At 63.1% G+C, this 56,767-nt stretch carries 49 protein-coding genes and 1 tRNA gene; 34 read left to right on the top strand and 16 right to left on the bottom strand.

Annotated elements, in window-relative coordinates; genetic code table 11:
• Positions 1–54: 54 nt before the first annotated feature.
• The gene (locus U4Y90_RS32505; protein ID WP_321800881.1) at positions 55–1,245 is read right to left on the bottom strand and encodes a M20 aminoacylase family protein; all 1,191 of its coding nucleotides are present in this window, start codon (positions 1,243–1,245) and stop codon (positions 55–57) included.
• Positions 1,246–1,405: 160 nt separating this feature from the next.
• Between U4Y90_RS32505 and U4Y90_RS32500 the strand changes: the two genes are divergently transcribed.
• Both U4Y90_RS32500 and U4Y90_RS32495 read left to right on the top strand, forming a co-directional pair.
• Positions 1,406–3,490 (top strand): molybdopterin oxidoreductase family protein, encoded by a 2,085-nt coding sequence (locus U4Y90_RS32500; protein ID WP_321800879.1) that lies wholly within the window; start codon positions 1,406–1,408, stop codon positions 3,488–3,490.
• A 124-nt stretch (positions 3,491–3,614) separates the two neighbouring features.
• Complete coding sequence (locus U4Y90_RS32495) at positions 3,615–5,288, top strand: long-chain fatty acid--CoA ligase (protein WP_321800878.1); 1,674 nt, start codon at positions 3,615–3,617, stop codon at positions 5,286–5,288.
• Positions 5,289–5,417: 129 nt separating this feature from the next.
• Here the strand turns inward: U4Y90_RS32495 and U4Y90_RS32490 are convergent, their stop codons facing one another.
• Positions 5,418–6,593 carry a porin gene (locus U4Y90_RS32490; protein ID WP_321800876.1) on the bottom strand — a complete coding sequence of 392 codons (1,176 nt, stop codon included), beginning with the start codon at positions 6,591–6,593 and terminating at the stop codon, positions 5,418–5,420.
• A 532-nt stretch (positions 6,594–7,125) separates the two neighbouring features.
• On the opposite strand from U4Y90_RS32490, the gene coq7 reads away from it, so the two are divergent.
• The 18 genes from coq7 (at position 7,126) to lpxC (ending at position 27,581) form a co-directional block, all read left to right on the top strand.
• Positions 7,126–7,782 carry a 2-polyprenyl-3-methyl-6-methoxy-1,4-benzoquinone monooxygenase gene (gene coq7, locus U4Y90_RS32485; protein ID WP_321800874.1) on the top strand — a complete coding sequence of 219 codons (657 nt, stop codon included), beginning with the start codon at positions 7,126–7,128 and terminating at the stop codon, positions 7,780–7,782.
• 392 nt (positions 7,783–8,174) lie between these two features.
• Positions 8,175–8,603: a division/cell wall cluster transcriptional repressor MraZ gene (gene mraZ, locus U4Y90_RS32480; protein ID WP_062610501.1), complete on the top strand. Its 429-nt coding sequence runs from the start codon at positions 8,175–8,177 to the stop codon at positions 8,601–8,603.
• Between the two features lie 28 nt (positions 8,604–8,631).
• On the top strand, positions 8,632–9,573 hold the full coding sequence (rsmH, locus tag U4Y90_RS32475) for a 16S rRNA (cytosine(1402)-N(4))-methyltransferase RsmH (protein WP_321800885.1): 942 nt from the start codon (positions 8,632–8,634) through the stop codon (positions 9,571–9,573).
• Complete coding sequence (gene ftsL / locus U4Y90_RS32470) at positions 9,570–9,914, top strand: cell division protein FtsL (protein ID WP_321800871.1); 345 nt, start codon at positions 9,570–9,572, stop codon at positions 9,912–9,914. The genes rsmH and ftsL overlap by 4 nt, the downstream gene beginning before the upstream one ends.
• On the top strand, positions 9,911–11,767 hold the full coding sequence (locus U4Y90_RS32465; RefSeq protein ID WP_321800870.1) for a penicillin-binding protein 2: 1,857 nt from the start codon (positions 9,911–9,913) through the stop codon (positions 11,765–11,767). The genes ftsL and U4Y90_RS32465 overlap by 4 nt, the downstream gene beginning before the upstream one ends.
• Positions 11,764–13,308: a UDP-N-acetylmuramoyl-L-alanyl-D-glutamate--2,6-diaminopimelate ligase gene (locus U4Y90_RS32460; RefSeq protein WP_321800869.1), complete on the top strand. Its 1,545-nt coding sequence runs from the start codon at positions 11,764–11,766 to the stop codon at positions 13,306–13,308. Before U4Y90_RS32465 ends, U4Y90_RS32460 begins: the two co-directional genes overlap by 4 nt.
• On the top strand, positions 13,305–14,735 hold the full coding sequence (locus U4Y90_RS32455) for a UDP-N-acetylmuramoyl-tripeptide--D-alanyl-D-alanine ligase (protein WP_321800868.1): 1,431 nt from the start codon (positions 13,305–13,307) through the stop codon (positions 14,733–14,735). The genes U4Y90_RS32460 and U4Y90_RS32455 overlap by 4 nt, the downstream gene beginning before the upstream one ends.
• Positions 14,736–14,758: 23 nt before the next feature.
• Positions 14,759–15,928: a phospho-N-acetylmuramoyl-pentapeptide-transferase gene (gene mraY, locus U4Y90_RS32450; RefSeq protein WP_321800866.1), complete on the top strand. Its 1,170-nt coding sequence runs from the start codon at positions 14,759–14,761 to the stop codon at positions 15,926–15,928.
• A 48-nt stretch (positions 15,929–15,976) separates the two neighbouring features.
• The gene (murD, locus tag U4Y90_RS32445) at positions 15,977–17,488 is read left to right on the top strand and encodes a UDP-N-acetylmuramoyl-L-alanine--D-glutamate ligase (RefSeq protein ID WP_321800864.1); all 1,512 of its coding nucleotides are present in this window, start codon (positions 15,977–15,979) and stop codon (positions 17,486–17,488) included.
• The gene (gene ftsW / locus U4Y90_RS32440; protein ID WP_321800862.1) at positions 17,485–18,762 is read left to right on the top strand and encodes a putative lipid II flippase FtsW; all 1,278 of its coding nucleotides are present in this window, start codon (positions 17,485–17,487) and stop codon (positions 18,760–18,762) included. Before murD ends, ftsW begins: the two co-directional genes overlap by 4 nt.
• A complete protein-coding gene (murG, locus tag U4Y90_RS32435) occupies positions 18,759–19,877 on the top strand; it encodes an undecaprenyldiphospho-muramoylpentapeptide beta-N-acetylglucosaminyltransferase (RefSeq protein WP_321800860.1) in 1,119 nt (372 codons plus the stop codon). The genes ftsW and murG overlap by 4 nt, the downstream gene beginning before the upstream one ends.
• The gene (gene murC, locus U4Y90_RS32430; RefSeq protein ID WP_321800858.1) at positions 19,878–21,278 is read left to right on the top strand and encodes a UDP-N-acetylmuramate--L-alanine ligase; all 1,401 of its coding nucleotides are present in this window, start codon (positions 19,878–19,880) and stop codon (positions 21,276–21,278) included.
• Positions 21,279–21,303: 25 nt separating this feature from the next.
• Positions 21,304–22,245, top strand: coding sequence for a D-alanine--D-alanine ligase (locus U4Y90_RS32425; protein ID WP_321800857.1), 942 nt, complete (start codon positions 21,304–21,306; stop codon positions 22,243–22,245).
• Between the two features lie 34 nt (positions 22,246–22,279).
• Positions 22,280–23,032: a cell division protein FtsQ/DivIB gene (locus tag U4Y90_RS32420; RefSeq protein WP_321800856.1), complete on the top strand. Its 753-nt coding sequence runs from the start codon at positions 22,280–22,282 to the stop codon at positions 23,030–23,032.
• Between the two features lie 26 nt (positions 23,033–23,058).
• On the top strand, positions 23,059–24,291 hold the full coding sequence (gene ftsA / locus U4Y90_RS32415; RefSeq protein WP_008342980.1) for a cell division protein FtsA: 1,233 nt from the start codon (positions 23,059–23,061) through the stop codon (positions 24,289–24,291).
• 108 nt (positions 24,292–24,399) lie between these two features.
• Positions 24,400–25,608, top strand: coding sequence for a cell division protein FtsZ (ftsZ, locus tag U4Y90_RS32410; protein ID WP_321800851.1), 1,209 nt, complete (start codon positions 24,400–24,402; stop codon positions 25,606–25,608).
• Between the two features lie 289 nt (positions 25,609–25,897).
• Positions 25,898–26,401: a peroxiredoxin gene (locus tag U4Y90_RS32405; RefSeq protein WP_321800850.1), complete on the top strand. Its 504-nt coding sequence runs from the start codon at positions 25,898–25,900 to the stop codon at positions 26,399–26,401.
• 262 nt (positions 26,402–26,663) lie between these two features.
• A complete protein-coding gene (gene lpxC / locus U4Y90_RS32400; protein ID WP_321800849.1) occupies positions 26,664–27,581 on the top strand; it encodes a UDP-3-O-acyl-N-acetylglucosamine deacetylase in 918 nt (305 codons plus the stop codon).
• A 45-nt stretch (positions 27,582–27,626) separates the two neighbouring features.
• Here lpxC and U4Y90_RS32395 read toward each other — a convergent pair whose 3' ends face one another.
• Complete coding sequence (locus tag U4Y90_RS32395) at positions 27,627–28,112, bottom strand: DUF721 domain-containing protein (RefSeq protein ID WP_321800847.1); 486 nt, start codon at positions 28,110–28,112, stop codon at positions 27,627–27,629.
• Positions 28,113–28,399: 287 nt separating this feature from the next.
• On the opposite strand from U4Y90_RS32395, the gene secA reads away from it, so the two are divergent.
• From secA to U4Y90_RS32375, 4 genes are all read left to right on the top strand, one after another.
• On the top strand, positions 28,400–31,213 hold the full coding sequence (gene secA / locus U4Y90_RS32390; RefSeq protein WP_321800846.1) for a preprotein translocase subunit SecA: 2,814 nt from the start codon (positions 28,400–28,402) through the stop codon (positions 31,211–31,213).
• A 160-nt stretch (positions 31,214–31,373) separates the two neighbouring features.
• Positions 31,374–32,615 (top strand): bifunctional glutamate N-acetyltransferase/amino-acid acetyltransferase ArgJ, encoded by a 1,242-nt coding sequence (gene argJ / locus U4Y90_RS32385; protein ID WP_321800845.1) that lies wholly within the window; start codon positions 31,374–31,376, stop codon positions 32,613–32,615.
• A 23-nt stretch (positions 32,616–32,638) separates the two neighbouring features.
• On the top strand, positions 32,639–33,502 hold the full coding sequence (locus U4Y90_RS32380; RefSeq protein ID WP_321800844.1) for an ATP-binding protein: 864 nt from the start codon (positions 32,639–32,641) through the stop codon (positions 33,500–33,502).
• Positions 33,499–33,930 carry an NUDIX domain-containing protein gene (locus tag U4Y90_RS32375; RefSeq protein WP_321800843.1) on the top strand — a complete coding sequence of 144 codons (432 nt, stop codon included), beginning with the start codon at positions 33,499–33,501 and terminating at the stop codon, positions 33,928–33,930. Before U4Y90_RS32380 ends, U4Y90_RS32375 begins: the two co-directional genes overlap by 4 nt.
• Positions 33,931–33,936: 6 nt before the next feature.
• Here the strand turns inward: U4Y90_RS32375 and yacG are convergent, their stop codons facing one another.
• The 9 genes from yacG to U4Y90_RS32330 all read right to left on the bottom strand — a co-directional run bounded on the left by yacG (position 33,937) and on the right by U4Y90_RS32330 (position 41,679).
• Positions 33,937–34,128: a DNA gyrase inhibitor YacG gene (gene yacG / locus U4Y90_RS32370; protein ID WP_321800841.1), complete on the bottom strand. Its 192-nt coding sequence runs from the start codon at positions 34,126–34,128 to the stop codon at positions 33,937–33,939.
• A gap of 64 nt (positions 34,129–34,192) precedes the next feature.
• Positions 34,193–34,948, bottom strand: a complete 756-nt coding sequence (gene zapD, locus U4Y90_RS32365; RefSeq protein WP_008342965.1) for a cell division protein ZapD — start codon at positions 34,946–34,948, stop codon at positions 34,193–34,195.
• A 160-nt stretch (positions 34,949–35,108) separates the two neighbouring features.
• Positions 35,109–35,723 (bottom strand): dephospho-CoA kinase, encoded by a 615-nt coding sequence (gene coaE / locus U4Y90_RS32360; protein WP_321800839.1) that lies wholly within the window; start codon positions 35,721–35,723, stop codon positions 35,109–35,111.
• Between the two features lie 16 nt (positions 35,724–35,739).
• Positions 35,740–36,663 (bottom strand): A24 family peptidase, encoded by a 924-nt coding sequence (locus U4Y90_RS32355; protein ID WP_321800838.1) that lies wholly within the window; start codon positions 36,661–36,663, stop codon positions 35,740–35,742.
• A 31-nt stretch (positions 36,664–36,694) separates the two neighbouring features.
• A complete protein-coding gene (locus U4Y90_RS32350) occupies positions 36,695–37,900 on the bottom strand; it encodes a type II secretion system F family protein (protein WP_321800836.1) in 1,206 nt (401 codons plus the stop codon).
• The gene (locus tag U4Y90_RS32345; protein ID WP_321800834.1) at positions 37,897–39,063 is read right to left on the bottom strand and encodes a GspE/PulE family protein; all 1,167 of its coding nucleotides are present in this window, start codon (positions 39,061–39,063) and stop codon (positions 37,897–37,899) included. Before U4Y90_RS32345 ends, U4Y90_RS32350 begins: the two co-directional genes overlap by 4 nt.
• Before the next feature lie 73 nt (positions 39,064–39,136).
• Positions 39,137–40,426, bottom strand: coding sequence for an HlyC/CorC family transporter (locus tag U4Y90_RS32340; protein WP_321800832.1), 1,290 nt, complete (start codon positions 40,424–40,426; stop codon positions 39,137–39,139).
• A 143-nt stretch (positions 40,427–40,569) separates the two neighbouring features.
• Positions 40,570–40,646, bottom strand: a tRNA-Pro gene (locus U4Y90_RS32335).
• A 40-nt stretch (positions 40,647–40,686) separates the two neighbouring features.
• Positions 40,687–41,679, bottom strand: coding sequence for a polyprenyl synthetase family protein (locus U4Y90_RS32330; RefSeq protein ID WP_321800884.1), 993 nt, complete (start codon positions 41,677–41,679; stop codon positions 40,687–40,689).
• 284 nt (positions 41,680–41,963) lie between these two features.
• Between U4Y90_RS32330 and rplU the strand changes: the two genes are divergently transcribed.
• The 4 genes from rplU (at position 41,964) to proB (ending at position 44,964) form a co-directional block, all read left to right on the top strand.
• Positions 41,964–42,275 carry a 50S ribosomal protein L21 gene (gene rplU, locus U4Y90_RS32325; RefSeq protein ID WP_016346298.1) on the top strand — a complete coding sequence of 104 codons (312 nt, stop codon included), beginning with the start codon at positions 41,964–41,966 and terminating at the stop codon, positions 42,273–42,275.
• 24 nt (positions 42,276–42,299) lie between these two features.
• A complete protein-coding gene (gene rpmA / locus U4Y90_RS32320; RefSeq protein WP_061122473.1) occupies positions 42,300–42,560 on the top strand; it encodes a 50S ribosomal protein L27 in 261 nt (86 codons plus the stop codon).
• 158 nt (positions 42,561–42,718) lie between these two features.
• Positions 42,719–43,825, top strand: a complete 1,107-nt coding sequence (gene cgtA / locus U4Y90_RS32315; RefSeq protein WP_321800828.1) for an Obg family GTPase CgtA — start codon at positions 42,719–42,721, stop codon at positions 43,823–43,825.
• A 20-nt stretch (positions 43,826–43,845) separates the two neighbouring features.
• Positions 43,846–44,964 (top strand): glutamate 5-kinase, encoded by a 1,119-nt coding sequence (proB, locus tag U4Y90_RS32310; RefSeq protein WP_321800826.1) that lies wholly within the window; start codon positions 43,846–43,848, stop codon positions 44,962–44,964.
• Positions 44,965–45,035: 71 nt separating this feature from the next.
• Here the strand turns inward: proB and U4Y90_RS32305 are convergent, their stop codons facing one another.
• Together U4Y90_RS32305 and U4Y90_RS32300 are read right to left on the bottom strand one after the other, a co-directional pair.
• Positions 45,036–45,599 (bottom strand): CNP1-like family protein, encoded by a 564-nt coding sequence (locus U4Y90_RS32305; protein WP_321800883.1) that lies wholly within the window; start codon positions 45,597–45,599, stop codon positions 45,036–45,038.
• Between the two features lie 162 nt (positions 45,600–45,761).
• Positions 45,762–46,406: an RNA pyrophosphohydrolase gene (locus U4Y90_RS32300; RefSeq protein ID WP_321800882.1), complete on the bottom strand. Its 645-nt coding sequence runs from the start codon at positions 46,404–46,406 to the stop codon at positions 45,762–45,764.
• Between the two features lie 247 nt (positions 46,407–46,653).
• Here U4Y90_RS32300 and U4Y90_RS32295 point away from each other — a divergent pair, with 247 nt between their 5' ends.
• Entirely contained in the window at positions 46,654–48,390 is a 1,737-nt protein-coding gene (locus U4Y90_RS32295; RefSeq protein ID WP_321800825.1) for a proline--tRNA ligase, read from the top strand.
• Positions 48,390–48,989 (top strand): MarC family protein, encoded by a 600-nt coding sequence (locus U4Y90_RS32290; protein WP_321800824.1) that lies wholly within the window; start codon positions 48,390–48,392, stop codon positions 48,987–48,989. Before U4Y90_RS32295 ends, U4Y90_RS32290 begins: the two co-directional genes overlap by 1 nt.
• A gap of 45 nt (positions 48,990–49,034) precedes the next feature.
• Here the strand turns inward: U4Y90_RS32290 and U4Y90_RS32285 are convergent, their stop codons facing one another.
• Positions 49,035–49,586 carry a hypoxanthine-guanine phosphoribosyltransferase gene (locus tag U4Y90_RS32285; RefSeq protein ID WP_062610472.1) on the bottom strand — a complete coding sequence of 184 codons (552 nt, stop codon included), beginning with the start codon at positions 49,584–49,586 and terminating at the stop codon, positions 49,035–49,037.
• Between the two features lie 122 nt (positions 49,587–49,708).
• Positions 49,709–51,076, bottom strand: coding sequence for a signal recognition particle protein (ffh, locus tag U4Y90_RS32280; RefSeq protein WP_321800822.1), 1,368 nt, complete (start codon positions 51,074–51,076; stop codon positions 49,709–49,711).
• A 111-nt stretch (positions 51,077–51,187) separates the two neighbouring features.
• Here ffh and U4Y90_RS32275 point away from each other — a divergent pair, with 111 nt between their 5' ends.
• The 4 genes from U4Y90_RS32275 to U4Y90_RS32260 all read left to right on the top strand — a co-directional run bounded on the left by U4Y90_RS32275 (position 51,188) and on the right by U4Y90_RS32260 (position 56,648).
• Positions 51,188–52,096, top strand: coding sequence for an inner membrane protein YpjD (locus U4Y90_RS32275; protein WP_321800821.1), 909 nt, complete (start codon positions 51,188–51,190; stop codon positions 52,094–52,096).
• A gap of 27 nt (positions 52,097–52,123) precedes the next feature.
• Positions 52,124–52,462: a PP0621 family protein gene (locus U4Y90_RS32270; protein WP_321800820.1), complete on the top strand. Its 339-nt coding sequence runs from the start codon at positions 52,124–52,126 to the stop codon at positions 52,460–52,462.
• Positions 52,459–53,061 (top strand): 1,6-anhydro-N-acetylmuramyl-L-alanine amidase AmpD, encoded by a 603-nt coding sequence (ampD, locus tag U4Y90_RS32265; RefSeq protein WP_321800819.1) that lies wholly within the window; start codon positions 52,459–52,461, stop codon positions 53,059–53,061. Before U4Y90_RS32270 ends, ampD begins: the two co-directional genes overlap by 4 nt.
• Before the next feature lie 575 nt (positions 53,062–53,636).
• The gene (locus U4Y90_RS32260; RefSeq protein ID WP_321800817.1) at positions 53,637–56,648 is read left to right on the top strand and encodes a ribonucleoside-diphosphate reductase subunit alpha; all 3,012 of its coding nucleotides are present in this window, start codon (positions 53,637–53,639) and stop codon (positions 56,646–56,648) included.
• Positions 56,649–56,767 lie beyond the last annotated feature (119 nt).

The following is a 56,767-nucleotide window of genomic DNA, read 5'->3' as shown; positions in this document are numbered from 1 at the left end:
TTTGATGCGCGATGGCATGCGCTCAAACGAACTGCGCCATCCGCGTCGCGCCCATTAACGGGCCAGAAATCTCTCTGCCAGGCGTACCCAATACGACGATCCAATCGATAACAGATCATCGTTGAAGTCATAACTGGCGTTGTGCAGCATGCATGGCCCTGCGCCATGTCCTTGCTCCCGATGTCCGCCATCGCCGTTGCCTAGGAACGCATAGCACCCGGGCTTTTCAAGCAGCATGAACGAAAAGTCCTCCGCCCCCATCGTCGGTTCGACGGCGGTATCGACTTTATCCTTTCCCACGACCTCCGCCATCACATCGGCCGCAAACCTCGTCTCTTCGGCCGAGTTGATCGTGGGCGGATAATTCCTGTGGAAGTAGATATCAACCTCACAATCGTAGGCGGCCGCAGTCGCCTCCACGATTTTGCGCATGCGCGCTTCAATCAGGTCGAGCGTCTCCATCGTGAAAGTGCGCACAGTCCCGCCGAGCCACGCTTGGTCGGGCACGACGTTCGCAGCTTCTCCGGCGTGAATCTGCGTAATGGACAGAACCGCCGTGTCGATCGGCTTTTTGTTTCGGGTAATGATGCTCTGAAGCCCATTCGCAATCTGGACTGCCGTAAAGACCGGATCGCGTCCATTGTGCGGCAAGGCTGCATGCGAACCGGTTCCGCGCACCGTGATACGAAACTCGTTGCTCGAGGCCATGATCGGCCCTTCGACGACGCCGAAATGACCAGCGGGAATTCCAGGCCAGTTATGAATGCCGAACACGGCGTCGACAGGAAACTGCGTGAAAAGACCGTCCTCGATCATGGCCTTGGCACCGGCACCGCCTTCTTCGGCCGGCTGAAAAATGAAAACGATCGTCCCGTCGAACTTGCCATGCTCGGCCAGATGTTTCGCCGCGCCAAGCAACATCGCGGTATGACCATCGTGCCCGCAGGCGTGCATCCGGCCGTCGTTCGTCGATCGATGCCCGAACGTATTCAGTTCCTGAATCGGCAGTGCGTCCATGTCTGCGCGCAGTCCGATCAAGGCTTTGGCGCTGCCGCGCTTCAGCACCCCGACCACTCCGGTTTTGCCCAATCCCCGATGCACCTCGATTCCCCAACGTTCGAGGCAGTCGGCCACCAGATTCGCGGTTCCGACCTCTTCATAGCGCAATTCGGGATGAGCATGGATCGTTCGTCGGAGCGTTTTGATTTCGTCGTGTGATGCTTCGATCTCTGGGATCAGATTCATTTGAACTACTCTCACGTTTGAATTCGGATTGCACGTATTGACCGTGCTAGTCGTTCCATTCTACGCCGCCACTATTTGCTGCATCGGACGGTCGATCGCATAGTGACCGTAATAGAATTCCGTCATCTACCGCTTTTATTTCGAGTTACCGGACTTTCCGATGAACGCTCCAGCCGAGTTTGCCCGAGCCGTATGCCCTCACGACTGCCCCGATACCTGCGCGATGCGCGTAACGGTAAAGGATGGCAAAGCGGTCAAGATCAGCGGCGATCCCGATCATCCGCCGACGCAGGGCGTGCTGTGCACGAAGGTCACCCGATATGCGGAGCGCACGCATCACAAAGAGCGTCTCGTGACGCCGTTGCGGCGAATCGGCAAAAAGGGCGAAGGTCGATTCGAGCCGGTCGGCTGGGACGAGGCGCTGCGACTCGCGGCTGAACGCCTGCGCCCGATCGCTCGACGCGCGCCCGAAGCCATCGTTCCGTACAGCTACGCAGGCACGATGGGACTGGTGCAAGGTGAAAGCGTCGCCGCGCGATTTTTCAACGTGCTCGGCGCGTCGCGACTCGAACGCACAATTTGCGCCGCTGCGGGCGCGGCCGGCCTGCGCTACACGTACGGCGCTAGCCTGGGCATGCATGCGGAGTATTACGAAGAGAGCGAGTTGATCCTTATCTGGGGCGCGAACCCAATCGCCTCGAGCCTGCACTTCTGGACGCGTGCCCAGGAAGCGAAGCGACGCGGCGCCAAGCTGATTGCGATCGATCCCTACAGATCGCTCACGGCGGAAAAGTGCCATCAACACATCGCGCTGCGTCCGGGAACCGATGCCGCGCTGGCGCTCGGCATGATCGATGTGCTGATCTGCGAGAATTTCATCGACCACGAGTATGTGAGCGCGCACACCGTGGGCTTCCACGAACTTGCGGCGCGCGCGGCGCAGTATCCACCTTCACGCGTCGCACAGATCTGCGGGATCGACGAGAGCGTGGTCATCGAACTTGCGCGCGCCTTCGGATCGACCCGGAAGGCTGCCATCCGCCTCAACTACGGCATGCAGCGCGTGCGCGGCGGCGGCAATGCGGTTCGTGCGATCGCTTGTTTGCCGTCATTGACGGGTGCGTGGCGCGACCGCGCCGGAGGTTTGCTGCTTTCCTCGTCCGGCTGGACGCCGACCGATGGCAGCGCGCTCGAGCGCCCCGATTTGCTGCCGGGATGGCCGTCGAATATTCCGCGCGCGATCAACATGAATGCGATCGGGGACGCGTTGCTGCATCCGGGCGACGAAATGTTCGGACCGAAAATCGAAGCGCTCATCGTCTACAACTCTAATCCTGTCGCGGTCGCGCCTGATTCGGCGAAAGTAGCGGCGGGCTTCGCGCGCGAGGATCTGTTCACGATCGTGCTGGAACACTTCCAGACCGACACGGCGGACTATGCAGACCTCATCTTCCCCGCGACGACGCAACTCGAGCATCTCGATGTCCACAAATCCTACGGGCACACGCATGTGATGGCGAACCTGCCGGCGATCCAGCCCGTCGGCGAAGCGCGCCCGAACACGGAAATATTCCGCGGCCTCGCTCGCGCGATGGGGCTCACCGAGCCCGCGCTTTTCGAAACCGACGAGCAGATCGCATCGAAGGCATTCCGCTGGGACGACCGCACGCTGGAAGGTCAAAGCTGGGACGCGTTGAAGGCGTCCGGCTGGCTGAAGCTCGACATCCCGCAGGCGCCGCTGGCCGAGGGCGCGTTTCGCACGCCTTCCGGAAAATGCGAGTTCTACAGCGAGCGCTTGAAACGCGAGGGTCACGATCCGTTGCCGGATTACCTGCCGCCTTACGAGTCTGCGGATGGCTCACCGGAACTGGCCGCCCGCTATCCGCTCGCGATGATTTCTCCGCCCGCGCGCAACTTTCTGAACAGCAGCTTCGTGAACATCGAAAGCTTGCGAGCGGCGGAGCGCGAACCGTATCTGGACATTCATCCCGCGGATGCCGAAGCGCGCTCCATCGCCGATGGCGCGCTGGTGCGCATCTTCAACGATCGCGGTTCGATGCAGGCGCGCGCCCGCGTGACGGAGCGTGCGCGTGAAGGCGTCGTCGTCGGTTTGTCGATCTGGTGGAAGAAGTTTTCGCCCGATGGCTGTAACGCCAATCAGGTGACGAGCCAGGCGTTGACCGATCTCGGCGGCTCCGCGACGTTTTACGATTGCCTCGTGGAAGCGGAGCCGATGGATCGATGAACGTCGCAGCGACAGATTCGAACGCGTCTGGTGTATGGCGTCTAACCCAGTTGTCGGAGACCGGCTGAAAAGCTAGGATTTCGTTTCCGCACGACCATTCTAAAATCATATAAAGGAGACGCCGGTGGAGAAACCCTGGCTGAAGTCTTACCCGGCCGGTGTGCCCGCGGACATCGATGCATCCGCGTATCGGTCCGTTTCCGAGCTGCTCGAGGACAGCTTCCGTGCGAATCGCGATCGCCGAGCCTTCGTGTGCATGGGCCAGTCGATCACGTATGCCGAGCTGGACTCGATGTCGAGAAAGCTGGCCGCGTGGTTTCAGAAGCGAGGGATGAAGCCCGGCGCGCGCGTCGCGCTGATGATGCCGAACGTCCTGCAATATCCGATCGCCATTGCGGCGGTGCTGCGTGCGGGCTACATCGTCGTCAATGTCAATCCGCTCTACACGCCGCGCGAACTCGAGCATCAGCTCAAGGACAGCGGCGCCGAAGCGATCGTCATTCTGGAGAATTTCGCCGGCACGCTTCAGGCCGTGGTCGGAAACACGTCGATCAAACATGTGGTCGTCGCGGCGATGGGCGATCTCATGGGACTAAAGGGGCTGCTGGTCAATTTGGTCGTGCGTCGCGTCAAGAAGATGGTGCCCGAGTGGAATCTGCCCGGCAGCATCCGCTTCAACGACGCGCTCAGCGAAGGCGGCCGCGTCACGCTGCAGCCTGTCGCGCAAAGCCCCGACGATGTCGCGTTCCTGCAATACACCGGGGGCACGACGGGTGTCGCCAAGGGCGCGACGCTCACGCATCGCAACTTGATCGCTAACACGCTGCAGTCGGAGGTCTGGCTCGATCCGGCCCGCAAGCGCCGCCCGGACATCGACCAGTTCGTGTGCGTGGTCGCGCTGCCGCTCTATCACATCTTCGCGCTGACGGTTTGCGGGATGCTCACGATCCGTACCGGCGGTCTCGGCGTGCTGATCCCGAATCCGCGCGATATCGCCGGGACGATCAAGGAACTGAAGGGCATTCCGGTCAACACGTTTCCGGCTGTCAACACGCTCTATAACGCGTTGCTGAATCATCCCGACTTCAGCAAGCTCGATTTCTCGAAGCTGATCGCCGCGAACGGCGGCGGAATGGCCGTTCAGGAAGCGGTCGCGAAGCGCTGGTTTGCGGCGACCGGCGTGCCGATCGTCGAAGGTTACGGCTTGTCGGAGACGTCGCCGTGCGTCACCTGCAATCCGGTGACCGCAACGGAATACACGGGCACGATCGGCTTGCCGCTTCCATCGACAGAAGTGTCCATCCGAGACGACGACAACAACGAAATGCCGCTCGGTCAGCCCGGCGAGATCTGCATTCGCGGTCCGCAGGTGATGGCAGGCTACTGGAATCGCCCCGACGAAACGGCAAAAGTGATGACCGCCGACGGCTTTTTCCGCTCGGGCGATGTCGGCGTGCTGGACGAGCGCGGCTACGTGAAGATCGTCGATCGCAAGAAGGACATGATTCTCGTGTCCGGCTTCAACGTGTATCCGAACGAAATCGAGGACGTCGTCGCGATGCTGCCGGGCGTGTTCGAAGTCGCCGCGGTCGGCGTGAAAGATCAGACTTCGGGCGAGGCCGTGAAGCTCTTCATCGTTCGCAAGGATCTGAGTCTGACGGAGGCCGACGTTATCGCCTACTGCAAGGAGCGGCTCACCGGCTACAAGCGTCCGCGCATGATCGAATTCCGCAACGAGCTGCCGAAAAGCAATGTCGGCAAGATTCTGCGGCGTGAGCTGCGCGACGGTCGCGCGTAGCGTTCGCATCGCCTGAAACGTGAAAGCCTTCGTTTCGCGAGAGACGAAGGCTTTTTTATCGGCAGCGCCCGGACGAAAAAAAGGCGCCCGAAGGCGCCTTTCAGAGCGTGCTGCTTTGTTACGACCTTATTAGAACTTGTGACGGATGCCGACGACAGCAGCAACCTGGTTCGACGTCGACGACGCCGACAGGCCGTTGATGTTCGCAACCGCTGCACGGTTCGTCGAATCCGTGCCGCTGGCGTGCTGGTAGATACCGTCGATGTACACGTCCGTGCGCTTCGACAGGAAGTAGTCCGCGCCCAGCATGCCTTGATGGTACTTGGCGTCGCTCAGGCCGTAACCCTTCGTGTAGTCATATGCGACGCCGAGCAGCAGGGCCGGGGTCAGCTGATACTTGAAGTTGATTTCGGCGTTGTGGAACTTGCCCGATCCGCCCGTGTAGCCAGCCGGGTTCAGGCCAGCGCCTGCTTCGTTGTTGACGTCCTTGAACTGCGTGTTGCTATACGTCGCGCCGATGGTCGCTGCGCCGAACGTGTAAGCACCGCCAGCCGAAATGACCTGTTGCGTCTTGGCCGATGCGAAGCCCGAGTACACGCGGCTCGACATGTTCGAAGCCGAAGGCGTCGTGGTCGCGGTGCGGCTCGTTGCGTTGTTGCCGAAGAACGAGTAGTTCGGGTCCTTGACGTTCAAGTAGCCCGCGCCCAACTGCAGGGGACCTTGCGAGTAGCCCAGGCCAACCGACCAGATCTGGTTGCGGTTGAACTGGCCAGCCTGGCCGCCGAGGCTATACAGACCGCCGAACGTGAAGCCAGCGTAGTTCGCGCTCGTGTACTTGACCGCGTTGTTCACGCGATTCGAGTTGTTCATGTTGTCCACGTCGCCCGGGTGTGCGCCGAAGTACGACGCCCACTGGCTGCCGACTTCGAATGCGCCGGTGAAGTCGACCACGGAGTCGTACTGACGACCCAGGGTGACCGTACCGAATTGAGCCGTCGACAGACCGACGTAAGCCTGACGGCCGAACATGTCGCCGCCTTGGCCCAGTTGGCCGTTGAACACGTTGAAACCGTTTTCCAACACGAAGATGGCCTTCAGACCGCCACCGAGGTCTTCCGTGCCGCGCAGGCCCCAACGGCTACCCTGCAGGTTGCCGCTGTTCAGTGCGTACAGCTTCTGGCCGCCGCTGTTGTTGTTGTAGGCGAAGCCTGCGTCGATGATGCCGTACAGCGTCACACTGCTCTGCGCATGTGCGGCGCCTGCAAAAACGCCCAATGCGGCGAGAGCGAGAAGCGACTTTTTCATTGAATAGATCTCCAAGGAGTGTTTGCGACTTTTGGCAAGGTCACTGTTCTTAGCGCCAGTGTGTTGACGGTCCCTGCCGGGCTTCTGAACGAAGGTGACACGTAATGTAACAAAGAGGCTTTGGCGAACAAAGGAAAAGGGGGTACGCCGGCCGACTCATGTGACGTTTACGCAACAGGCGCTAAAATGTTGGTTTTGCAGGATTTTTGCGACCCGTGTTTGCCCTAATTAACAAAGTGCTGCCTGCGAACAGGTGTTTTCAGCTCGATTTCGCGGGTGAAAAGTGCCGGGGCGCGACTCGCTGAGGTCACGACAGCGACGCGGCTTAAATGGTGCTCACGGGACGCTTTTCCGGAAATGACCCGCATGCTGGTGGTCTTTCGGGTGTTAGTCCCGGCAAGCCCGCGCGGCCTCGTTACCAGACGATGTGCGCTAAAATCCGCGTTTTCCGCCGCGTGCTCGTCGAGCCATTGCCCCGGCGATCGAACCGGCGCAGACACGTCGCAGGCGAACTACGAATAGAGGTGACACCATGACGCTCGATGAAGTCATCAGCGAGTTCGATCGAGGCTTGCGCTCCATGACCGGCGTGAGCCGCATGTCGCGACCGATTCCCGAATCGGCGATATCGGCTTCGGACGCACGAGGCGACGTCCACGCGGAGGAGTCGCAGCTCACGGAAAAAGAGCGCGCCCATTCGGCCGGCCTGATGCGCGTGAATCATGTCGGCGAAGTTTGTGCTCAGGCGCTTTATCAGGCGCAGAAGCTCGCCACCAACTCGCCCGAGCTCAAGGCAAGCTTCGAGCAAGCGGCTCGCGAGGAAGAAGATCATCTCGCGTGGACCTCGACGCGGCTGAAGGATCTGGAATCGCGGCCGAGCCTGTTGAATCCGTTGTGGTATGCCGGTGCGCTCGCCATCGGCTTCGTCGCGGGACGCTTCGGTGATCGCGCGAGTCTAGGCTTCATGGCGGAAACCGAGCGTCAGGTCGAGCAACATCTCGACGGCCACATGAAGACCTTGCCCGCGAACGATCACGCGTCGCGCGCGATCGTCGAGCAGATGCGCCTCGATGAAAGCGCGCATGCCGCGGCCGCGATCGGCGCAGGTGGGAGCGAAGTGCCGTTCCCGGTTCGCGCGTTGATGCGCGCAGCGTCCAAGGTCATGACGCGCACGGCGTATTACATATAGTGTGCTGAACGCCTCGACCGCCGCTTATCGAGACGAGCGAGGCACGCGCTGGCCGAAACCCTCGATCAGACCACGAAGCGGCTGCGGGAACCGTTACATTTCCCTCATTTCGCCTGCTCATTTCACGTACTACCTTCACATCCCGCACTAGCCCTCTAATTCATAACGATTTTCTCTTTTGCCGTCACTTCAAGCTCCTTCGCTAAGTCCTTGTTCTAGCAAATAAAAAGCACTCGAAAAAAAGGTACGCGTCTTGACCGAGGAAATGCGTTCCTCTAAAGTGGGAGACAGTGTGAGAAAGTGGTCTTTTGTGTGATTCAGAGGCCGTTTTCGAGCAAAACTGAAGTGGGGCGGGCGTCGTGGTGGGCGTCCGCAAACGGGGAGAAGGGCGAGTGTTCCAAGGGGCGTCGGCGCTGACGCTCGATGCGAAAGGGCGGATGTCGGTTCCGTCTCGCTATCGGGAAGCGCTGCAAGGGCAGGCTGAAGGCCGGGTGACGCTCACGAAGAGCCCGGATGGATGCCTGTTGCTGTTCCCTCGCCCGGAGTGGGAAGTCTTTCGCGCCAAGGTCGCCGCGCTTCCGATGGAAGCCATGTGGTGGCGGCGCATCTTTCTCGGTAATGCAATGGATGTCGAACTCGACGGCAACGGGCGCGTGTTGGTCTCGCCCGAGCTGCGCGCTGCTGCGTCGCTCGAAAAGGAAGTGACGCTGCTCGGCATGGGGGCGCACTTCGAGCTGTGGGATTCGCAGACTTACGCAGCGAAGGAAGCCGCGGCGATGGCGCAGGGCATGCCCGAAGCGCTGAAGAATTTCACGTTCTGACGCGGCGCTGAACAACATGGCTCCTGCGATGGGAAATGAATTGCAGCATCGCACGGTGCTGCTGAAGGAAGCGGTAGACGGACTGATCACGCGTGCGGACGGCATCTATATAGATGGCACATTCGGCCGCGGTGGTCATAGCCGGGCGATTTTGCAGCGACTGGGTGACGCGGGGCGACTGATCGCTTTCGACAAGGATCCTCTTGCAATCGCCACGGCGCAACAGATTCAGGACCCGCGCTTTTCGATCGTGCATGACAGCTTCGCGGCGTTGCGCGACGCGGCGAGCGAGCGTGGGGTAGGGCGGGTGTCGGGCGTGTTGCTGGATCTTGGCGTGTCGTCGCCGCAGGTGGACGACCCGGAGCGCGGCTTCAGCTTCCGCGCAGAAGGTCCGCTCGACATGAGGATGGATCCGACTCGCGGCGAGTCGGCGGCTGAGTGGCTCGCGCGGGCCACGGTGCAGGAAATCACGGAGGTCATCAGAGATTATGGGGAAGAACGGTTTGCTTTTCAGATTGCAAAGGCGCTTGTTGCTCGCCGGGCAGAGTCCGACCGTCTTGGGCCTCTCGACAGCACGCGCGAGCTTGCCGAAATCGTGGGTCACGTCGTCAAAACCCGTGAAAAGGGCAAGGACCCGGCAACTCGCACCTTTCAAGCTATACGGATTCACGTCAATCAAGAGCTTGCGGAGCTGCAGGTAGTACTCGAATCGGCATTGGAATTGTTGGAACAAGGGGGGCGGCTGGTCGTGATCAGCTTTCATTCACTCGAAGACCGGATCGTCAAGCGGTTCATGCAGGCGCACGCGAGCGCGCCGGCGGTGGACCGTCGTTTGCCGATCCGCGCGGTCGATCTTCCCAGCCCGCCGCTGCGCGTGGTCGGCCGCGTGTTTCCGGGTGATGCCGAAGTCGCCGACAACCCGCGCGCCCGATCCGCGGTGATGCGTATCGCTGAGCGGATCGCGCCATGAATCGTCTCAACATCTTTCTGCTCATCATCGTGCTCGGGTGCGCGCTGTCGGTCGTCAGCTCGACCAATCAGCAGCGGGAGATCTTCATCGACCTGCAGCGGGCGCAGTCGCAGGAGCGACAGCTTCAGCAGGATTACGCGCAGTTGCAGTACCAGCAGAGCGCGTTGTCCAAGACATCGCGCATCGAGCAACTGGCCACCAGCTCACTGAAAATGCAGCCCGTGACGACCGGCCGCACGCAATATCTCACCTACGACACGGCGGCCAACAAGGCCGCCGATGCACCGATGCCGCCGCCGCTGCCGGCGTCGGCGCCGCCTGCACGCGGAGTCAAGCGATGAAAAAATCCGCGAAGCAGAAAGACGTCGCTCACACGCCGAACCCGCTTCTCGCCGTGCGCCTGCCGATGTGGCGCTCGAAGTTCGTCGTGTTTCTGCTGTTCATGGCGTTCGTCGCGCTCGCTGCACGTGCGTTCTGGATTCAGGGCCCGGGCAACGCGTTCTTCAAGAAGCAGGGCGAAAGCCGCTATCAGCGCACGCTCGAAATGCCGGCGACGCGCGGCCAGATTCGCGACCGCAACGGTCTCGTGCTCGCGACGAGCCTGCCGGTGAAGGCCATCTGGGCGATTCCCGAAGCCGTGCCGAACGATCTCGGCGCGGACAAATTCGCGCAATTGTCCAAACTTCTCGAAATGCCGGAAAAGGAGCTACGCGCGAAGCTGTCGATGGACAAGACCTTTGTCTACGTGAAGCGTCAGGTTCCGCTCGAAGTCGCGCAGAAAGTCGCCGCGCTCGATATTCCCGGAATTTATTCGCGCGGCGAATACAAGCGCTTTTATCCGGAAGGCGAAATCACCGCGCACCTGATCGGCTTTACTAATATTGAAGACAAGGGGCAGGAGGGCGTCGAGCTCGGCGACCAGAATGTCCTCGCCGGCACGCCGGGCATGCGTCGCGTCATCAAGGACCGCATGGGTCACATCGTCGAGGATGTCGACGAACAGGTGGTGCCGCACAATGGTACGGACGTCGAACTCTCGATCGACAGCAAGATTCAGTACATCGCGTACACGAACCTGAAGGCCGCCGTCGAGAAATCGAAGGCGAAGGCAGGCGCGGCGATCGTGATCGACGTGAAAACGGGCGAGGTGCTCGCGCTCGTCAACTATCCCACGTACAACCCGAACGATCGCTCGCGCATGACCGGCGAGCAGTTGCGCAACCGCATCCTCACGGACACATTCGAGCCCGGCTCGATCATGAAACCGTTCACCGTTTCGCTCGCGCTCGATCTGCATCGGGTGACGCCGAACACGCTCGTGGAAACGGGCGGCGGCGTGTTCGTGCTCGACGGCGCGCGCATCACGGACGATTCCGGCTTCGGCACGCTCACCGTCGGCGGCGTGATTCAGAAGTCGAGCAATATCGGCGCAACCAAAATTGCGATGCAATTGCGTCCGGAGGAAATGTGGAATATGTACACGAGCATCGGGCTCGGTCAGGCGCCGAAGGTCGGTTTTCCGGGCGCGGTGACCGGGCGTCTGCGCCCGTGGAAAAGCTGGCGGCGCATCGAGCAGGCGACGATGTCCTACGGCTACGGTTTGTCCGCGTCGCTGTTCCAGCTCGCGCGCGCGTACACGGCGATCGCCAATGACGGGACCATTCTGCCCGTGTCGATTTTCCGCACGCCCGGCGATCAGCCGCCGCTCGGTCAGCAGGTGTTTTCGCCGACGACCGCGCGTCAGGTGCGCGCGATGCTCGAAACCGTGACGGCGAAGGGCGGTACGTCGCCGGATGCGGCGGTGCCGGGCTATCGCGTCGGCGGCAAGTCGGGCACGGCGTACAAGCACGGCGGCCACGGCTACGACCATTCGAAGTACCGCGCGTCGTTCGTCGGCATGGCGCCGATGCCTAATCCGCGCATCGTGGTGGCGGTGTCCGTCGACGAACCGACGGTCGGCAGCCACTTCGGTGGCCAGGTGTCGGGTCCGGTGTTTTCGGGCATCGTCGGCGATACGCTGCGCGCGCTCAATGTGCCGCCCGACATGCCGGTCAAGCAGATGGTCGTGACCGACGATTCGAATTCCGCCACGCAACCGGCCGCGCAACAGCCGGCGAACACGAACAACGCGAATGCCGCGAAGAAAGTCGCGGTATCGAGCAATACCAAGACGCATCCGGGAGTCGTGCGATGAGCGCGCAAGCCCGGCAGAGCAAGATGCAAAAGGACGTATCACAAGCTGTTCAATGGCTGCGCGCTCACGCGCGGCCAGAGGCGCAATTGCACGCCGACACGCGCTCGCTCAAGAGCGGCGACGTGTTTCTCGCCTATGCGGTCGACGGCGCCGACAACCGTCCGTATCTCGACGCCGCGCTCGCCGCGGGCGCGGCCGCGGCGCTTTATCAGCCGGAGAATTTCGCGGGCAAGCCGGATGCGGCGAAGACGCTCGCCGTGAAGGCGTTGAACGAGCTCGCGGGCCCGATCGCGTCCGCATGGTACGGCGAGCCGACCGCGTCGATGCTGACCGTCGGCGTGACGGGCACGAACGGCAAGACGTCGTGCAGCCAGTGGATCGCGACGGCGCTCTCCGCGCTCGGCCGTCCGTGCGCGATCGTTGGCACGCTCGGCATCGGCATGCCGGGCAAGCTCGTGCATAGCGGCTTCACCACGCCCGATGCGCCGCAACTGCAGCGCAGTCTCGCGCAACTGAAGGCGCAAGGCGCGGAAGGCGTCGCGATGGAAGTTTCGTCGCACGCGCTGCATCAGGGCCGGGTGAACGGCGTCGACTTCGACATCGCCATCTTCACGAATCTCACGCAGGATCATCTCGATTACCACGGCACGTTCGACGCCTACGAAGCAGCGAAGGCGCGCCTCTTCGTCTGGCCGTCGCTGAAGACGGCGATCGTCAATCGCGACGACGCGGCCGGTCAGCGCCTGATCGAATCGTTGCGCGGCAAGGTGCGTACGATTGCGTACGGCGTCGAAATGCCTGCCAGCGCCGCGCCGAGCGCCGACGCGTTGCTGCTCGCAAGCCAGGTCCGCGCGACGGCGACCGGCACCGCGTTTCATTTGTCGTCGGACTGGGGCGAAGCCGAAGTCGAAGTCGGTACGCTCGGCACGTTCAACGTGAGCAATCTGCTTTCCGTGCTCGGCACGCTGCTCGAAGTCGGCGTGCCGTTCGATGCGGCGATCGCGCGCATCGAAAAGCTCGAATCGGTCAACGGCCGCATGGAGCGGCTCGGCGGACGCCCCCAGAGCGATGAACCGCTCGTCGTGATCGATTACGCGCACACGCCCGATGCACTCGACAAAACGCTTACCGCGCTGCGCCCGATCGCGCAGGCGCGAGGCGGCGAGCTCGTCTGCATGTTCGGTTGCGGCGGCGACCGCGATGCAACCAAACGCCCGCTGATGGGTGAAATTGCCGAACGTCTCGCGGATCAGGTCGTCATCACGAGCGACAACCCGCGTAGCGAAGACCCGATGTCGATCATCGATCAAATCGCGGGCGGCATGAAAGACGCCGCGAAGGCGCGCCGAATCGAAGACCGTGCGAGCGCCATTCTGCAAGCGGTCCGTTCGGCGGCGCGCGAGGACGTCGTCGTGCTCGCTGGGAAGGGGCACGAAGCCACGCAGGAAATCATGGGCAAGAAACGCGCGTTCTCGGATCAGGATCACGCGCGCCTCGCGTTGGCCGCACGCGCCACGCAACAGCGCGGAGGTGGCGAATGACGATGTTCACCCTGCATGACGCTGCCGCGATGATTCCCGGCGCGACCTTCAAGGGCGATGCGGATATCGCCATCGAGCGCGTCGTCACGGACAGCCGCGGCATTCAGGCCGGTGACCTGTTCGTCGCGGTGAGGGGCGATCGCTTCGATGCGCATGATTTCCTTGATCAGGTTGCGAAGAGCGGCGCGGCCGCAGCGCTCGTGTCACGCGACCCGAGCAACGCCGATGCCTGGCCACTTCCTGTCATCAAGGTAAAGGACACGCGCGCGGCGCTCGGTGCGCTGGCGCACGGCTGGCGCAAGCGCTTCACGATGCCGCTCGTCGCGGTCACGGGCAGCAATGGCAAGACGACGGTCAAGGAGATGATCGCGTCGATCTTCGCGGCTACGGTGGGCGAAGAGGCGCGTCTCGCGACGGCCGGAAATTTCAACAACGACATCGGCTTGCCGCTCACGCTGTTCCGTTTGCGGGCGTCGCACAAGCTCGCGGTCGTCGAGCTCGGCATGAACCATCCGGGCGAAACGGAAGTGCTCGGCAAGATCGCCGCGCCGGATGTCGCTGTCGTCAACAATGCGCAGCGCGAGCATCAGGAGTTCATGGCGACGGTCGAAGCTGTCGCGCTCGAACACGCATCGGTCATTCATGCGCTGGGCGCTGCGGGCACCGCCGTGTTTCCCGCCGACGATCAATACGCCGTCTTCTGGCGCACGGCCGCAACGGACAACGCGATCATCGACTTCGCGCTGACGGACGATGCGTCGAAGGCCGCCGTCACCGGTACGCTCGAAGGCACGACGGTGCACATGCGCACGCCGCAAGGCGCGTTCGACATCGCGCTGAACGTGCTCGGCGAGCACAACGCGCGCAACGCGCTGGCCGCGACCGCCGCTGCGCTCGCCGCGGGCGTTTCGCTCGATGCGATCAAGCGCGGCCTCGAAGCATTTCAGCCTGTAAAAGGCCGCTTGCAGGTGAAGCGCGCGATTCTCGGCGCGCTGAACGGCGCGACCGTCATCGACGACACGTACAACTCGAATCCCGATTCGATGCGCGCCGCCATCGACGTGCTCGCATCGCAGGCAACGCCACGCGTGCTCGTGATGGGCGACATGGGCGAAGTCGGCGAGGAAGGCCCGGCATTTCATCGCGAAGTCGGCGCGTACGCGGCAGAGCGCGGCATCGATGCGCTGTTCGCGCTCGGCGCCGCGAGCGTCGATTCCGTGAACGCATTCAACGCGGCGGCATCGAAGCAATCCGCGAAGCATTTCGCCGACGTCAGCGAAATGCTCGCGGCACTCGAACACGCAGGCTATGGCAACAAGGCCACGTATCTCGCGAAAGGCTCGCGCTTCATGAAGATGGAGCGCGTGGTAGACGCCTTGACGAGCCCACAACAACCCGCCGCGGGCACGACGCCCGCAGCACATTGATTCACTGAAAGAGAAGGACCAGCATGTTACTCGCACTCGCGCAATGGCTTCAGAATGACGCCAGCTTCATGCGCGTGTTTACCTACATTACGTTCCGCGCCGTGGGAGCCACGGCGACGGCGCTTCTGATCGGCCTCGTTTGCGGCCCTTGGGTCATCCGCAAGCTGACCGCGCTGAAGGTCGGTCAGGCCGTGCGCAAGGACGGCCCGCAGACGCACCTCGTCAAATCCGGCACGCCGACGATGGGCGGTGTCCTGATCCTCATGGGCATCGCCGTGTCCACGTTGCTGTGGGCCGACCTCACGAACCGCTTCGTGTGGATCGTGATGCTCGTCACGTTCGGCTACGGCGTGATCGGCTGGGTGGACGACTATCGCAAGGTCGTGCACAAGGATCCGCGCGGCATGTCCTCGCGGGAGAAGTATTTCTGGCAATCGGTGATCGGCCTGTTCGCGGCGGTGTATCTCGCGTTTTCGGTTTCCGAGGCGAACAACGCGCGCGTGTTCGATCTCTTCATGGCGTGGGTGAGAAGCGGCCTCTCGATGGGACTGCCCGCGCGCGCCGACCTGATGCTGCCGTTCCTCAAGTCGATCACGTATCCGCTCGGCGTGTGGGGTTTCATCGCGATGACGTATTTCGTGATCGTCGGTTCGAGCAACGCGGTGAATCTCACCGACGGCCTCGACGGTCTCGTCATCATGCCGGTCGTGCTCGTCGGGGCGTCGCTCGGCGCGTTCGCCTATGTGATGGGCAGTTCGGTCTATTCGAAATATCTGCTGTTCCCGCACATTCCCGGCGCGGGCGAGCTTTTGATCTTTTGTTCCGCGATGGGAGGCGCCGGTCTCGCGTTTCTCTGGTACAACACGCACCCCGCGCAAGTCTTCATGGGCGATGTCGGCGCGCTCGCGCTCGGCGGCGCGCTCGGGACGATCGCGGTGATCGTCCGTCAGGAAATCGTGCTCTTCATCATGGGCGGCATCTTCGTCGCGGAGACGCTCTCCGTGATGCTGCAGGTCTTCTGGTTCAAGTTCACGAAGCGCCGCTATGGCGAGGGACGGCGTTTCTTCAAGATGGCGCCGCTGCATCATCACTACGAGCTGTCGGGCTGGACCGAGACGCAAGTGGTGGTGCGCTTCTGGATCATCACGTTGATGCTGTGTCTGTTCGGTCTATCGACGCTCAAGCTGCGTTGATCTTTTTGCGTTTTGGCGGTTTTTCAGTTTTTCGGGAAAGGTAAAGCGATGTTTGGCGAGAAGTTTGTCGGTCGGCAAAGTCCGATGGTGCTCGTGCTGGGACTGGGTGAATCCGGTCTCGCGATGGCGCGCTGGTGCGCCAGGCACGGTTGCCGCCTGCGCATCGCCGACACGCGCGAAACGCCGCCGAATCTCTCCGAGCTCGCGATCCACAAGATCGACGCGGATTTCGTCGGCGGCGCGTTCACACCGGCGCTGCTGGATGACGGCATCGAGCTCGTCGCGATCAGCCCGGGGCTTTCGCCGCTCGCGCCGGATCTCGCGCCGCTGATCGCTGCGGCGAACGAGCGCGGCATTCCCGTATGGGGCGAACTCGAACTTTTCGCGCAGGCGCTCGCCGGGCTCGGCGCGAACGGATACGCGCCGAAGGTCATCGCGATCACGGGCACGAACGGCAAGACCACGACGACCGCGCTGACCGGACTCCTGTGCCAGCGCGCGGGCAAGTCGGTTGCGGTCGCGGGCAACATCAGCCCGGCGATGCTCGACAAACTGACCGAAGCCATCGACCAGACCGCGCTGCCCGATATCTGGGTGCTCGAACTGTCGAGCTTCCAGCTGGAAACCGCGCACACGTTCGCACCCGATGCGGCCGCGGTGCTCAACATCACGCAGGACCATCTCGACTGGCACGGCGGCCTCGACGCCTACGCCGCCGCGAAGGGCCGCATCTTCGGCTTGCGCACGACGCGCGTGCTGAACCGTGACGACAGCCGCACGATGGCGCTCGCGAAGAACATCGCGCAGGATCGCGTCGTGACGTTTGGTCTGGACGAGCCGTGTCACGTCGGCGACTACGGACTCATGCGCGACAACGGCATGGCCTGGCTGGTCGAAGGCATCGATCGCGACGCCGCCGATGAACCCGCGCCGTCGCGTCGTCGCAAGCATGAGGTGAGCGAGCCGAACGTCGTTTCGAAACGACTGATGCCCGCCGATGCACTGCGTATCCGCGGTCTTCACAACGCGGCGAACGCGCTGGCGGCGCTTGCGCTCACGCGCGCGATCGATCTGCCGCTGGCCGCGCTGCTGCATGGCCTGCGCGAGTATCGTGGCGAGCCGCATCGCGTTGAAGTGATCGCGCAGATCGACGGCGTGGATTATGTCGACGACAGCAAGGGCACCAACGTCGGCGCGACCGTCGCCGCACTCGACGGCCTCGCGCAACGCATCGTGCTGATCGCCGGCGGCGACGGCAAGGGGCAGGACTTCTCGCCGCTCGAAGCGCCGGTCGCACGCTGGGCGCGCGCGGTGATGCTGATCGGCCGCGACGCGTCGCGCATTCGCGAGACGCTGGCCTCGACGGGCGTCGCGCTCGAAGACCACGCGACGCTCGAAGCCGCGACCAACGCTGCCGCGCGCATCGCGCAAGCCGGCGACGCCGTGCTGCTCTCGCCCGCGTGCGCGAGCCTCGACATGTTCAAGAACTACGCACACCGCGCCGACGTGTTTCGCAGCGCGGTCGAAGATATCGCCGCCGCGCGGGGAGTGATGCTATGAGCTGGTCGGAACGCTTCGGATCGAAACTCACCGGCCAGCGCAACGCCGTGCCGGGCGACTCGCTCGCGGGCCGTTCGAACTCAGGTACGCGCGGCGGCATTTCGAGCGCCGTCAACGGTGTGCGTCCCGCGCGCTCGCGCATGCTCGACTACGACTATTCGCTGTTGTGGGTGATGATCGCGCTCCTCGGGCTGGGCATCGTGATGGTGTACTCGGCGTCGATCGCCATGCCCGACTCGCCCAAGTACGCGAGCTACCGCGACTATCACTTCCTCGTGCGCCATCTGATTTCGATCACGACGGCGCTGGTCGGCGCGATCATCGCGTTCAAGATTCCGATCAAGACGTGGGACAAATACGCGCCGAAGCTCTTTCTCGTCGCGCTGGTCATGCTCGTCATCGTGCTCATTCCGCATGTCGGCAAGGGCGTGAACGGCGCGCGTCGCTGGATTCCGCTCGGCATCACGAACATGCAGCCGTCGGAAATCATGAAGCTCGCGGTGACGATCTACGCCGCGAACTACACGGTGCGCAAGCAGGAGTTCATGCACAGCTTCGGCAAGGGCTTCCTGCCGATGGCGGTCGCGGTCGGCGCGGTCGGCGCGCTGCTGCTGCTCGAGCCCGACATGGGCGCATTCATGGTGATCGCCGCCATCGCGATGGGCGTGCTGTTCCTCGGCGGTGTCAACGGCAAGCTCTTCGGCGGCCTCGTCGCGACGGCGGTGGGCACGTTCACGTTGCTCGTGTGGGCGTCGCCGTGGCGTCGTGAGCGGATCTTCGCTTACCTCGATCCGTGGGACGAACGTTATGCGCAAGGCAAGGCGTATCAGTTGACGCACTCTCTGATCGCGTTCGGGCGCGGCGAGTGGTTCGGCGTCGGCCTCGGCGGCAGCGTCGAGAAGCTCAACTATCTTCCGGAAGCGCATACCGACTTCATTCTCGCCGTGATCGGCGAGGAGCTCGGGTTCGTCGGCGTGATCTGCGTGATCCTGCTGTTCTACTGGATCGTGCGCCGCGCGTTCGAGATCGGCCGTCAGGCGCTCGCGCTCGATCGCACGTTCGCCGGTTTGATGGCGAAGGGCGTCGGCATCTGGTTCGGCGCGCAGACCTTCATCAACATGGGCGTGAATCTCGGTCTCCTGCCGACCAAGGGTCTCACGCTGCCGCTCGTTTCCTACGGCGGCTCGGGCATTCTGCTGAACTGCGTCGCGCTGGCCGTCCTGCTGCGTGTCGACTACGAAAATCGTGTACTGATGCGCGGAGGAAAAGTATGACCGCGCAACGCGACCGCACCTTGATGGTGATGGCGGGCGGCACCGGGGGCCACGTGTTCCCGGGGCTCGCGGTCGCGCACTGGATGCAGGCGCAGGGCTGGCGCGTGGTGTGGCTCGGCAACGCGAGCGGCATGGAAGCGACGCTCGTGCCGAAGCACGGCATTCCGATGGAATGCGTGCGTTTCGGCGGCGTGCGCGGCAAGGGCTTCAAGACGAAGCTGATGTTGCCGGTGAATCTGCTGCGCGCGTGTTCGCAGAGCTTCGCCGCATTGCGTCGCGTGAAGCCGGACGTCGTGCTCGGCATGGGCGGCTACATCACGTTTCCGGCGGGCATCATGACGAAGCTCGCGGGCTGCCCGCTCGTGCTGCACGAACAGAATTCGATCGCGGGACTCGCGAACAAGGCGCTTGCGCATCTAGCGAAGCGCGTGCTCGTCGCGTTTCCCAATGCTCTGCCGAATGCGGAATGGACCGGAAACCCGATCCGTGCGGAACTAACCAGCGCATTGCCACCCAAAGAACGCTACGCCGCGCGTTCGGGACGCCTGAACGTGCTCGTCGTCGGAGGCAGTCTCGGCGCCGCCGCGCTCAACGAAACCGTGCCCAAAGCGCTCGCGATGCTCGCATCGGACGAGCGTCCGCGCATCGTGCATCAGGCGGGCGCGAAGCATATCGAAGCACTGGAAGCGAACTACGCGGCTGCGGGTCTCACGCGCGGTGAAGACCTGCAACTCGTGCCGTTCATCGAAGACATGGCGAGCGCGTATGCATCGGCGGATCTCGTCATCTGCCGCTCGGGCGCGATGACGGTCTCGGAGATCGCGGCGGTCGGCGTGGCGGCGCTCTTCGTGCCGTTCCCGTTCGCCGTAGACGATCACCAGACGACCAACGGCGCGTTCCTTGCGAAGAACGGCGCGGCTGAATTGATACAACAACGCGATTTGTCGGCGCAGAAGCTCGCCGACTGGTTACGCGCACAGTCGCGCGCATCGCTCGCGGACATGGCCGAGCGCTCGCGCGCGCTCGCGAAACCGGATGCGACCGAAAGGGTCGCGAGCATATGCGCCGACGTGGCCGGCGCGCGTATGAACGCGCAAGCTCGGGAGGCACATTAAATGAAACATATCGTCAAGCATATTCACTTCGTCGGGATCGGCGGCGCGGGCATGAGCGGCATCGCCGAAGTGCTGCTCAACCTCGGCTATCAGGTCAGCGGCTCGGATCTTTCGAACGGCGCGGTCACGGAGCGCCTGCGTGCACTCGGCGCGCGCGTCGAGATCGGCCATCACGAGCAGAACATCGAAGGCGCGAATGCGGTCGTCGTGTCGACGGCCGTGCGTCCCGACAATCCCGAGGTGCTCGCCGCGCGCCATCGGCGCGTGCCGATCGTGCCGCGCGCCGTGATGCTCGCGGAACTGATGCGCCTGAAGCAGGGCATCGCGATCGCCGGCACACACGGCAAGACCACGACGACTTCGCTCGTCGCGAGCGTGCTCGCGGCGGGCGGGCTCGACCCGACCTTCGTGATCGGCGGGCGTCTGATCAGCGCGGGCGCGAACGCGCGCCTCGGCACGGGCGATTTCATCGTCGCGGAAGCCGACGAGTCCGATGCGTCGTTCCTCAATCTGTTCCCGGTGATCGAAGTCATCACGAACATCGACGCCGATCACATGGACACCTACGGCCACGACTTCGCGCGGCTGAAGCAGGCGTTCATCGAGTTCACGCACCGCCTGCCGTTCTACGGCATCGCGGTGCTGTGCGTGGACGATCCGAACGTGCGCGAAATCCTGCCGTTCGTGTCGAAGCCGATCATCCGTTACGGTCTCGGCGCGGAAGCGGAAGTGCGCGCGGTGAACGTCGAAGCGCGCGATGGCCGCATGCATTTCACGACATTGCGCGCGGACGCGCCGTCGCTCGACATCGTGCTGAACCTGCCGGGCACGCACAACGTGCAGAACGCGCTCGCGGCGATTGCTATCGCGACTGAACTCGAAGTCGCCGATGCCGATATCCAGCGTGCACTCGCCGAATTCAACGGCGTGGGCCGGCGTTTCCAGCGTTACGGCGAAGTGAGCGCGAGCAACGGCGAAGGTACCTACACGCTGATCGACGACTACGGTCATCACCCGGTCGAAATGGCCGCGACGATCGCGGCGGCGCGCGGCGCGTTTCCCGACCGGCGTCTCGTGCTCGCGTTCCAGCCGCATCGCTACACGCGCACGCGCGACTGCTTCGAGGATTTCGTGAAGGTGCTTTCGACGGTTGATGCGCTCGTGCTCACCGATGTTTACGCAGCCGGCGAAGCGCCCATCGTCGCCGCCGACGGTCGCGCGCTGGCGCGTGCGATTCGCGTCGCGGGCAAGGTCGAGCCGGTGTTCGTCGAAACCATCGACGAAGTGCCCGACGCGGTGACGACCATCGCGCGTAACGGCGATGTGGTGATCGCAATGGGCGCGGGTTCCATCGGCGGCGTGTGCGCCAAGCTGGTCAACGTGGCAAACGGCCAGAACTGAAATGACAGACGTAACGAGCAATCAAGTGAATCAAATCGATCCGAAGGTATTCGGCAAAGTCGCGGTGCTGCTCGGTGGGAATTCCGCCGAGCGCGAGGTCTCGCTCAATTCCGGGCGCCTCGTACTCGAAGGCCTGCGCGAGGCGGGCATCGACGCGCATCCGTTCGATCCTGCCATGCATCCGCTTTCGGATCTGAAGGCGCAGGGCTTCGTGCGCGCGTTCATCGCGCTGCATGGCGGTTATGGCGAGAACGGGCAACTGCAAGGCGCGCTGGATTTCTACGGCATTCGTTACACGGGCAGCGGCGTGCTCGGCTCGGCGCTCGGCATGGACAAACTGCGCACGAAACTCGTGTGGCAGCAGACCGGCGTGCCGACGCCGCCGTTCGAGACCGTGTTTCGCGGCGAAGACTACGCGGCTCGCGCGCAGGACATCATCGCGAAGCTGGGGCTGCCGCTTTTCGTGAAGCCGGCGAGCGAAGGATCGAGCGTCGCCGTCATCAAGGTGAAGAGTGCGGAAACGCTCGTGCCCGCGCTCGAAGAAGCGGCGCACTACGACAAGATCGTGATCGTCGAGAAGAGCATCGAAGGCGGCGGCGAATTCACGTGCTGCATCGCGGGCGATCTCGACTTGCCGGTCATCAAGATCGTGCCGGCGGGCGAGTTCTACGACTATCACGCGAAGTACGTCGCCGACGACACGCAGTACCTGATTCCGTGCGGCCTGACCGAAACCGAAGAAGCGCGCATGAAGCAACTGACCAAGCGCGCGTTCGAGATTCTCGGCTGCACTGACTGGGGCCGCGCCGACTTCATGCTCGATGCAGACGGCAACCCGTATTTCCTCGAGGTGAACACGGCGCCCGGCATGACCGATCACTCGTTGCCGCCGAAGGCCGCGCGCGCGGTCGGCATCAGCTACAAGGATCTCGTCGTGAAGGTGCTGTCGCTCACGCTGAAGAACTAGGTCGATCACACACAGGACACGAACAAGCGAAACCATGTGGAACAACGTTCGCCAACTCAACCTCGCCGCCAACGCGCTGCACGTCGTGCTCGTGCTGCTGCTTCTGGCCGCCGCGGGTTACTGGGCGATCCAGCGTCCCGAGTTTCGCCTGCGCGAGATTCAGATCGACGGGGACACGACGCATGTCAGTTCGCCGGTCGTGCGCGCGAGCGTGGTCGGCCACCTGAAGGGCAACTTCTTCACGGTCGATCTGGACGCGGCGCGCGCCGCGTTCGAGCAGGTGCCGTGGGTGCACCGCGCGAGCGTGCGGCGCGTGTGGCCGAATGCGCTCGCGGTGACGCTGGAGGAATACAAGCCGCTCGGCACGTGGGGCAACGATCAACTGGTGAGCGTCGATGGCGATCTCTTCACCGCGAACCAGGGCGAGCTCGACGACGACCTGCCCGCGTTCGACGGACCCGAGGGCACGGCGAAGGAAGTCGTCGCGCGCTTTCACGATTTCCAGAAGTGGTTCGCGCCGATCGACGCGAAGCCGGAGGAAGTGACGCTGTCGCCGCGTTTCGCGTGGACGGTCAAGCTGTCGAACGGCACGCAGATCGAACTCGGCCGCGAGCGCAACCAGGACACGCTGAACGAGCGTTGCAAGCGTTTCGTCGCGTCGTGGTCGTCCGTTACGGGACGATGGGGGAAGGACATCGAATATGCGGATTTGCGGTACCCGAACGGCTTTGCCATACGAGCCGCGAACATGCGCTTCATCAACGACACCGATAAGGCCAAGAAGTAAGCAGACATCACAGGCATGAGCACGCTATGAGCAAAGACTACAAAGACCTGCTGGTTTCCCTCGACATCGGAACGTCGAAGGTGGTCGCGATCGTCGCCGAACTGAAAGGCGAAGGCCACTACGAGGTGATCGGACTCGGTCAGAGCGACTCGAAGGGGTTGAAGAAGGGCGTCGTGGTCAATATCGAGGCCACGGTGCAATCCATCCAGCGAGCGCTCGAAGAAGCCGAACTGATGGCGGATTGCAAGATCACAAACGTATTCACCGGCATCGCGGGCAGCCACATTCGCAGCTTCAATTCGAGCGGCATGGTCGCGATCAAGGACAAGGAAGTCACGCAGGCGGACGTCGCGCGCGTGATCGAGACGGCCAAGGCGATCAACATCCCGACCGATCAGCAGGTGCTGCACATCCTGACCCAGGAATTCATCATCGACGGGCAAGAGGATGTGCGCGAGCCGATCGGCATGAGCGGCATCCGGCTCGAAGTGAAGGTGCACATCGTGACGGGCGCGGTGAGCGCGGCGCAGAACATCGTGAAGTGCGTGCGCCGCTGCGGCCTCGAAGTGAATGACCTCATTCTGCAGCCGCTCGCGTCGTCGCTCGCGGTGCTGACGGAGGACGAGAAGGAACTGGGCGTGGTGCTCGTCGATATCGGCGGCGGCACGACCGACATCGCCATCTTCAGCGAAGGCGCGATCCGTCACACGGCGGTGATTCCGATCGCGGGCGACCAGATCACGAGCGACGTCGCGATGGCGCTGCGCACGCCGACGCCCGACGCCGAAGACATCAAGGTGAGCTACGGCATCGCGAAGCAGGCGCTTGCCGATCCGGACGAAATGATCGAAGTGCCGGGTCTCGGCGAGCGCGGTCCTCGCACGCTGTCGCGTCAGGCGCTCGCGGCGGTCGTGGAGCCGCGTGTCGAAGAGCTGTTCTCGCTGGTGCAGCAGGTGGTGCGCGAGTCGGGCTACGAAGAGTTGCTGTCGAGCGGCGTCGTGCTGACCGGCGGCGCGGCGATGATGCCCGGCATGGTCGAGCTCGGTGAAGACATCTTCTTGAAGCCGGTGCGCATCGGCGTGCCGGAATACGCGGGCGGTCTTGCGGACGTGGTGCGCAATCCGCGCTACTCGACGGCAATGGGCCTGCTCGCCGAAGGGCGCTCGCAGCGCATGCGCGGCCGCAAGGTCGCCGTGCAGAACGGTTCGATGGGACAAGTGTTCTCGCGGATGAAGGACTGGTTCCTCGGGAACTTTTAAGCAAAACGCAGTGAAGAACTACGCGCTGGTGCCGGCGGCTGGCGCGCGACGAAAGGTTGCCCGATCTCTCGTCGAATAACGCCGATCTTCATTCTTGACGGAGGCAACATGGATTTCGAAATGCTGGAAACGGAAACCAACGGAACGATCATCAAGGTCGTGGGCGTTGGCGGTGCTGGCGGCAACGCGGTTCAGCACATGATCAATCGTGGCGTGCAAGGCGTCGACTTCATCGTGATGAACACCGACGCACAGGCGCTCGCCCGTTCGCGCGCGCCGGCAGTTCTGCAATTGGGCATGACCGGTCTCGGCGCGGGCGCCAAGCCGGAGAAGGGCAAGGAAGCCGCGGAAGACGCGCGCGAGCGCATCGCCGATGCGCTGCGCGGCGCGCACATGGTGTTCATCACCGCGGGCATGGGCGGCGGCACGGGCACGGGCGCGGCGCCGGTGGTCGCGCAGATCGCGAAGGAAATGGGCATTCTGACCGTCGGCGTGGTGAGCAAGCCGTTCGAGTTCGAAGGCGGCCGCCGTATGCGCGTGGCGGAAGCGGGCTCGCAGCAACTGGAGGATCACGTCGACTCGCTGATCGTCGTGCTCAACGACAAGCTGTTCGAGGTGATGGGCGATGACGCCGAGATGGACAAGTGCTTCCAGTGCGCGGACGACGTGCTGAACAACGCAGTTGCCGGTATCGCGGAAATCATCAACGTCGATGGCCTCGTGAACGTCGACTTCGAAGATGTGAAGACCGTGATGGGCGAGCAGGGCAAGGCGATGATGGGCACGGCGACGGTTGCCGGCGTCGATCGCGCGCGTCTCGCCGCTGAGCAGGCTGTCGCCAGCCCGCTGCTCGAAGGCGTGGATCTGTCGGGCGCGCGGGGCGTGCTGGTGAACATCACGTCGAGCCGGTCGCTGCGTCTGTCGGAAACGCGTGAAGTGATGAATACCATCAAGTCCTACGCGGCTGACGATGCAACGGTGATCTTCGGCGCGGTGTACGACGACGCGATGGGCGACGCACTGCGCGTGACGGTGGTGGCAACGGGCTTGGGCCGCGCGGCGAAGAAGCAGCAGCAAGCGCCGATGACCCTCCTGCGCACCGGCACCGACAATCAGCCGATCTCGCACGGCCATCAGGCTTCGCACAACACGTACGGTTCGCAGCACGGTCAGCCGACGACGGACTACGGCCAGCTCGACACGCCGGCAGTGTGGCGCTCGACGCGTGAAACGGCGGCATCGCACGTGCAGGCGCTGCAGGAAAAGGGCGTCGATACGTATGACATTCCGGCGTTCCTGCGCAAGCAGGCGGACTGAGCGAAGCGCACGTTACTTGCTGCTGAGTTGTTCATGACGATGCAGCTCACCGCGTGCACGCGCTGAACGTCTGCTGCGGATGATGCAGGCTTCGCGTGGGGCGACTGTCCAAGGCCGCGTCCTGGATGCAAAATGGACGCCGGGCCGTGGCCAGCCGACCCCCACGAATTTGCCCCTGACGTCGAGGAAGGCAGAGTGAGGCTGAAATTGCCGCAATGACGAACGGCCGGGTCGCGGGACGATGCAATCGCAAGGATGTCCGCGAGCACTGACGAGGGAAGGACCGAGCATGATCAAAGTGGGTGAAACGTTGCCCGACGTGCGTCTCTTCGAGTTTATCGAGGAGGCGACCGAGGGCTGCACCGTGGGACCGAATGCGTTCCCGGTGCGCGAGCGGTGCGCCGGCAAGCGCGTGGTGATCTTCGGATTGCCGGGCGCTTTCACGCCGACGTGTTCCGCCAGACACGTGCCCGGCTATGTCGATGCCGCGGCGGATTTGTCCGCCGCGGGGATCGAAGAAGTCTGGTGCGTCTCCGTCAACGACGCGTTCGTCATGAGCGCGTGGGGACGCGATCTCCAAACCTCGGGCAAGGTAAGGATGATCGCCGACGGCAGTGCGCGTTTCGCTCAGGCACTCGGACTCGATCAGGATTTGTCCGAGCGTGGCATGGGAATCCGTTCCCAGCGCTACGCGATGGTGGTCGACGACGGCGTGGTCAAGACGCTGAATGTCGAAGCGCCCGGCAAGTTCGAAGTCAGCGACGCTCAGAGCATCCTGGCGACGTTGCGCTGAGTGCAGCGGCGTCGCGTTGCCCGCGCGCAACGCTCAATCGCCCTCGCACTGAGCCGCAATTTGGGGCCGATGACCGGAAATGCCTCCATTCCGGGCATCGGCCCGTTCTACTTCACAATTTGGCCGCCAGGGCGTAACACAGGGAAACAGTTGATACCTCCCGGATCACGACGGCGCCTGCCGAATGGAGTATAATTCGACCTATTAGAATTTAACGCACGATTGATTTCCTTTATAGGGAACATAAATCGGAAAGAACATCATGTTGAAGCAGCGAACAATCAAGACCGTCGTCAAAACCGTGGGGATCGGGCTCCATTCCGGTCGCAAGGTCAATCTGACCCTGCGTCCCGCACCGATTGGCACGGGCATCGTGTTTTCGCGTATCGATCTCCCCGAGCCGGTCGATATCCCCGCGTCCGCGATGGCGATCGGCGACACGCGTCTCGCATCCGTGTTGCAGAAGGATGGCGCGCGCGTTTCGACCATCGAGCACTTGATGTCGGCGTGCGCGGGCCTCGGCATCGACAACCTGTATGTCGATGTGACCGCCGAGGAAATTCCGATCATGGACGGCAGCGCGGCGTCCTTCGTGTTTCTGATTCAGTCGGCGGGTATCGAAGAGCAGAACGCGGCGAAGCAGTTCATCAAGGTGACGAAGCCCGTCGAAGTGCGCGACGGCGACAAGTTCGCGCGTCTCGAGCCGTACTTTGGCTTCAAGCTGAGTTTCACCATCGATTTCCGGCATCCGGCCGTCGACAAGACCGGCCAGGCACTGGAAGTGGATTTTGCGACCACGTCTTATGTGCGTGAAATCGCCCGCGCCCGCACGTTCGGCTTCGCGCACGAAGTCGAGATGATGCGCGAGCTGGGTCTCGCGCGCGGTGGCAGCATGGACAACGCCATCGTGCTGGACGAATATCGCATTCTGAATAACGACGGCCTGCGTTACGACGACGAATTCGTGAAGCACAAGATGCTCGACGCGATCGGCGACCTTTACGTGGTCGGTCATCCGTTGCTGGCTTCGTACAAGGCGTACAAGGGCGGCCACGCGATGAACAACATGCTGCTGCGCGAATTGCTCGCGAACGAGGACGCGTATGAAATCGTCACGTTCGAAGATGTGCAGAAGGCGCCGCGCGGTTTCGGATTCGACACGCAAACGGCATTTGCCTGATTTAAAGCACTCGCAGTGAGAAATGAGCGGCAGCGCAAGCGCCGCTCATTTTTTTTGTGCGCGCGCCTGATGTCGCGCCGCCATGCGCGCGAGCGCTTCCTGAAGCGGCGACGGCTCCAGCGTCTCGGCCAGTTCCCGCAGCGCCGACGCGCCCGCCGGCGACATCCGCGCCTGTTTCGGCGGCGCGGGCTCTTTCATCGACTGGGGACGAACGCGAATTTTCAACGCGTTGACGGCCCAGCCGCGCTGCTGCAAATCGGACAGCAGACGCGGCTCCAGATGCCTCAGACGCGCGGCGAGTGCGTTATGCGCGGCAAAGAGCGCGAGCACGCCGTCCTTGATGAATCCAGGCTCCACGTTCGATGCCAGATAATCCGGCAAAAGCGAACTCAGGTCGCGCTGCAGCGCCGCCACTTGCTCGACGCCCGCACGCAGCGCGCGGAAGGCATCGGTGCGATCGAGCACGTCAGCGACGGCCTGCGGCCGGCGCGGATCGAAACCCAACCTTGAATTTGTAGAAAAGCGGCTCATTTTTGGTTAGGCCTACGCCCGACAGAACGTTTCGATTGTACGCGAGGCAAGTCATTGTCCCCGGCAGACGTGCTGCTCTGCGGCGCTTTACCGGCAAGCTTTCAACCCGATGACTGTCGCGTTCGGGGTACGCACGCGCGGGCACGCCGACGCAAGGTCTGCCAAACTCGCATGCTAAAATTCACGATTCGAATTTCACCTTATGGACTTAAGTCGCCGAGGTTCTCCGAGCCCGGACGCAGCTTTTGCATGCGCCCGTCCGAAGCCGCGACGCAGACACTGATCCGATGACGACCGGTTTCCTTCAGAAGATTTTTGGCAGCCGCAATCAGCGGCTGGTCAAGCAGTATCAAAAGACCGTTGCGGCGATCAATGCCCTCGAGCCGACCGTCGAGAAGTATTCGGACGACCAGCTGCGCGCCAAGACCGATGAGTTCCGCCAGCGTGTCGCGGGTGGTGAATCGCTCGACGTGATTCTGCCCGAGGCGTTCGCCGTCTGTCGCGAGGCGAGCAAACGCATCCTGAAGATGCGCCACTTCGACGTTCAGCTCATCGGCGGCATGGTCCTGCACTACGGCAAGATCGCCGAGATGCGCACCGGCGAGGGCAAGACGCTTGTCGCGACGCTCGCGGCGTATCTGAACGCGCTGTCGGGCCGCGGCGTGCACGTCGTGACGGTGAACGATTACCTCGCCCAGCGCGACGCCGAATGGATGGCGCGCCTCTATAACTTCCTCGGTCTGTCGTGCGGCGTGAATCTGTCGCAGATGGAGCACTCGCAGAAGCAGGAAGCGTACGCGGCGGACATCACCTACGGCACGAACAACGAGTTCGGCTTCGACTATCTGCGCGACAACATGGTCTACGAGACCAACGCGCGCGTGCAACGCCCGCTCAATTTCGCGATCGTCGACGAAGTGGACTCGATCCTGATCGACGAAGCGCGCACGCCGCTCATCATCTCCGGTCAGGCGGAAGATCACACCGATCTTTACGTGCGCATGAACGCGCTGCCGCCGCTGCTCGAGCAGCAGATCGGCGAAGAAAAGGCGGACGGCACCGGTGTCGAAAAGCCCGGCGACTACACGCTCGATGAAAAAGCCCGCCAGGTGTTCCTGACGGAGTCGGGCCATGAGAAGGCCGAGCGCCTGCTCGCCGAGTGGGGCCTGATCGGCGAAGGCGAAAGCCTGTACGCGCCGCAGAACATCACGCTGATGCACCACATCTATGCCGCGTTGCGCGCGCATACGCTCTTCTTGCGCGACCAGCATTACGTGGTGCAAAACGGCGAAGTCGTGATCGTCGACGAATTCACGGGCCGCATGATGACGGGCCGACGCTGGTCCGACGGCCTGCATCAGGCTGTCGAAGCGAAGGAACACGTCCAGATTCAGGCCGAAAACCAGACGCTTGCATCCATCACGCTGCAGAACTACTTCCGCATGTACGCGAAGCTGTCCGGCATGACCGGCACGGCCGACACGGAAGCTTACGAATTCCAGGAAATCTACGGCCTCGAAACGGTCGTGATTCCGACCAATCGTCCGCCGAAGCGCGCCGACAAGCAGGACCAGATCTACAAGACGTCGAAGGAACGTTACGACGCGGTGATTCGCGACATCCGCGATTGCGTCGAGCGCGGTCAGCCTACGCTCGTCGGCACGACGTCGATCGAAGCGTCCGAACTGCTCTCCGGCCTGCTCGCGCAATCGGGCGTGAAGCACGAAGTGCTCAACGCAAAGCAGCACGCGCGCGAAGCGGCGATCGTCGCGGAAGCGGGCCGCCCGGGCGTCGTCACGATCGCGACGAACATGGCCGGCCGCGGCACGGACATCGTGCTCGGCGGCAACGTAGAGAAGCAGGCGTCGTTCATCGACGCGGATCTGTCGATTCCCGAAGACGAGAAAGCCGCGCGCATCCAGAAACTGCACGACGAGTGGCAGGCGCTGCACGATCACGTGAAGGCGGCGGGCGGTCTGCACATCATCGGCACCGAGCGTCACGAGTCGCGCCGTATCGACAATCAGTTGCGCGGCCGCGCGGGCCGTCAGGGCGATCCGGGCTCATCGCGCTTCTATCTGTCGCTGGACGATCCGCTGTTGCGCATTTTCGCGGGCGACCGCGTGCGGTCCATCATGGATCGCCTGAAGATGCCGGAAGGCGAGCCGATCGAGGCGGGCATGGTGACGCGTTCGATCGAAGGCGCGCAACGCAAGGTGGAAGCGCGCAACTTCGATATCCGCAAGCAACTGCTCGAATACGACGACGTCTCCAACGATCAGCGCAAGGTGATCTACCAGCAGCGCAACGAGCTGCTCGAAGCGAACGACGTGCAGGAAACCATCGCCGCGATGCGCCAGAGCGTGATCGGCGACGTGGTGCGCACGTTCGTGCCGGCGGGCAGCATCGAAGAGCAATGGGAAGCGCCGGAACTGGAAGAAGTGCTGCGCAACGACTGGTCGCTCGATCTCGCCGTTCAGGAGATGATCAACGAGTCGAACTCGATCGACGCCGAAGAGATCTGCGAAGCCGTGCTCGCCGCCGCCGATGAAGCGTACGAAGCGAAGGTCGCGATGGTGGGCCGCGAATCGTTCAGCGCGTTCGAGCGCTCGATCATGCTGCAGACGCTCGACAGCCGCTGGCGCGAGCACCTCGCCGCGCTCGATCACTTGCGTCAGGGCATCCATCTGCGCGGCTATGCGCAGAAGAACCCGAAGCAGGAATACAAGCGCGAGGCGTTCGAACTCTTCGCCGCGATGCTCGATGCCGTGAAGCAGGAAGTTACGCGTGTCGTGATGAACGTGCAGATCCAGTCGCCGGAGCAACTCGAGGAAGCCGCCGAGCAGTACGAAGAGAAGGGCAGCCATCTGGAGAACGTGTCGTTCACGCATGCGGACTTCAATGCGCCGGCAGCGGAACCCACGCCCGCCGCAGCGGCGGCGAGCGCCACCGCGCAGATGGTCAGCCAGGCAATGGCCGCCGGCGACGACATCAGCGTTGCGACGCGCCCGTCGGACGACGTGCCGAAGGTCGGTCGCAACGATCCGTGTCCGTGTGGCAGCGGCAAGAAGTACAAGAATTGTCACGGCAAGCTGGCTTGATCGGCTCGTGACGTATGAACAGGCGACGCAGCGATGCGTCGTTTGTCTTTGCAGGATCCATTATTCACGGCGCCGGTTCGATTCCGCTGGCCGGCGTCAGTCTTCCATCATGTGCCGGTTCCACAAGCCGGCACTTGCCACCAACAGTTGAGACGCGAACATGGCCGTCAACTTCCCCTCGATCGATCACGCAGCGCTTCATCCCGTCGCCGGCGTCACGCTCGGTTACGCCGAGGCGAATATCCGCAAGCCCAATCGCAAGGACGTGCTCGTCATTCGCGTCGATGAGGGCGCGAGCGTCGCGGGCGTCTTCACGCAGAACCGCTTCTGCGCCGCGCCGGTTACGGTGTGCCGCGAAAACCTCGCCGCGGCGAGCAAAGGCGGCAAGGGCATTCGCGCGCTCGTCGTGAACACGGGCAATGCGAACGCGGGCACGGGCGAGCCGGGTATGGCGCACGCACGCGAAACCTGCGCGGAGCTCGCGCGCCTCGCGAACCTCGATGCACAGCAGATCCTGCCGTTCTCCACCGGCGTGATTCTGGAGCCGCTGCCGATCGATCGCCTTAAGGCGGGTCTGCCGGCCGCGCTCGCGAATCAGAAGGCCGCACACTGGTTCGACGCCGCCCAGGCCATCATGACGACGGACACGCTGCCGAAGGCCGCGTCGCGTCGGGTGACGATCGACGGTCACGTTGTCACGATGTCGGGCATCAGCAAGGGCGCGGGCATGATCAAGCCGAACATGGCGACGATGCTCGGTTTCCTCGCGTTCGATGCGAACGTCGCGCAGCCGGTGCTCGATCAGCTCGTGAAGCATGTCGCGGATCGCTCGTTCAACTGCATCACGATCGATGGCGATACGTCGACGAACGATTCGTTCATCCTGATCGCGTCGGGCAAGTCGAGCCTGCCCGCGATCACGTCGACGGATTCGCCCGCGTACGCCGCGCTGCGCGACGCGGTGACGGAAGTGGCGCAGGAACTCGCGCAGCTCATCGTGCGCGACGGCGAAGGCGCGACCAAGTTCATGACGATCACGGTGGAAGGCGGCAAGGACGCGGCGGAATGCCGTCAGATCGCCTACGCGATCGGCCACTCGCCGCTCGTGAAAACCGCGTTCTACGCGTCCGATCCCAACCTGGGCCGCATTCTCGCGGCGATCGGCTATGCGGGCGTCACGGATCTCGACGTCGGCAAGATCGATCTTTATCTCGATGACGTGCTGGTCGCGAAAGCGGGTGGACGCAATCCCGAGTACAAGGAAGAGGACGGCCAGCGCGTGATGAAGAAGAGCGAGATCGCAATTCGCGTGTTGCTCGGACGCGGCACGCAGCAAGCGACCATCTGGACCTGCGACCTCTCGCACGACTACGTGAGCATCAACGCGGACTATCGCTCGTAAAAGCGGCGCGCATCGATACGAACATGGACAAGCTCGAACAATTTCTCACGCGCGCCGAGGCAGTGCTCGCGCGCATCGAAGGCATGTTGCCGCCCGCGGCGCCCGATATCGACTGGGAATCCGCGGTGGCGTTTCGCTGGCGCAAGCGTCAGGGGCGCGGTTTTCTGCAACCCGTTTCGGCGATCTCCCAGATCTCGCTCGACGATCTGCAGAATATCGATCGTCAGAAGGGCCTGATTCAGCAGAACACGCAGCAGTTCGTGAACAAGCTGCCCGCCAACAACGTGCTGCTGACGGGCGCGCGCGGCACGGGCAAGTCGTCGCTGATCAAGGCGTGTCTCAATGCGTATTCGAAGGATGGCTTGCGGCTCATCGAAGTCGACAAGGACGACCTGCACGATCTCGGTGATATCGTCGATCTGATCTCGGCGCGGCCCGAGCGCTTCATCGTTTTCTGCGACGATCTTTCGTTCGAGGAAGGCGAGTCCGGCTACAAGGCGCTGAAGGTCGCGCTCGACGGTTCGGTCGCGGCGCAATCGGACAACGTGCTGATCTACGCGACGTCGAATCGCCGCCATCTGTTGCCCGAATACATGAGCGACAACGAGACGTACAAGCACACGTCCGATGGCGAAATTCACCCAGGCGAAGTGGTCGAGGAAAAGATTTCGCTGTCCGAGCGCTTCGGTCTGTGGGTCAGCTTCTATCCGTTCAAGCAGGACGACTATCTGTCGATCGTCGCGCACTGGTTGAAGCATTTCGGCTGCGATGATGCGGAAGTCGAAAGCGCTCGTGGCGATGCGCTCGTCTGGGCGCTCGAGCGCGGATCGCGCTCGGGCCGCGTGGCGTGGCAATTCGCGCGCGACCGCTCGGGACGCAAGCAATGACCGTTTCGAAAACCGACATCGCCCCCGACGGCCGCAAGGTGACGGAAGTAGCGGTAGGCGTGATGGTGCAGCACGACGGACGGTATCTGCTCGCGCAGCGGCCCGCGGGCAAACCGTACGAAGGTTACTGGGAATTTCCAGGTGGCAAGCTCGAGCAGGGTGAAAGCATCGAGGCGGCGCTCGGACGCGAATTGCATGAAGAGCTGGGCATCGATGTCACCGCGTGTCAGCTCTGGCGTACGCTGGAGCATGACTATCCGCATGCGTACGTGCGTCTTTTTTTCTGCAAGGTGACGGACTGGAAAGGCACGCCGCTCGGACGTGAAGGCCAGGCGATCGCCTGGCAGACGCTTCCCGTCGACGTCGCGCCGCTTCTGCCCGCGGCCATTCCGATTCTCGAATGGCTCGAAGAGGAAGAGCGCGAATAACGAAAGTCAGTTCAGGCCGCCGTGCTTGTCTTCGTCCGGCGGCGTTTCCTGCGAATTACCCGCGATCTTGTACTTTTCGGCCGCCCACGCGCCGAGATCGATTTGCTTGCAGCGCTCGGAGCAGAACGGGCGAAAGCGGTTTTCGGGAACCCAGCGGACATCCTTGGTGCAGGTCGGGCATTTGACGACAGTGGTCATGACGATTACGAATTGAGCCGGTTACGGACGATATTTGACCATATGAGGCCAAACGGCTCCCGATTCAAAGGCTGCAAAGCGTCAGATGAAAGGGCACATCGACATCGACGGCGCGCGGTTTCAGATCGCCGTCCTGCACGGTAAAGCGTACCCACAGCATGTACTTGTTCGCGCTCGCTTCCGGGATCACGCGCGTGTCCGGTGAAACGCGCACCTGCATCAACTGATACGTGCGGCCGGACAACATCTGCTGATAGCTGCCCTGCATCGCCATGACTTTCGATGCCTGACCCGATTCACGCGCGAGCCGCAATACGATGGCCGCTGCGTCGCGAAGCGCGAGCATCGGCATGACCCATTTTGCGATGTCCTGGCGCCGCTCCTCGACCGGCAACTGCTGCCAGGCGTAGTACGACGGCAGATCGAACTTGCATGTTCCGCCGGGAATGATCGTGCGGCTGCGAATGCTCGCGAGCCACTCGTTGTCGGCGAGATGCTGGCCGGTCTTGCCGTGCATCTCGGTGAGCCCGGCGAGCGTTTGCTCGATTTCACCCAGCACGGCTTCGAGCGCTTCCTGTTCGATACCCGGATTGCCGCGAAACGGCGCGAGCGTCTGACGCTGCCGCTCCAGCTCCTTCATGAGGTCGGCCTTGAGATCCGTGCGGCCGGCGACTTCGGCGATCTCGAAGAGCGTCGTGAGCGCGACGTGATGTTCGCGCGCGTCTTCCTGAGTCAGAAAGAACGTGAAGCGCTCGAACAGGTCTTCGAGGCGCAGCAGCGTCCGGATTCGCTCGTTGAAGGGATACTCGTAAAGGATCAAGCGCGCTCGCCTCGGCGTGGGTCGGTTGCTTCCATGAGCGGAAGTGAGCACATTCTAATGCCGCATCTTCACCCTAGCAAATCGGGGCATATTCGCGCGACAGACTGCTTGTTTCGGCGCAAATCAGGGAACTTTTCGACAATTTCGCTAACTCAGGCGATCAGGTCGCTTCATGCGGCGCGAGCGCCAGATAGCGTGCGTGCAGCGTGTCGACCTGCTGCGCGAGGGTGTCGAGCGTGGCGCTTTCATCGTTGAGAACGATGTCGTCGGCAGCCGCGAGCCGCGTTTCGCGGGATGCCTGCTTTGCGATGATCGCGAGCACCTGTTCGCGCGTGAAGCCGTTGCGCCGCATGACACGCTCGATCTGCGTCTCGACCGGGCAATCCACCACCAGCACGCGCGACACGCGGCTCGCCCATTCGCCGGATTCGACGAGCAGCGGCACGACGACGATGTGATACGCGCCCTGCGCCGCGTGCCGCTGACGTTCGGTCTCGGCACGAATCAGCGGATGAACGATGGCTTCGAGGCGCGCTTTCGCGGTGTCGTCGGCGAAGACGAGCGCGCGCATCTTCGCGCGGTCGAGCGAGCCGTTCGCGGCAATGAAATCGTCGCCGAACGCGCTCGCGATGAGCGGCATGGCGACGCCGCCCGGCGACGTGATCTCGTGCGCGATCAAATCCGTGTCGATCAGCGGCACGCCGCGCGCCGCGAACAGGTCGGCGACCGTGCTCTTGCCGCTGCCGATGCCGCCGGTGAGACCAATGCTGAACATCCGTTGCTCCCTTCGATCATCCCAATAATGCATAGAGCGGCGTGCCGGCGAAGAGCGTGATCGCGCCGCCCGCCGCGAGAAACGGCCCGAACGGCAACGGCTCCTCGAAACGCATGCGCTTGCGCAACGTGGCCACGATGCCGAACGCGGCGCCCGCGACGGCGGCGATGAGGACCACCTGCGCGAGCGCGGACCAGCCGAGCCATGCGCCGATCGCGGCGAGCAGCTTGAAGTCGCCGTATCCCATGCCTTCCACGCCGCGCGCGAGCTTGAAGAGCCAATACACGCACCAAAGAAAGAGATAGCCTGCGATCGCGCCGGTCACGGCGTCGTGCAGCGTCGCGAATCCGCCTTCGCCGAAATTCACGATGAGCCCGGCCCAGAGCAAAGGCAGCGTCAGTACATCGGGAAGATAGCGCGTATCGAAGTCGATCAGTCCGGCCGTCAGCAAGGTCGCGCACAGGCCGAACGCGGCGAGCGCCGGCCACGCGGGCCCGAAGGCGTAGAGCGAGAGCGCGGCGAGCGCGCCCGTCGCGAGCTCGGTCAGCGGATAGCGTGGGCTCACGCGCGCGCCGCATGCCGAACAGCGTCCGCGCAACGCCACGTAGCTGATGACGGGAATGTTTTCCCACGTGCGCAGAACGTGCTTGCAATGCGGACACGCGCTGCGCGGCACGGCGAGGTTGAAGCGTTCGGGATAGGGATCGGCAGCGCTGAGTTTGGAGAGATCGGGCGCATCGGGCATGGCCGCATCGACTTCCGCGCGCCATGTGCGTTCGAGCATGACGGGCAGTCGATGCACCACGACGGTGAGAAAGCTGCCGATCACGAGGCCGAACACGATGGCGAACCCGTACTGCACGGCGACGGGCAGCAGCGCGAACGCCGCCAGGTAGGGGCTCGCGATGTGCGCGGTGGACGGATCGAACGAAGGCTGCATGATGGACGAACGGTTGCTTTGGCCCGCGATGCTACACCACGTTGCCGAGCTGAATGATAGGAAGATACATCGCGATGACCAGTCCGCCCACGAGCGCGCCCAGCACCGCGATGACGATCGGCTCGCAAAGACTCGCGAATGCGCCGATACGCTCGTCCACCTGCCGGTCGGCGAGGGTCGCGAGATCGAGGAGCATCGCATCGAGCGAGCCGGATTCTTCGGCGACCGCGATCGGCTGCACGACGTCTTGCGGAAAGCACCCGGCGGCGCGCATCGCGGCCGCGAGGCGCTCGCCGTTGCGCAGGCGCGCCGCGATGTCCACCGTCGCCTGGTCGAAGACGCGGTTTCCGGTGGCATGCGTGAGCGAATCGAACGCATCCGACAGCGGCGTGCCCGCCGAGAGCAATGTGCCGAGCGCGCGACTCCATCGCGCGACCGCGAGAGAGCGCAGCAGCTTGCCTCCGAGCGGCAGACGCAGCGCGGCGCGATCGGCGGCTTCGCGCGCGTCGGGCGAACGACCTATCCAGTTCGACACGACGACCGCCGCGCAAATGGCCGCAACCGTGAACGGCACGCCGGCCTGCGCGACGCCGTCTGAAAGCGCAAGCACGAAACGTGTCGGCGCGGGCAGCGCGGCGCCGAAGCCGTCGAAGATCGTCTTGAAGGTCGGCACCACGCCGATCAGCAAGCCCGCCGTGATCGCGAGCGAAAGCAGCAGCACCATGACGGGATACGTGAGTGCCGCGCGAAGTCTGGCCCGTTGCGATGCGGCGCGCTCGCGATCGTCGGCGAGACGCGCGAGGACCGAAGGCAACGCACCCGCGATCTCACCCACCGAAACCAGCTGACAATACAACGCGCCGAACGCAGCCGGATGCTGCGCGAGCGCGGCTGAAAACGGCACGCCGCGCGTGATGTCGCGGGCCAGTGCGCGCACGATGCGCGGCAGTCCGCCATCGGATGTGCTACCGGCCAGCAATTCCAGTGCGCCGGCGAGCGGCAGCCCCGCGCGCAGCAGGCCGGCGAGCTGTCGCGTGAAAACCGTCACCTCGGCGGTCTTTGCTTTGGGATGCGGAGCGGCGCCGAGCGTGTCGAGCGCGGTGACGATCACGCCTTCGCGGCGCAGCGAAGCACGGGCCGTGAGCGCGTCGGCGGAGATGATCTTTCCTCGCTTCGGCCTGCCTTCGGTGTCCATGCCGCGCCAGGCGAAGCGCATTTCGAGCGCGTTTTTCATCATTCGATCTCCGTTGCTTCGGTCGCCTCGGCGACGCTCGTCACACCGTCGCGCACGCGTGAGAAAGCCGCATCACGGAGCGCGGGCACGCCTCGCGCCTGCGCCGCGCGCGCGATCGTATGCGTTGCCGCGCGCGATACGATCAGTTCGCGCATTTCGTCCGATACCGGCATCACCTGATGCACGCCGACGCGCCCCCGATAGCCGATTCCATGGCACGCCGGACAGCCGCGCGGCTCGAACGGATGGAACCCGTCCGCGAGTGGCAACGCCGACGGCGCGCGGCAAAACTCGCACAGCTTGCGCACGAGGCGTTGCGCGGTGACGAGCCTGAGCGCCGCCGCGAGGTTGTAAGGCGCCACGCCGATATCGATGAGACGCGCGATCGCGGCGGGCGCGTCGTTCGTATGCAGGGTCGAGAGCACCAGATGTCCCGTCTGCGCGGCCTTGACTGCGACGTCCGCGGTTTCCGCGTCGCGTATCTCGCCGACCATGATGATGTCCGGATCCTGACGCATGAACGCGCGCAGCGCCACGGCGAAGGTCAGCCCGGCCTTCTCGCGCACGCTCACCTGATTGATGCCCGCGAGCTGAATTTCGACGGGATCTTCGACGGAGCACACGTTGCGGGCTTCGGCGTTCAGCATCTGCAAGAAACAATAGAGCGACAAGGTCTTGCCGCTGCCGGTCGGTCCGGTGACGAGAACTAGACCATGCGGCGCGCGAATCGCCGATTCGACCGAGCGGCTCTGCTCGTCATCGAGGCCGAGCGCGGCGAGCGACAAATCGGGTGGCAGCGCGTCGAGCCGCCGCAGCACGAGCTTTTCGCCGAAGAGCGTCGGCAGCGAATTGACGCGATAGTCGCCGATCCGCGCGCCCGGCAGATTCAGACGCAGCCGGCCGTCCTGCGGCACGCGCCGCTCGGCGATGTCCATACGCGCGAGCACCTTGATGCGCGTGACGTACGCGTCGCGCAGATGGGGCGGCGGACGCTTCAGGACGTGCAACGCGCCATCGACGCGCAGACGGATGCGCCAGTCGTGTTCGGACGGCTCGACGTGAATATCCGATGCGCCGCGCTCGGCGGCTTCGCGCAGGGTTTCGGTCAGGAGCGAGACGGCGGGCGCTTCGTGATCGGAAGCGGCGTCGCGAGGAGAGGAGATCATGGCGTCGGGCCGTCGGAGTCGAGATGGTTTGATCATCCCGCCCGCGAGCGCCGGCGCCCAGTCGTCCGAACGGCTAACGCAGCGCCTGTTGCGCGAGCGCGAGCGGACGGAAGATCTTGACCGTGCGGATAGCCTGGTCGTCGCTGCGCATGACTTCGAAAGTCACGTTCGCGATCTGTACCGACACGTCGCCGTCCGGAATGTCTTCGAGCGTCTCCAGAATCAGGCCGTTGAGTGTCTTCGGGCCGTCGGTCGGCAGCGTCAGATGCAGCCAGCGGTTCAGTTCGCGCAGCGGCATGCTGCCCGCCACGATGCACTCGCCGTTCTCGTCCCAGCCGCCCCGCGAGCCGGCGCCGCGCGGAATCGTCGTCGTGAACTCGCCGATCAGTTCCTCGATGATGTCCTCGGGCGTGACGAGTCCCTGCAACTCGCCGTACTCGTCGACTACGATCGCGATGCGGTGACCGCTTTCCTGGAAATACTGCAACTGCTGGAAGACGGGCGTGCCGGCGGGCACGAAATACGGCTCGGTGAGCAGTTCGCGCAGGGTGTCGCGCTCGAGTTCCTGGTTGTGCAGCGCGGAGAGCGTCTTGCGCACGTGCAGGATGCCGAGCACGCGATCGATGTCGCCCTGAAAGACGACGAGCTTGTTGTGATAGCACGTCTCGAGCTGATGCAGGATCTGGTCGAACGGCGCGTCGAAGTCGAGCGCTTCGATGCGTCGCCGCGGAATCATCACGTCGTCGACGGTGATGTTCTCCAGATCGAACAGATTGAGCAGGATGCTGCGGTGCTTGGTCGGCATGAAGCTGCCGGTTTCCAGCACGATGGTGCGCAGTTCTTCAGGCGAAATCCGCTGATCCCGTTTGTTCTTCGTGTTGATGTGCAGCGCGGCGAGAATCGCATTGGCAAACAGATTGACGAACCAGATGAGCGGTCGCGCCAGGCGCATGAGCGGCGCGAGCACGAGGCTCGCCGGCAGCGCCACCTTCTCGGGATACGTTGCGCCGACGATCTTCGGTGCGATCTCCGCGAACACGATGATCAGAAAGGCGATGATGCCGGTCGTGATCGACAGCACAAGATTGTTATGGCCGAAGGTGCGCAGCGCGATCGATGTCGTGAGCACGGGGATGATCGTGTTGATCAGGTTGTTGCCGATCAGGATGACGGAGAGAAGCTGATCCGTTTTTGCGAGCAAGCCCTGCGTCGTGCGGGCGCGTAGCGACCCCTGGCTAGCCAGATATTTCAGGCGATGGCGATTGAGCGCCATCATCGACGTTTCGGAGATCGAGAAGAAGCCGGACAGGAACAGAAGCAGAAAAATGGCGCAAATTTGCGCCCATAAGGGGAGGTTGTCCACGCGGTGATCGAGTAGGGGCGGAGATGGGAGGCAATATAGCAGACGGGCAGGCAAGCCCGCCCTCGGCCTTTCGGCCAGCGTACGCGGTTTTTTCGCTGAAAATAAAAAACCCGCATGGCGGACCATGCGGGTTTTTTCAATTCTGGTCGGGGTGAGAGGATTCGAACCTCCGGCCTCTACGTCCCGAACGTAGCGCTCTACCAGGCTAAGCTACACCCCGAATTCGACCAACTTGGACTCTTACGCCGTTTCAGTCTTTTTCAAGACTGCCTCGACGTCGAGTAAGAACATAATTCTAGCAGGCTCTCTTTGTAGATGGAAGAGGGAAATGAAGAAATTGCATTTGCCGCAGCCTGAGCTTCCTTGCGCGCACATTCCAGCGTGTGATCGAGCGCGCCGGAACTGGTGATTGCATGGAAGATCGTGTCGAAGCGATCCGTGCCACCTTGCTCGATCGCCTCGCGCGCCAACGCCGCCTGCTCCGCCGTGCCGTGCTCCATCAGGTAGATCAGCGGCAGCGTGGGCTTGCCTTCGCGCAGATCGTCGCCGGCGTTCTTGCCCATCGATTCGGGCGTGCCTGTGTAGTCGAGCCAGTCGTCCATGATCTGGAATGCCGTGCCAATGCGCCGGCCGAACTCCGCCGCCGCCGCTTCGGTCCGCGCGTCCGCGCCAGAAAGAACCGCGCCGAGCTGCGCCGCCGCTTCGAACAGCTTTGCCGTCTTGTAGCGGATCACCTGCATGTAGCGCGCTTCGTCGACGTCCGGGTCGTGCATGTTGAGCAACTGCAGGACTTCGCCTTCGGAAATGATGTTGGTCGCGACGGACAGAATTTCCATCACGCGCATCTTGCCGACGCTCACCATCATCTCGAACGAGCGCGAATAGAGGAAGTCGCCGACCAGCACGCTGGCCGCATTGCCGAACAGCGCGTTCGCGGTCTTCCGGCCGCGACGGAGATCGGATTCGTCGACGACGTCGTCGTGCAGCAACGTAGCCGTGTGGATAAATTCCACCACGGCCGCCAGTTCGTGACGATGCCCGGTCGCGTCGCCCAGCGCGCCCGAGACGAGCAGCAGCAGCGCCGGACGCAGCCGCTTGCCGCCCGCGCCGATGATGTACTCCGAAATCTGGTTGATCAGCATCACTTCTGATGCCAGGCGCTGCCGGATGACGCGATTGACCTGCTGCATGTCCTCGGCGATCGGGGCGAGCAGTGCGGCGGCGTTGGGGGAGGAAGTGGCGGTCGACGACATGATCGGCAAAAAAGGTAATCCGGCGGATTATAAGGCGAATCCGACAGACGACGGGGGCTCCGCTGGTTCGTTTCGTGCAATGTCGGCGAAAATCGGGTGCGATTCGCTTCGCTTTAGCCGAGGTTCGGATCCGGTTGGTGCGCCTCGTCCGGCGCGCGCGAAACGTCGCTGCGCTTTGACGCCAAGCGTAACTCTATGTATAATCGCGTGTTTTCCCCGCGTGGTGCGTGGGAAATGTTGAAGTTTCCCGCGCGAGCGGGAAAGAATTCTGAGTGAGGTTCTCAATGTACGCGGTCATAAAAACCGGCGGCAAGCAGTACAAAGTTGCCGTTGGCGAAAAATTGAAAGTAGAACAGATACCGGCAGACATTGACGCTGAAATCACGCTCGACCAGGTTCTCGCAGTGGGCGAAGGCGAATCGATTAAGTTCGGTACGCCGCTGGTCAGTGGGGCTTCCGTCAAGGCTACCGTCGTGTCCCAAGGTCGTCACGCGAAAGTGACCATCTTCAAGATGCGTCGCCGGAAGCACTACCAAAAGCACGCTGGCCATCGCCAGAACTACACCGAACTGCGCATCGACGCGATCAACGCGTAAGCGCACCGGTAAGGAGCTAAGCAAATGGCACACAAAAAAGCAGGCGGGTCTTCCCGCAACGGCCGCGACTCCGAGAGCAAACGCCTCGGCGTGAAGGTGTACGGCGGCCAGGCAATCAACGCGGGCGGCATCATCGTTCGCCAGCGCGGCACGCGCATGCATCCGGGTGAGAACGTCGGCATCGGCAAGGATCACACCCTGTTCGCGCTGACCGACGGCCACGTCAAGTTCGTGACCAAGGGCGCTGCGAGGAAGCACACGGTCGTCGTCGTCCCGGCAGCGTAAATTTTACGCACGGGCTTCAGGACCGAAAGAAGGGTTTAGACCCAAGGCCCCGCGAAGTTCGCGGGGCTTTTTTATTTGGCGCGGTCAAAAACTGGTTATGAGTGACCGCATAAGTCGGTCACGGCAAAATAGAGCGAATACACGGGACGGAGCAACGCATGAAGTTCATTGACGAAGCGAGGATCGAAGTCATCGCCGGCGACGGAGGAGATGGCAGCGCGTCGATGCGCCGCGAAAAGTTCGTCCCGTTCGGTGGACCGGACGGCGGCGACGGCGGGCGCGGCGGCAGCGTCTACGCAGTCGGCGATCGCAATATCAACACGCTGATCGACTACCGGTTCTCCAAGAAGCATCAGGCGCGCAACGGCGAAAACGGCCGCGGCTCCGACTGCTATGGCAAGGGCGGCGACGACATCACGCTGCGCATGCCGGTCGGCACGATCATTTCGGATCAGGAAACGGGCGAAATCATCGCCGACTTGACCGAGCACAATCAGCAAGTGCTGATCGCGCAGGGCGGCGCGGGCGGGCTCGGCAACCTGCATTTCAAGTCGAGCACGAACCGCGCGCCGCGCCAGAAAACCGACGGCAAGCCCGGCGAGCGCCGCATGCTCAAGCTCGAGCTGAAAGTACTCGCCGATGTCGGTCTGCTCGGCATGCCGAACGCGGGAAAATCGACGTTCATCTCGTCGGTGTCGAACGCGCGGCCGAAGATCGCGGATTATCCGTTCACGACGCTCGCGCCGAATCTCGGCGTGGTGCGCGTCGGGCCGAGCAAGAGCTTCGTGATCGCGGACATTCCCGGTCTGATCGAAGGCGCAGCGGAAGGCGCGGGCCTCGGGCATCGTTTCCTGCGTCATCTGCAGCGCACGGGCGTCCTGCTGCATCTCGTCGACATGGCGCCGTTCGATGAAAACGTCGATCCGGTCGTGGAGGCGAAGGCGATCGTCAACGAATTGCGCAAGTACGACGAGGCGCTCTACGAGAAGCCGCGCTGGCTCGTGCTGAACAAGCTCGACATGGTGCCGGAAGACGAACGCGAAGCGCGCATTGCCGACTTCGTCGAGCGTTTCGAGTGGGACGGTCCGGTGTTCGAGATTTCGGCGCTGACGGGTCAGGGCTGCGAAGCGCTTACGTACGCGATCTACGACTACATCTCGCAGCATTCCGACGCGTCGCGCGCGGCGGAAGCGGAAGATCTCGCCGCCGACGTGCGTTTTCGCGAGGACGCAGCGAAACAGCAGGCCAACCAAGACGACGAATAACGACGAGGAGAAAGCGCACGATGCGTTCGGTCATCGCCGCTGCGAAGCGAATCGTAGTGAAAGTAGGGTCCAGTCTCGTCACCAACGACGGGCGCGGGCTCGATCATGCGGCAATCTCGCGCTGGGCGTCGCAGATCGCGGCGTTGCGCGAGCAGGGCAAGGAAGTCGTGCTCGTGAGTTCGGGCGCGATCGCGGAAGGCATTCACCGGCTCGGCTGGACGAAACGGCCGCGCGAAATCGACGAACTGCAGGCCGCGGCCGCGGTCGGCCAGATGGGGCTCGCGCAAGTCTACGAGAGCAGCTTCGGGGCGCACGGTATCCGTACCGCGCAGATCCTGCTCACGCATGCCGACCTCGCCGATCGCGAACGCTATCTGAATGCGCGCTCCACGCTGCTCACGCTTCTGCGTCTGGGCGCGGTGCCGATCATCAACGAGAACGACACCGTCATCACCGACGAAATCAAGTTCGGCGACAACGACACGCTCGGCGCACTCGTCGCGAACCTGATCGAAGGCGATGCGCTCGTCATCCTCACCGATCAGCGCGGCCTTTTCACCGCCGATCCGCGCAAGGATCCGAACGCGACGCTCGTCGAGCAAGCCGATGCCGGCACGCCCGAACTCGAGCAGATGGCGGGCGGCGCGGGCTCGAGTCTCGGACGCGGCGGCATGCTGACCAAGATTCTCGCGGCGAAGCGCGCGGCGCACAGCGGCGCGAACACGGTGATCGCGAGCGGCCGTGAAGCCGATGTGCTCACGCGCCTCGCATCGGGCGAAATGATCGGCACGCAACTCATCGCGCGCACTGCGCGCATGGCGGCGCGCAAGCAGTGGATGGCGGATCACTTGCAGGTGCGCGGGCACGTCGTGATCGATGACGGCGCCGTCAACAAGCTCACCGCCGACGGCAAGAGCCTTTTGCCGATCGGTGTGATCGACGTGAAAGGCGCATTCGATCGCGGCGAAGTGATCGCGTGCGTCAACGCTCGAGGGCAGGAAGTCGCACGCGGCATAACGAACTACAGCAGCTCGGAGGCGCGGCTGATTCATCGGCGGCCGAGCGGCGAGATCGAATCGGTCCTCGGCTACATGCTGGAGCCGGAACTGATCCATCGCGACAATCTGGTGCTCGTCTGATTCGGCGCGCCTGGAGCAAAAAAGCCCGCTGAGCCGCAAGGCCAGCGGGCTTTGTCATATCGGAAGCCGTATCAGCGCAGATTGATCGAACTCTGCGTGCGCTTGTATTCCATGTTGTTGACGATCTGCTTCGCCGTGCCGACAGGCAGCTTGCTCGTGCAGAAGTAATCCTGATAGAGCGCCGCCTGATACGCGTTCAACTCGCCGTTCTCGATGCGCTTGAACTCGAACGCCGAACCTTGATCCCAGCCGCTCTGGTCGTCGTTGATGCTCGCGTAGCGGCGCCATTCGTAGGTATCGCAGCGAATGCCTTCATAGTTGACGTTGCGCGCGCCCGCCGGACTCGTGACGACGACCACATAGCGCACGACGCCGTCCTTGCCGACGGTGAGCGTCGTCTTGTCGACGGAAAACGTGAGCGGCGTGTTTTGCGATACGTTGAAGGCGATCAGATTCGACGCTTGCGGCAGCGGCGGCATCGTGTCGATCTTGTCTTCGGTCCAGTTCGGCTTGCGGTCGAGCAGATAGGTGAACACGCCATCGTCCTGCGTGGACGGGGCTTTGTTGCTGGAGCAGCCGGCGAGCACGGCAAGCGCTGCCGCGGATGCCGCGATTACCGCGAGTGAGGCATTCACTTTCAATTGGATCTTCCCGGAAACATGCGCGCGGACCTGTTGAGGCCGCCCGGCGGAACAAAGCGAGATGGCACGGCGAAAAAATTCGCCGTGCCATCGATCGGAGTCGTGCTGAGTGTCAAAGTGTGCGAAGCACTGTGGCGATAGATCGCACGCCCGGTCTCACGATGAGCGCTGCACGATCACATGCACTTCTTCGCTGACCGTGCATTCTGCCTGAACCGCCGCGCCGGAGGCAGTTACGGCAGGTGCTTCGATCGTCATTGTCTGGACGACGCGTGGATAGCGCAGTCCGTGATGCGCGGCTCGCTCGCCGCGTTCACCGCGGGAGTTGGTGCGCCGCAGGAAGCGGGACAGCTCGGTGAGAGCCATTTGATAAACGTCGCGCTTGAACTCGATGACCGCATCCAGCGGTACCCAATACTCGTTCCAGCGCCAGGCATCGAACTCCGGATGGTCCGTCGCACGCAGGCAGATGTCGCAATCGCGTCCCACCATGCGCAGCAGAAACCAGATTTGTTTCTGACCGCGATAATGTCCGCGCACCTCGCGCTTGATGAACTTGTCCGGCACCTCATAACGCAGCCAGTCGCGCGTGCGACCGACAACTTTCACATGCTCCGGTAGCAGGCCGGTTTCTTCGTGTAACTCCCGATACATCGCTTGCACAGGGGTCTCGCCGTATTTGATGCCCCCTTGCGGAAACTGCCAGGAATGTTCACGCAGCCGCTTGCCCCAAAACACTTCGTTGCGCGCGTTCAAGAGGATGATGCCGACGTTCGGGCGAAAGCCTTCACGATCCAGCATACAGCCACCTTCAAATCCTTTAAAATTGCTTTGATTATAAACAGTTAACGGACCCCGCGCACCGGCACGAACCCGAATTCGGGGCCTGTTTGCCGGACCCGGGCGCAAGAGGCTTTGCCAGCGTTCCGGGAAGACGGCAAAATCTTCTCCCTTGCAAAGCCGTCGACCGTTTCCGTCGTTCACCTTCGATCCGCCTGCTCCGGCGCCACAACGGCACCGAAGCGCGCGCCGCTTTTGGAAAATTTGAATGAAAGCATCCCGTTTCTTCATCGGCACCCTGAAAGAAGCTCCCGCCGACGCCGAGATCGTCAGCCACAAGCTGATGATGCGCGCAGGCATGATCCGCCGCGTCGCGGGCGGCATCTACGATTACATGCCGATCGGCCTGCGCTCGGTGCGCAAGGTCGAAGCCATCGTGCGTGAAGAGATGAACCGCGCGGGCGCGCTCGAATTGCTGATGCCCGCCGTGCAGCCCGCCGAACTTTGGCAGGAATCGGGCCGCTGGGAGCAATACGGCCCGGAGCTGCTGCGCTTCAAGGATCGCCACGAGCGCGATTTCGTGATGGGCCCGACGCACGAGGAAGTGGTGACCGACATCGCGCGTCGCGAGATCAAGAGCTATCGCCAGTTGCCGGTGAACTTCTATCAGATTCAAACGAAGTTCCGCGACGAGATCCGCCCGCGCTTCGGCGTGATGCGCGGCCGCGAGTTCATCATGAAGGACGCCTATTCCTTCGATAAGGACTTCGACGGCCTCGCCGAGTCGTATCGCAAGATGTACGAAGCCTATGTGCGCATCTTCACGCGCATCGGGCTGGAGTTCCGCGCGGTCGCGGCGGACAACGGTTCGATCGGCGGCAGCGGCTCGCATGAATTCCACGTGATCGCCGATACCGGCGAGGACGACATCGCCTATTGCCCGGACTCGGACTTCGCGGCCAACGTCGAAGCGGCCGATGCGCTGCCGCTCATCGAGAAACGCGCTGCGCCGGCCGAAGAGCTGAAAAAGACGCCGACGCCCGGCGCCGCGAAATGCGAAGCGGTCGCGCAGCTTTTGAACATCCCGCTCGAGCGCACGATCAAGTCGATCGTTCTGGCAACGGACAACGAAGGCGCCGAGCCCACGATCTGGCTGCTGATGCTGCGCGGCGATCACTCGCTCAACGACATCAAGACCGGCAAGCTGCCCGGCCTGAAGGGTTATCGCTTTGCGACCGAAGCCGAGATCATCGAATGGTTCGGCACGCCGCCGGGCTATCTCGGCCCGATCGGCACGAAGAAGCCCGTGCGCGTGATCGCGGACCGCACGGTCGCGAACATGAGCGATTTCGTCGTCGGCACGAACGAGGTCGATTTCCACACGACCGGCGTGAACTGGGGCCGCGATCTGCCCGAGCCGGAAGTGGCGGATATCCGCAATGTCGTCGCGGGCGATCCGTCGCCGGACGGGAAGGGTACGCTCGAAATCTGCCGCGGCATCGAGGTGGGTCACGTGTTCCAGCTCGGCACGAAGTACTCCGACGCGATGGGCGCGACCTTTCTCGACGAAAACGGCAAACCCGCGCCGATGCAGATGGGCTGCTACGGCATCGGCGTCACGCGGGTGCTGGGCGCGGCGATCGAACAGAACTTCGATGACAAGGGCATCATCTGGCCGGAAGCCATCGCGCCGTTCGAAGTCGTGATCTGCCCGATGGGCTACGACCGCAGCGACGCCGTTCGCCAGCAGGCCGACAAGCTCTACGCAACGCTTCAGGCAGCGGGCGTCGACGTAATCCTCGACGATCGCGGCGAGCGTCCGGGCGTCATGTTCGCGGACTGGGAGCTGATCGGCGTGCCGCATCGCATCGTGATCGGCGATCGCGGGCTGAAGGAAGGCAAGCTGGAATATCAGGGCCGTCGCGATGCCGAAGCCACGCTGCTGCCGGTCGATGAAGCCGCGGACGTCGTCATGGCCAAGGTCCGGGCCGCGCTCGGGAAGTAATGCAGTACAACTTCCTGTCGGCGACGATCCTGCTGCTGCTGATCACCGATCCGCTCGGCAACATTCCGATCTTCATCAACGCGCTGCGCGGCGTCGCCAGAGAGCGGCGCCGCGTCGTGGTGCTTCGGGAAGTGGCGATCGCGTTTGTGATTCTGCTGGTGTTCATGCTGGCGGGCGATCGCTTCCTGCGCGCGATGAATCTCACCGACGTATCGTTGCGCATCGCGGGCGGGATCGTGCTGTTTCTGATCGCGCTGCGAATGATCTTCCCGCATCCGGACGGAGCCATGGGCGGCGATTCGCGCGGCGGTGAACCGCTGATCGTGCCGCTGGCGATTCCAGCGCTGGCGGGACCGTCGGCGCTCGCGACCGTGATGCTGCTGACGTCGCAGGCGCCCGGCAAGATGTTCGAGTGGATCGGCGCGCTTACGGTGACGATGATCGTCTGCGCGATCGTGCTGATACTCGCCGAGAAGATTCAGCAATGGCTCGGCGAGCGTGTGGTGACGGCTTTCGAGCGTTTGATGGGGCTCGTGCTGGTGGCGATTTCCGTCGAAATGATTTTGACGGGCATACGCACTTTCGTGCATCAGCTATAAAAAAAGCGGCCGCCCGGGCCGCTTTTCTTTTTGGGTGGGCGTCGATCACGCGCCTTCGGTCAACGCCCGGATCGTCGGCAGATTCCGCCAGTAGCCTTTCGCGTCCATCCCGCATCCGAACACGTAGCGATCCGGCACCTCGAATCCGCAAAAATCCGGACGCAGCGGCTTCGCCTTCGGGATGATCTTCTCGCACAGCACCGCCGAGAGGAACGTCTTCGCGCCCATCGCCATGATGCGGTCCCGGATCGCGGCCATCGTCTCGCCTTCGTCGAGGATATCGTCGAGCACGAGCACCACGCGATCCTTCACCGATTCCGCCGGCGCCACGCGCCACTGCATCTCGCTGCCGCCCTTGATGGCATTGCGATAGCGCGTCAGGTGGATGTAATCGAACTCGAGCGGGAAGTCGAGATGCGGCAGCAGCATGCCGGTGAACACGGCCGCGCCTCCCATGACCGAGAGCACGAGCGGGAAGTCGTCTTTCGTCGCCGCCTTGATGGCCGAAGCCATCTTGCCGATCGATGCGTTGACTTCGTCAGCCGTGACGATCTCTTCGGAGTGGCTGAAAATATGCAGAGCTTCTTCGCGATTCATAGGGAAAGCGGGGGAGAGGCTGACTTCTTAGTGTGGAAAAAAACGGCGGCGTGCGCCATATGATAAACCCGCGCTTTCCGCAGCGTAGGGCGAGGCAAGCGCGGGCTCGTTGAACTGCGTTTTTAGCGCATGCCGGGCAGCATGCCTTTCATGCCGCGCATCATCTTCTGCAGATTGCCGCCCTTCAGCTTCTTCATCATGCCGCGCATCTGCTCGTACTGGTTGAGCATGCGGTTCACTTCCTGCACGTGCACGCCGGCGCCCGCGGCGATGCGGCGCTTGCGCGCGGCCTTGATGAGCTCCGGCTTCGCGCGCTCCTGCAGCGTCATCGAATTGATGATGCCTTCCATGCGGCGCATCTGCTTTTCGGCGTTGTTCATGTCCGCGCCTTGCGCGGCTTGCTGGAACTGCGCGGGCAGTTTGTCCATCAGCGACGACAGGCCGCCCATTTTCTTCATCTGCGACAACTGCGCCTTGAAGTCGTTCAGGTCGAAGTCGCCGCCTTTCTTGACCTTGTCGGCGAGCTTCTGCGCGGCCTGCGTGTCGACGCCGCGCTGCGCTTCCTCGACGAGCGCGAGGATGTCGCCCATGCCGAGAATCCGGTTCGCCATGCGATCCGGATGGAAGACTTCGAGGCCGTCGAGCTTTTCCGCGACGCCGACGAACTTGATCGGCTTGCCGGTAACGTGACGCACGGAGAGCGCCGCGCCGCCGCGCGAATCGCCGTCGAGCTTCGTGAGCACGACGCCGGTCAGCGGCAGCGCGTCGTTGAACGCCTTCGCGGTGTTGACCGCGTCCTGACCGAGCATCGCATCGACGACGAAGAGCGTTTCAGCGGGCTTGAGCAGCGTGTGCAGCTCGCTGATCTCCTTCATCATCGCTTCGTCGATACCAAGACGGCCGGCCGTATCGACGATCACGACATCGTGATAGTGACGCTTCGCCCAGTCGATCGCGGCGCGCGCGATATCCGCGGGCTTCTGATTCGGCTCCGACGGGAAAAAGTCCGCGCCGACCTGCTCGGTCACCGTCTGCAACTGACGGATAGCGGCGGGGCGGTAGACGTCGACCGAAACGGTCAGGACTTTCTTCTTGCTCTTCTCGCGCAAGAGCTTGGCGAGCTTGCCCGTGGTGGTCGTTTTACCGGCGCCTTGCAGGCCGGCCATCAGGATCACGGCGGGCGGCGCGACGGCCAGATTCAGTTCCGCGGCCTTGCCTTCGTAATCGCCGCCGATCACGGCCGTCAGTTCCTTCTGGACGACGCCGACGAGCGCCTGACCCGGCGACAGGCTCGACAGCACTTCCTCGCCGAGCGACTTTTCCTTCACCTTCGCGATGAATTCGCGCACGACCGGCAGCGCCACGTCCGCTTCGAGCAGCGCGAGGCGCACTTCCCGCAACATCTCTTGCGTGTTGGCTTCGGTGAGTCGAGCCTCGCCGCGCAGCGTCTTGACGACGCGCGCCATCCGTTGAGTCAGGTTATCGAGCATGGGGAAACGGTAGTGAGTGCGGCCCTTTTTTCAGCGCAAAACGACGCATCGCCCCGCATTGCCGCAAGGGGGAAAACGTCGCGATTCAAGGGCCTAGTGTAAACTTCGAACATGGATATTGTACTGTATGCCCTCACTGCGCTTCTCTACGGCGGGCTCGCCGTGGCGGGCTGGCGCGCGCATCGCCACACGGCCGTGGAGCCGGCGCTGGCCGGCGTGCCTTCGGGCATTGCGCCGGCGGCGGCGCCCAAAAAGTCGCCGGACATGGGCGTGCCGGGGCGCGCTCTATTATTAGTAGCGCTCCTCGTACATGGGCTCCTGCTGCACACGACGATCTTCCCTCAGAACGCGATGATTTTCGGTTTCGCGTTCGCGCTCTCCGCGATGTTCTGGCTCGGCGCGGGCATCTACTGGATCGAAAGTTTCTTTTTCCCGCTCGACGGCCTGCGCCTGCTCGTGTTGCCGCTCGCGTGCATCGCGTCGCTGTTGCCGCTCGTCTTCGGCGGCGTGCGCGTGCTGTCGTACTCCGCCGCGCCGATGTTCAAGCTGCATTTCCTGATCGCGAACATCGCGTACGGGCTTTTCGCGATCGCCGCGCTGCACGCCGTGCTGATGCTGATGCTCGAGCGTCGCCTGCAGCGCATGCGCGGAATGGCGACGCGTCATACGGGCAACGGCTGGCTCGCGAGCTGGCTCGACACGCTGCCGCCGCTCCTCACGCTGGAAAAGCTGCTGTTCCGCCTGATCGCGGCCGGCTTCGTGCTGCTCACGCTCACGCTCGTGTCGGGCATCGCGTTCAACGAACAACTGGTCGATCGCGCGCTGCGCTTCGATCACAAGACCGTGTTCGCTTTCGTCTCCTGGCTGATGTTCGGCGCGTTGCTCACCGCGCGCCGCATCTCCGGATGGCGCGGACGCGCCGCGTTGCGCTGGGTGCTCGCGTCGTTCGCCGCGCTGCTGCTCGCCTATGTCGGCAGCCGCTTCGTGTTCGAAGTGCTGCTGCATCGCGCGGTCGTCTGAGCGTCTGAATTTACCGGCATTGAATCGATGCGAAATTTCTTCTTTCTGATCGTTCTCTTCTTTGTGAGCCAGTGGCTTCTGAAGAAGCTGCGCCGCGCGAACGAGCGCGCGCAACAGGGCGAGGCGCAGGCCGGCGGCGCGACCGCGGGCGGCGCAAATGGCGCGCGCCACGCGCGCAATGGCTACGGTAATGGCAACGGCGCTGCGAAGGGCGCGCCGCAGCTCGCCGATCCGCTCATCCGTTGCGCGCAATGCGGCGTGCACACGCCGCGCAGCGAATCGATCGTCGTCGCGGGCGAGCGCTTCTGCTGTGCCGATCACGCGCGCCACTACGCCAGCCGTCCGACTGGCCGCGACGCCCGATGAACATGCACGTCGTCAGGCACGGCGATCCGCACATCGACGCGCAAGGCTGGCTCACGAGCGTGACGCGCCTGCCGTCGCCGAACTTCGAGGCGCGTCCGGGCAACGCCGTGCCGACGCTTGTCGTCGTGCACAACATCAGTCTGCCGCCCGACGATTTCACGACGAACGCGATCGCGGACTTCTTCCTCAATACGCTCGATCACGATGCGCATCCGTACTTCGATCATCTCCGTGGCATGCGCGTGTCGGCGCACTTCGTGATCCGTCGCGGCGGTGCAATCGAACAGTTCGTCTCCTGCGATGAACGCGCGTGGCACGCGGGCGTCTCGTCGTTTTGCGGACGCGAGCGCTGCAACGATTTCTCGATCGGCATCGAACTCGAAGGCAGCGATCGCGTGCCGTTCGAAGACGCGCAATACGAGGCGCTCGCCGCGCTCGTGCGGATCGTCGTGAAGCGTTATCCGATCGATGCGGTAGCCGGACATTCCGATATCGCGCCAGGCCGCAAAACCGATCCGGGCCCGCATTTCGATTGGCCGCGTCTGCGTCAGGACAGCGCGCTGCCGCCTTCATTCTTCCCGTTTCAATCCAACATCTGAGCGATGCGTAAGGTCTTTCTCGTTGCGGCGCAGCAGCGTCCCGCGCGAGGCCTTGTCGTGCTTCGCGGCAGCAAAAGTCAACCCCGCAACGGCAGACTCAGGGCAAATAAAACTTTTTGAGACTGCGCGGTTGTCCACTATACTTGGTGCCGAAAGACGTACTTTGCACTAGATCTTGTGTTGTTGAGGCGGCGCCCGCTCCGATGAGCCGGCGCCGCCCGCTTTCCGGCGTAAGAGAAGTTTGGCTGGCCCGGGGCGATGCGCGAGACGGTTCTCTTTGCGAGGAGAGAGGCGTGGGGCGCATCGGGCGCCAGCGAGCAGCACCGTGAAGAAGGCAAGCAAGTGAGCGCGAATTGCGTCGACCCGACACCGCGCGCCAACGCGGGCACCGCATGAGACGCCAAGAACAATGCGGGCCGTAAAGCGCCGCGATTCGTGTTTTCAGCCTGCTGTACGCACAGCCCGGCTTGACCGCCAAAACTCCGCGCGACCTTCATGACGACCTCGTGACGCGCGCGGCATAAGTGATAAATCCGCGGACCATCCGCACCATTCGAACACCAGGAGTTTTGCACATGCAAACCACCGAAAACGCCACGCCTTCCTACGAAGGCGCATCCGTACAGCCGATGGGCGGTGCGCAGGCCGTGGGCGCAGAGGCGCTCGCGCCGAACACGACGTTTGCCGACTACAAAGTCATCCGTCGCAACGGAAGCGTGGTGTCGTTCGAGCCGACGAAAATCGCGATCGCCGTGACGAAGGCGTTCATCGCCGTGAACGGCGGGCAGGGCGCCGCATCGGCGCGCGTGCGCGAGCTCGTCGAGCAACTGACGCAAGCCGTCGTGCGCGCGCTCGTGCGCAGCCGTCCGCATGGCGGCACGTTTCACATCGAAGACATTCAGGATCAGGTCGAGCTCGCGCTGATGCGCGGCGGCGAGCATAACGTCGCGCGCGCCTACGTGCTGTATCGCGAGAAGCGCACGCAGCAGCGTTCGCAGGAGCGCGCGCAGGCGCAAACCGCGCAAGGGCACGATGGCGCGATCAACGTGACGGACAACGGCGTCACGCGTCCGCTCGATCTCGAAGCGCTGAAGGCGCTGATCGTCTCCGCATGCGCGAATCTGGGCGATGCGGTGTCCGCCGAACCGATCGTCGCGGAAACGATCAAGAATCTGTACGACGGCGTGCCGATGTCGCAGGTCTACGACTCGGCCATCCTCGCCGCGCGCACGATGATCGAAAAGGATCCGGCGTACAGCCAGGTCACCGCACGCATCCTGCTGCACACGATCCGCCGCGAAATTCTCGAAGAGGAAGTGACGCAAGCCGAAATGGGCGAGCGTTACGCCGAATACTTCCCGCTGTTCATCAAGCGCGGCGTCGAAGCAGGCCTGCTCGACGAAAAGCTCCAGCAATTCGATCTGAAGCGCCTCGGCGCCGCGCTCGACGCGAACCGCGATCTGCAATTCGGCTATCTCGGCCTGCAGACGCTGTACGACCGCTACTTCCTGCACGTCGATGGCACGCGTATCGAATTGCCGCAGGCATTCTTCATGCGTGTCGCGATGGGTCTGTCGCTGAACGAAATCGACCGCGAGGCTCGCGCGATCGAGTTCTACAACGTGCTGTCGTCGTTCGACTTCATGTCGTCGACGCCGACGCTGTTCAACTCGGGCACGCATCGCTCGCAATTGTCGTCGTGCTACCTGACGACCGTCGCTGACGATCTCGACGGCATCTACGAGGCGCTGAAGGAAAACGCGCTGCTGTCGAAGTTCGCGGGCGGCCTCGGCAACGACTGGACGCGTGTGCGCGCGCTCGGCTCGCACATCAAGGGCACGAACGGCAAGTCGCAAGGCGTCGTGCCGTTCCTTAAGGTCGTGAACGACACGGCCGTCGCGGTGAACCAGGGCGGCAAGCGCAAGGGCGCGGTGTGCGCGTACCTCGAATCGTGGCACCTCGACATCGAGGAGTTTCTCGAGCTGCGCAAGAACACGGGCGATGACCGTCGCCGCACGCACGACATGAACACGGCGAACTGGATTCCCGATCTGTTCATGAAGCGCGTCGTCGAAGGCGGCGACTGGACGCTGTTCTCGCCGTCGACGTGCCCCGACCTGCACGATCTGTTCGGCGCGGACTTCGAAAAGGCGTATGTCGCTTACGAAGAGAAAGCCGCGCGCGGCGAGATCAAGCTGTTCAAGAAGCTGCCGGCGGCGCAACTGTGGCGCAAGATGCTCGGCATGCTGTTCGAAACGGGCCATCCGTGGATCACGTTCAAGGATCCGTGCAACGTGCGCTCGCCGCAGCAGCACGTCGGCGTCGTGCACTCGTCGAACCTGTGCACGGAAATCACGCTGAACACGAGCGAGACGGAAATCGCCGTGTGCAACCTCGGCTCGGTGAACCTCGTCGCGCACATGGTCAAGCAGGCCGACGGCAGCTACGCGCTGGATCACGCGAAGCTCAAGCGCACCATCAGCGTCGCGATGCGCATGCTCGACAACGTCATCGACATCAACTATTACGCGGTGCCGAAGGCGCGCAACTCGAACCTGAAGCATCGTCCGGTCGGCATGGGCATCATGGGCTTCCAGGACTGCCTGCATCTGCTGCGCACGCCGTATGCGTCGGGCGAAGCGGTCGAGTTCGCCGATCGTTCGATGGAAGCCGTCTGCTACTACGCTTACTATGCGTCGACGGAGCTCGCGGAAGAGCGCGGCCGTTACGCGACGTATCGCGGCTCTCTGTGGGATCGCGGCATTCTTCCGCAGGATTCGCTGAAGCTGCTGGAGCAGGCGCGCGGCGGGTATGTCGAAGTCGATACGTCCGAAACGATGGATTGGCCCGAACTGCGCTCGCGCATTTCGACGTACGGCATGCGCAATTCGAACTGCGTGGCGATCGCGCCGACGGCGACGATCTCGAACATCATCGGCGTGTCGGCCTGTATCGAGCCGACGTTCCAGAATCTGTATGTGAAGTCGAATCTGTCGGGCGAATTCACGGTCGTGAACGATTACCTCGTGCGTGACCTGAAGGCGCGCGGCCTGTGGGACGAAGTGATGGTGTCGGATCTGAAGTACTTCGACGGCACGCTCTCGCGCATCGACCGCATTCCGGCGGATCTGCGCGCGATCTACGCGACCGCGTTCGAAGTCGATCCGAAGTGGCTGGTCGAGGCGGCGTCGCGCCGTCAGAAGTGGATCGACCAGGCGCAGTCGCTGAACATCTACATGGCGGGCGCGTCGGGCAAGAAGCTCGACGAGGTCTACAAGCTCGCGTGGATTCGTGGCCTCAAGACCACGTATTACCTCCGCACGATGGCGGCGACGCATGTCGAGAAGTCGACGGTCGCACACGGCGCGCTGAACGCGGTGCCTTCTTCGGGTGAGGGTGGGGCGGGCGCGGCTGGCGGGTTCGGTGGTGGTGTCAGTGGCGGTGCATCGGGCGCCGGCAAGGGCGGCTTCAACGCCGCGGCTGCGAGCACGCCGGCGGTCGAGGCGGCGGCTCCGGAAGCCGATGGTCCCGTGTGCATGATGCGTCCGGGCGATCCGGGTTTCGACGAGTGCGAGGCTTGTCAGTAAGCTTGGGGTGAGTCGGTCCCTGCGGACCGGTGCTGGGTTGCTTCCCTCTCGTCTGGGGGAAGTGGTCGGTGCCGGTCCGTTTTTGTTTTTTTTGGTTTCGCCGGATCCCGATTTCGCGG

The organism is Caballeronia sp. J97, assembly GCF_905220305.1.
Classification (GTDB): Bacteria; Pseudomonadota; Gammaproteobacteria; order Burkholderiales; family Burkholderiaceae; genus Caballeronia.
Note: the sequence above shows the minus strand (reverse complement) of the source record. Positions and strands in the feature narration are given on the sequence as shown.

Excerpts from the sequence above, each read along its gene's own strand:
- U4Y90_RS32505 (WP_321800881.1), bottom strand. The coding sequence starts at position 1,245 with ATGAATCTGATCCCAGAGATCGAAGCATCACACGACGAAATCAAAACG.
- U4Y90_RS32500 (WP_321800879.1), top strand. The coding sequence starts at position 1,406 with ATGAACGCTCCAGCCGAGTTTGCCCGAGCCGTATGCCCTCACGACTGC.
- U4Y90_RS32490 (WP_321800876.1), bottom strand. The coding sequence starts at position 6,593 with ATGAAAAAGTCGCTTCTCGCTCTCGCCGCATTGGGCGTTTTTGCAGGC.
- coq7 (WP_321800874.1), top strand. The coding sequence starts at position 7,126 with ATGACGCTCGATGAAGTCATCAGCGAGTTCGATCGAGGCTTGCGCTCC.
- rsmH (WP_321800885.1), top strand. The coding sequence starts at position 8,632 with ATGGGAAATGAATTGCAGCATCGCACGGTGCTGCTGAAGGAAGCGGTA.
- ftsL (WP_321800871.1), top strand. The coding sequence starts at position 9,570 with ATGAATCGTCTCAACATCTTTCTGCTCATCATCGTGCTCGGGTGCGCG.
- U4Y90_RS32465 (WP_321800870.1), top strand. The coding sequence starts at position 9,911 with ATGAAAAAATCCGCGAAGCAGAAAGACGTCGCTCACACGCCGAACCCG.
- U4Y90_RS32460 (WP_321800869.1), top strand. The coding sequence starts at position 11,764 with ATGAGCGCGCAAGCCCGGCAGAGCAAGATGCAAAAGGACGTATCACAA.
- U4Y90_RS32455 (WP_321800868.1), top strand. The coding sequence starts at position 13,305 with ATGACGATGTTCACCCTGCATGACGCTGCCGCGATGATTCCCGGCGCG.
- mraY (WP_321800866.1), top strand. The coding sequence starts at position 14,759 with ATGTTACTCGCACTCGCGCAATGGCTTCAGAATGACGCCAGCTTCATG.
- murD (WP_321800864.1), top strand. The coding sequence starts at position 15,977 with ATGTTTGGCGAGAAGTTTGTCGGTCGGCAAAGTCCGATGGTGCTCGTG.
- ftsW (WP_321800862.1), top strand. The coding sequence starts at position 17,485 with ATGAGCTGGTCGGAACGCTTCGGATCGAAACTCACCGGCCAGCGCAAC.
- murG (WP_321800860.1), top strand. The coding sequence starts at position 18,759 with ATGACCGCGCAACGCGACCGCACCTTGATGGTGATGGCGGGCGGCACC.
- murC (WP_321800858.1), top strand. The coding sequence starts at position 19,878 with ATGAAACATATCGTCAAGCATATTCACTTCGTCGGGATCGGCGGCGCG.
- U4Y90_RS32420 (WP_321800856.1), top strand. The coding sequence starts at position 22,280 with ATGTGGAACAACGTTCGCCAACTCAACCTCGCCGCCAACGCGCTGCAC.
- ftsA (WP_008342980.1), top strand. The coding sequence starts at position 23,059 with ATGAGCAAAGACTACAAAGACCTGCTGGTTTCCCTCGACATCGGAACG.
- ftsZ (WP_321800851.1), top strand. The coding sequence starts at position 24,400 with ATGGATTTCGAAATGCTGGAAACGGAAACCAACGGAACGATCATCAAG.
- U4Y90_RS32405 (WP_321800850.1), top strand. The coding sequence starts at position 25,898 with ATGATCAAAGTGGGTGAAACGTTGCCCGACGTGCGTCTCTTCGAGTTT.
- lpxC (WP_321800849.1), top strand. The coding sequence starts at position 26,664 with ATGTTGAAGCAGCGAACAATCAAGACCGTCGTCAAAACCGTGGGGATC.
- U4Y90_RS32395 (WP_321800847.1), bottom strand. The coding sequence starts at position 28,112 with ATGAGCCGCTTTTCTACAAATTCAAGGTTGGGTTTCGATCCGCGCCGG.
- secA (WP_321800846.1), top strand. The coding sequence starts at position 28,400 with ATGACGACCGGTTTCCTTCAGAAGATTTTTGGCAGCCGCAATCAGCGG.
- argJ (WP_321800845.1), top strand. The coding sequence starts at position 31,374 with ATGGCCGTCAACTTCCCCTCGATCGATCACGCAGCGCTTCATCCCGTC.
- U4Y90_RS32380 (WP_321800844.1), top strand. The coding sequence starts at position 32,639 with ATGGACAAGCTCGAACAATTTCTCACGCGCGCCGAGGCAGTGCTCGCG.
- U4Y90_RS32375 (WP_321800843.1), top strand. The coding sequence starts at position 33,499 with ATGACCGTTTCGAAAACCGACATCGCCCCCGACGGCCGCAAGGTGACG.
- yacG (WP_321800841.1), bottom strand. The coding sequence starts at position 34,128 with ATGACCACTGTCGTCAAATGCCCGACCTGCACCAAGGATGTCCGCTGG.
- coaE (WP_321800839.1), bottom strand. The coding sequence starts at position 35,723 with ATGTTCAGCATTGGTCTCACCGGCGGCATCGGCAGCGGCAAGAGCACG.
- U4Y90_RS32355 (WP_321800838.1), bottom strand. The coding sequence starts at position 36,663 with ATGCAGCCTTCGTTCGATCCGTCCACCGCGCACATCGCGAGCCCCTAC.
- U4Y90_RS32350 (WP_321800836.1), bottom strand. The coding sequence starts at position 37,900 with ATGATGAAAAACGCGCTCGAAATGCGCTTCGCCTGGCGCGGCATGGAC.
- U4Y90_RS32345 (WP_321800834.1), bottom strand. The coding sequence starts at position 39,063 with ATGATCTCCTCTCCTCGCGACGCCGCTTCCGATCACGAAGCGCCCGCC.
- U4Y90_RS32330 (WP_321800884.1), bottom strand. The coding sequence starts at position 41,679 with ATGTCGTCGACCGCCACTTCCTCCCCCAACGCCGCCGCACTGCTCGCC.
- rplU (WP_016346298.1), top strand. The coding sequence starts at position 41,964 with ATGTACGCGGTCATAAAAACCGGCGGCAAGCAGTACAAAGTTGCCGTT.
- rpmA (WP_061122473.1), top strand. The coding sequence starts at position 42,300 with ATGGCACACAAAAAAGCAGGCGGGTCTTCCCGCAACGGCCGCGACTCC.
- cgtA (WP_321800828.1), top strand. The coding sequence starts at position 42,719 with ATGAAGTTCATTGACGAAGCGAGGATCGAAGTCATCGCCGGCGACGGA.
- proB (WP_321800826.1), top strand. The coding sequence starts at position 43,846 with ATGCGTTCGGTCATCGCCGCTGCGAAGCGAATCGTAGTGAAAGTAGGG.
- U4Y90_RS32300 (WP_321800882.1), bottom strand. The coding sequence starts at position 46,406 with ATGCTGGATCGTGAAGGCTTTCGCCCGAACGTCGGCATCATCCTCTTG.
- U4Y90_RS32295 (WP_321800825.1), top strand. The coding sequence starts at position 46,654 with ATGAAAGCATCCCGTTTCTTCATCGGCACCCTGAAAGAAGCTCCCGCC.
- U4Y90_RS32290 (WP_321800824.1), top strand. The coding sequence starts at position 48,390 with ATGCAGTACAACTTCCTGTCGGCGACGATCCTGCTGCTGCTGATCACC.
- U4Y90_RS32285 (WP_062610472.1), bottom strand. The coding sequence starts at position 49,586 with ATGAATCGCGAAGAAGCTCTGCATATTTTCAGCCACTCCGAAGAGATC.
- ffh (WP_321800822.1), bottom strand. The coding sequence starts at position 51,076 with ATGCTCGATAACCTGACTCAACGGATGGCGCGCGTCGTCAAGACGCTG.
- U4Y90_RS32275 (WP_321800821.1), top strand. The coding sequence starts at position 51,188 with ATGGATATTGTACTGTATGCCCTCACTGCGCTTCTCTACGGCGGGCTC.
- U4Y90_RS32270 (WP_321800820.1), top strand. The coding sequence starts at position 52,124 with ATGCGAAATTTCTTCTTTCTGATCGTTCTCTTCTTTGTGAGCCAGTGG.
- ampD (WP_321800819.1), top strand. The coding sequence starts at position 52,459 with ATGAACATGCACGTCGTCAGGCACGGCGATCCGCACATCGACGCGCAA.
- U4Y90_RS32260 (WP_321800817.1), top strand. The coding sequence starts at position 53,637 with ATGCAAACCACCGAAAACGCCACGCCTTCCTACGAAGGCGCATCCGTA.